The following is a 55,748-nucleotide window of genomic DNA, read 5'->3' as shown; positions in this document are numbered from 1 at the left end:
TCCGGCCTCCGTCAGCTGGTCCAGAAGTCCCACCAGCGGGTGAGGATCAGCATGCCGATGATCCCGATGTGCAGGACCGGGAGGATCCAGGTGAACTCGTCGAAGAAGGTCTTCAGCCCGCCGGGGGCCGGGATGACGCCGAGGCGCACGTTGTGCGAGGTCACGTACCAGAACATGACGATGGTGGCGGCCCAGGCGAGGCAGCACCAGAGGCAGAGCGAGTTGATCTCGTACAGCGACTGGTACATCAGCCAGGTGCAGAAGCCGACGCCGAAGAGGGTGCCGGCGTTGAGGCCGAGCCAGTACCAGCGGCGGTGGCGGGCTCCGGCGAGCAGGCCCACGCCGATCGCGATCACCATGGCGTAGGTGACCAGGCCGAGCATCGGATTCGGGAAGCCGAAGACCGAGGCCTGCTCGCTCTTCATGATGTTGCCGCAGGAGACGATCGGGTTGAGGCTGCACCCGGGGGTGAAGGTGGGGTCCTCCAGGAGCTTGAACTTGTCGATGGTGATGACCCAGGCGGCCAGCAGTCCGGCCGCTCCGGTGATCACGAGGAGCCAGGAGAAGGCCCGGCTCGCCCCGATCGTGCCGCCGCCGTCCCGGCCGGAGCCGGCCTCGTCCACCGCTGCCTTCGCCATGTCACCTTTTCCCTCGCTCGACCCGCCTTGTGGGCAGGGTCATTCTGCAACACGGACCTGTCGTCCGGCCGTTCGCGGGAGATAAGGAAGGGCCCGGACCGGGGTGCGGTCCGGGCCCCTCCCCACAGCCGGTCAGGCCAGCTTGGCGCGCACGGCGTCCACCAGGGCGTCCAGGGTGACGGCCTGCTGCTCGCCGGACTCCATGTCCTTGAGCTGGACGACGCCCTCGGCGAGGTCGCGCTCACCGGCGACGACGGCGAGGCGGGCGCCCGAGCGGTTGGCGTCCTTCATGGCGCCCTTGAGGCCCTTGCCGCCGAAGGAGAAGTCGGCGGCGATCCCGGCCCGGCGCAGCTCGGTGACCTTGCCGAAGAGGAGGCGGCGGGCCTCCTCGCCGATGGCGACGGCGAAGACACTGGTGGCGGCGGGGATGTCGAGCTCGACGCCCTCCGCCTCCAGGGCGAGGACCGTGCGGTCCACGCCGAGCGCCCAGCCCACCGACGGCAGCGCGGGGCCGCCGATCATCTCGGAGAGGCCGTCGTAGCGGCCGCCGCCGCCGACCGCCGACTGCGAGCCGAGGCCGCCGTGGACGAACTCGAAGGTGGTGCGGGTGTAGTAGTCGAGGCCGCGGACCAGCTTGGGGTCGTCCTCGAAGACGACGCCCGCCGCGGTGATCAGGGCGCGCACCTCCTCGTGGTACGCCTTGCACGCGTCGCACAGGTAGTCGCGCAGGAGCGGCGCGTCGGTCAGCTGCTTCTGCACGGCCTCGCGCTTGTCGTCGAGGACGCGCAGCGGGTTGATCTCGGCGCGGCGCAGGGTGTCCTCGTCGAGGTCGAGGCCCCGCAGGAAGGTCTGGAGGGCCTCCCGGTAGACGGGGCGGCACTCCTGGTCGCCGAGCGAGTTCAGCAGGATCCGGAAGTTCCGCAGGCCGAGCGAGCGGTAGGCCTCGTCGGCCAGGATGATCAGCTCGGCGTCGAGGGCCGGGTCCTCGGCGCCGATGGCCTCGGCGCCGACCTGGGAGAAGTGCCTGTACCGGCCCTTCTGCGGGCGCTCGTAGCGGTAGTAGGAGCCGGAGTACCAGAGCTTGACCGGCAGGTTGCCCTGCTTGTGGAGGTTGGCCTCCAGGGCGGCGCGCAGCACGGAGGCGGTGCCCTCGGGACGCAGGGCGAGCTTGTCGCCGCCCTTGGTCTCGAAGGCGTACATCTCCTTGCTGACGATGTCGGTGGACTCGCCGACGCCGCGGGCGAAGAGGTTCACGTCCTCGAAGCCGGGCGTCTCGACGTAGCCGTAGCCGGACTTCCGCAGGGGGCCGGAGATCGCGTCCCGGACCGCGAGGTACTTGGCGGAGTAGGGCGGGATCAGGTCGTAGGTGCCCTTGGGGGCCTTGAAGGTGCTCACGTGAGTCGTCACATTCCTCGTCGGGGAGCGTCCGTGCTCCCGAGGCCGGCCGCCACGTCCCGCAGATAGGGGTTCGTGGCGCGCTCCTGGCCGATGGTCGTCTGGGGACCGTGCCCCGACAGCACCACGGTCGAGTTGTCCAGCGGCAGGCACACGCGGGCCAGCGACGCGAGCATCTCGTCCATGTCACCACCGGGAAGGTCGGTGCGTCCGATGGAGCCGGCGAACAACAGGTCCCCCGAGAAGAACACGGAGGGGATCTCCGTGGTCTCGGGCATCCGGAAGGTCACCGACCCCTTGGTATGACCGGGCGCGTGGGCGACAGAGAAGTCGAGACCGGCGAGCTTCAGCTCGGCGCCGTCGGCGAGCTCGCGCACGTCGTCGGGCTCTCCCACGGTCAGCTCGCCCATGAGGGGCATCCCGATGGAGCGGCCGAGGGCCTTCTCCGGGTCGCTCATCATGAAGCGGTCGGACGGGTGGATCCACGCGGGGACGTCATGGGCGCCGCACACCGGAACGACGGAGGCGACGTGGTCGATGTGTCCATGGGTGAGGACGACGGCGACGGGCTTGAGCCGATGCTTCTTCAGCGTCTCCTCGACACCCTGGGCGGCCTGGTGGCCCGGGTCGATGATCACGCACTCCTCGCCTGCGGCGGGGGCGACCAGATAGCAGTTGGTCCCCCAGGCCCCGGCGGGGAACCCGGCAATCAGCACGTTCGTCCTTAGATGTCGTCCGGCCCTCTGGCGCGGAACTCGCGGAAAACACGGAATGCGGCAGATCAGAGCCTACCGGCGGTGCCGGTTCCACAGCCAACCCGTATACGGTACGGGCACACCCGGCCAGGACAGGAACAGACGAGCGACAAGGAGCGGACCCGGTGGTCACCAGCGATCAGCGGCGGCGGCAGCTTGCCAGGGAGAAGTACGTGCGGCAGCAGCAGCGTCGGGAGGAATCCCGGCGCAAGGCGAAGCGCCGCAACACCGTCATCGCCTCCGCGCTCGCCGTGGTGCTGGCGGCCGGCGCCGCCGTGTACGGCTCCGTGGCGCTGACGGACAGCTCCTCGAAGGGGTCGTCGTCCGACGCGGCGGGCGACCCGACGGGCACGCCGACCACTCCGGCGCCCACGCAGAGCGAGTCCAAGGGCCCCGAGCCGAAGCTGACCGTGGACCAGAAGGCCACGTACGCGATGGCGCTCACCACGAACGAGGGCGAGATCACGATCACCATGGACGCGGCGAAGACGCCGCACACGGTGAACTCCTTCAAGCACCTCGCCGACAAGAAGTACTTCGACGGGACCAAGTGCCACCGCCTCACGACCCAGGGCATCTTCGTGCTCCAGTGCGGCGACCCCAAGGGCGACGGCACCGGCGGCCCCGGCTACACGATCCCCGACGAGAACCTGACCGCCCTCGGCAAGGCGGGCGCGGAGGGCACGGTGACCTTCCCGGCCGGCACCGTCGCCATGGCCAACACGGGACAGCCCGGCACGGGCGGCTCGCAGTTCTTCCTCGTCTACAAGGACACCAAGCTGCCGCCGACCTACACCCCCTTCGGGAAGATCGACGCGGCCGGCCTCAAGGCGGTCCAGGAGGTGGCGAAGGCGGGCGTCGAGGGCGGCGCCGCGGACGGTGCCCCGAAGAAGGCCGTCACCGTCGAGAAGGCGACCGTCGCGAAGAAGTGAGCCCGCGCGTCCGCACGCACGCGTGACCGCCGAATCTCGGTCGCGCTGAGTGCGGACAGCCGGGCCGCGGTTCGCCTAGATTGGCGTTGTGCAGCGTGGGCCGTCGGCCGCGCTGCGGATGGCGGGCGAGGCCCGCCGGGAAACTGTGGACGATGCCCGGGGGGTACCACCCCGCGACGGCATCATGGTGAGGAGGCGCTGTGAGCAGCGACCCGTGGGGCCGCGTCGACGAGACGGGCACCGTGTACGTGCGGACGGCCGAGGGCGAGAAGGTCGTCGGATCGTGGCAGGCCGGCACCCCCGAGGAGGCCCTGGCCTACTTCGAGCGCAAGTACGAGGGCTTGGTGGTCGAGATCGGCCTCCTCGAGAAGCGGGTGAGGACCACCGACCTCTCGGCGAAGGACGCCACCGCGGCGATCGAGCACATCCGGCAGCAGATCGACGAGCACCACGCCGTCGGTGACCTCGCCGCGCTCGGGACCCGGCTGGACAAGCTCGTCGAGTCGGTCGACTCGCGTCGCGAGGAGCGCAAGGCCCAGAAGGCCAAGCAGACCGACGAGGCGCGCGCCGCCAAGGAGAAGCTCGTCACCGAGGCCGAGGAGCTGGCCCAGAGCGAGCAGTGGCGCTCCGCGGGCGAGCGGCTGCGGGCGCTCGTGGACACCTGGAAGGGCCTCCCCCGGCTCGACCGTAAGTCCGACGACGAGCTGTGGCACCGCTTCTCGCACGCCCGCTCCGCGTTCTCGAAGCGCCGCAAGGCGCACTTCGCGTCCCTGGACGCCCAGCGCGAGGACGCCCGCAAGGCGAAGGAGCGTCTGGTCACCGAGGCGGAGTCGCTGTCGAACTCCACCGACTGGGGCAACACCGCGGCCCGCTACCGCGAGCTGATGGCGGACTGGAAGGCGGCCGGCCGCGCCCAGCGCGAGCACGAGGACGACCTGTGGAACCGCTTCCGCGGCGCGCAGGACGTCTTCTTCGCGGCGCGCGGCGAGGTCTTCGCCGAGCGGGACGCGGAGCAGACCGAGAACCTCAAGCTGAAGGAGGAGCTCGCGACCGAGGCCGAGAAGCTGGTGCCGGTGACGGACCTGAAGGCGGCGCGCGCGGCCTTCCGCTCCCTCAACGAGCGCTGGGAGGCCATCGGCCACGTCCCGCGTGACGCCCGTCCCAAGGTCGAGGGCCGGATGCACGCGGTGGAGCGGGCGATCCAGGAGGCCGAGGAGGCCGAGTGGCGCCGGACGAACCCGGAGGCGCGTGCGCGTGCCGCGGGTCTGACCGGTCAGCTCCAGGACGCCGTCGAGAAGCTGCGCAAGCAGATCGACGCGGCCCGCGCCGCCGGCAACGACGCCAAGGCCGACAAGCTCGCCCGCGAGCTGGAGGGCCGCCAGGCCCTGCTCGACCAGGCCATGAAGGGCCTGGAGGAGTTCGGCGGCTGAGACCCGTTCCCGCGTACGAGGAAGGCCCCCGGCATCGCGCCGGGGGCCTTCCTCGTACGTGCCGCCACGGCTTGCGGGCCGAGGTGACGCTGCCGCTACGGCCTGCGGGCGGAGGTCACGCGGTGCCGCTACGGCCTGCGGGCCGACGTCACGCGGTAGACGTCGTACACGCCCTCCACGCCCCGCACGGCCTTCAGGACGTGCCCCAGGTGCTTCGGGTCGCCCATCTCGAAGGTGAACCGCGAGGTCGCCACCCGGTCGCGGGAGGTCTGGACGGCCGCCGACAGGATGTTGACGTGCTGGTCCGAGAGGACCCGGGTGACGTCCGAGAGGAGCCGCGAGCGGTCCAGCGCCTCGACCTGGATGGCGACCAGGAAGACCGAGGACTGGGTCGGGGCCCACTCGACCTCCAGAATCCGCTCCGGCTCCCGGGACAGCGAGTCCACGTTGACGCAGTCGCTGCGGTGGACCGACACGCCGCTGCCGCGCGTGACGAACCCGATGATCGGGTCGCCGGGCACGGGCGTGCAGCAGCGCGCCAGCTTCACCCAGACGTCGTCGACGCCCTTGACGACGACACCCGGGTCGGCGCTGGAGCGCCGCTTGGAGCGGCCGCGGGTCGGCGGGGCCGTCTCGTCGATGTCGTCGGTGGCGGCCTCCTCGCCGCCGAGCGCCTGGACCAGCTTCTGCACGATGGACTGGGCGGTGACGTGGCCCTCGCCGATCGCCGCGTACAGCGAGGAGATGTCGCTGTAGCGCATCTCGTGGGCGAGGGTGACGAGGGAGTCGCCGGTGAGGATCCGCTGGATCGGCAGGTTCTGCTTGCGCATGGCCCGCGCGATGGCGTCCTTGCCCTGCTCGATGGCCTCGTCGCGGCGCTCCTTGGAGAACCAGGCACGGATCTTGTTCCGGGCGCGCGGGGACTTGACGAAGCCCAGCCAGTCGCGGGAGGGCCCGGCGCCGGCGGCCTTGGAGGTGAAGACCTCGACCAGGTCGCCGTTGTCGAGGGTCGATTCGAGCGGCACGAGCCGCCCGTTGACCCGTGCTCCTATCGTGCGGTGGCCGACCTCGGTGTGGACGGCGTACGAGAAGTCGACGGGGGTGGCGCCGGCGGGCAGCGCGATGACGTCGCCCTTCGGGGTGAAGACGAAGACCTCGTTGCGGGAGAGGTCGAAGCGCAGGGACTCCAGGAACTCGCTGGGGTCCTCGGTCTCCTTCTGCCAGTCCAGGAGCTGGCGCAGCCACGCCATGTCGTTGAGGTGGTCGTCCTTGCCGGTCTTCTTCGGCACGTCGGCGCGGACCTTGGAGGCGCCGGCGACGGCCTCCTGCTTGTACTTCCAGTGCGCGGCGATGCCGTACTCGGCGCGCCGGTGCATGTCGAAGGTCCGGATCTGGAGCTCGACGGGCTTGCCGTTGGGTCCGATGACCGTCGTGTGCAGCGACTGGTACATGTTGAACTTCGGCATCGCGATGTAGTCCTTGAACCGGCCGGGGACCGGGTTCCATCGCGCGTGGACGGTGCCGAGGGCCGCGTAGCAGTCGCGGACGGTGTCCACGAGGACGCGGATGCCGACCAGGTCGTAGATCTCCGCGAAGTCACGGCCGCGGACGATCATCTTCTGGTAGACGCTGTAGTAGTGCTTGGGGCGGCCGGTGACGGTCGCCTTGATGCGTGCGGCGCGCAGGTCGGTCTGGACCTCGTCGGTCACTATGGCGAGGTACTCGTCCCGCTTGGGGGCGCGCTCGGCGACGAGCCGGACGATCTCGTCGTACATCTTGGGGTAGAGGATCGCGAAGGCGAGGTCCTCCAGCTCCCACTTGATGGTGTTCATGCCCAGGCGGTGGGCCAGGGGCGCGTAGATCTCGAGGGTCTCGCGGGCCTTCTTCTCCTGCTTCTCCCGCTTGAGGTAGCGCATGGTGCGCATGTTGTGCAGGCGGTCGGCGAGCTTGATGACCAGGACGCGCGGGTCCTTGGCCATGGCGACGACCATCTTGCGGACGGTCTCGGCCTGGGCGGCCTCGCCGAACCTGACCTTGTCGAGCTTGGTGACGCCGTCGACGAGCAGGGTGACCTGGTCGCCGAAGTCACGGCGCAGGTCCTCCAGGCCGTACTCGGTGTCCTCGACGGTGTCGTGGAGCAGCCCGGCCATCAGGGTCGCCGGGTCCATGCCGAGCTCGGCGAGGATGGTCGTCACGGCGAGCGGGTGCGTGATGTACGGGTCGCCGCTCTTGCGCTTCTGGCCGCGGTGCCAGCGCTCGGCTACCTGGTAGGCCCGCTCGACCTGGCGCAGCGTCGCCGTCTCGATCTTGGGGTCGTTGGAGCGGACGATCCGCAGCAGCGGTTCGAGGACCGGGTTGTACGGGGAGGAGCGCTGGACGCCGAGCCGGGCGAGGCGGGCGCGGACGCGGTTCGACGAACCGCCGGAGCGCGCGGGCGCGGGCCGCTCGGGGGCGGCGGGCGCGGGGGCGGGCGCAGCGGGCTCGGGCCTGGTCTCCGCTGCCTTGTTCTGGGGCGTGCCGGTACCCGGCGCGGCCTTCTCGGCCTTCGGGTCAGGCTGCGCGGCGGAGAGTGGCTGGGCCTCGTCTGGCAAGAAGCGCTCCTCTGCGGGTCCCCCCGGACGGAGTCTGGGGGAGGTTCCGGGTCCCCCGGTCAGGCCCGGAAAGCCCATCGTATCGAGCCAACTGTGCCCGCGCCCACGCGCCCGTGTTTCGGACGCGCACCGGACGGGCATCGGGGGGCGGCCGGGGTGCTCTCCCTGAGAACGCGAAGGGGCGCCCCGGGGATTCCCCGGGGCGCCCCTTCTGGGGTGAAAACCCTCGTCACGGGCCTAACGGCGACACCTCACCGGTCACGGTGGATCCCCCCGTCCCGGCCGGAGACCGCGCCGCCACGGTCACCGCCACTTGACGAGCGAGGCACCCTTGATCTTGATCGTCTTGTTGGCCGCGACATTCCCCCAGGGCACGTTCCGGATCACACCGGATCGGCCGCACCCCGCGTTGACCCACTTGTCCCGGCCGTTCACGAAGCCGAGCACCTGGACACAGGGCCTGCCCCGCTCCGCCCTCCACTCGTACACGGCCTTGTACGCCGGATATCCGAAGACCGAGCAGGTGTTGTCCCTGATCGTCGTCCACCGTGTGGGGAGGCCGACAGCGGACTTCCACGAGGCCGAGCAGCCGGCCCGGGCAGTGGCGGGAGCGGCACTCACCTCAGTCGCCGGTGCGGCCTGGGCCGGTCCGGCCAACGAGGACATGCCCACGACGGAGACGAGCGCGGTGACGCCGGTCGCTAAGTTGCGCAAGACGGACATAGAGATCCTCCGATGTTCCCCACGTTTTGCCCCTCCCAGAGGGGCGGTCCCGCTCATGACAGCAAGTAACTACCCTGGTACTCAAGTGATTTGAGGGTCTCCTGAGCAATGCGGGGCACATTCAGACAGCCCTTCCGTGTGCGAGCCTCGGCGGAGGCAGACACGCAGAAGGGGCGCCCCGGGGATTCCCCGGGGCGCCCCTTCTCTGGCGACGCGTGAGGTCAGACCGTGATCAGCGCCGTGAGCGGAGCGCCGGACAGGGCCGGTTCCAGGCGGGCGCGGCCCGGGAGGAAGCCGAGCTCCATGAGGACGGCGACGCCCGCGACCTCGGCTCCCGCGCGGCGGATGAGCTCGATCGAGGCCTCGGCCGTGCCGCCGGTGGCGAGGACGTCGTCGATGACCATGACGCGGTCGCCCGCGGCCAGGTCCTCGGCATGCACCTCGATCTCGGCGGTGCCGTACTCCAGCTCGTACGCCTGGCGGAGCGTGGCCCCGGGGAGCTTGCCGGCCTTGCGGACCGGGATGAAGCCCAGGCCCGCGCGGACGGCCACCGGGGCGGCCAGGATGAAGCCGCGCGCCTCCAGGCCGACGACCTTCGTCGCGCCGTGCGCGGAGCACAGCCCGGCGAGGACGTCGGTCAGCGCCGTGAACGCCTCCGGGTCCGCGAGCAGCGGCGTGATGTCCTTGAACAGCACGCCCGGCTTCGGATAGTCGGGTACGTCACGGATGCGGCTGAGCAGGAGCTCGGTGACGTCCTGGGCCTCGGCGGTCATCCTCGGCGCTCCTGGGCGCCGCGACGGCTCGCCCGGGGACCGACGACGGCGGCCTCGGCGAGGTCGTCCACGTCGTCCGGCGACTCGCCCTTGGCCGCGGCGCTCGCGCGCTTGGCCAGGATGCGCTTCTTGAGCGCCTTGATCGACGGCTCGCGCTCCTTGAGATCGGCCACCAGCGGGGTGGCGATGAAGATCGAGGAGTACGCGCCGGCGGCGAGACCGACGAACAGCGACAGCGAGATGTCGTTGAGCATGCCGGCGCCGAGGACGCCGCCACCGATGAAGAGCAGGCCGGCGACCGGCAGCAGCGCGACCACGGTGGTGTTGATCGAACGGACCAGGGTGCCGTTGATCGAGCGGTTGGCCAGCTCGCTGTAGGTGAAGCGGGTCTGCTTCGTGATGTCCTTCGTCTGCTCCTTGAGCGAGTCGAAGACGACGACGGTGTCGTACAGCGAGTAACCGAGGATCGTCAGCAGACCGATCACCGTACCCACGGTGACCTCGAAGCCGACCAGCGAGTAGATGCCCACCGTGATCGTGAGGTCGTGGATCAGGGCGACGAGTGCCGCGACCGCCATTCTCCACTCGAAGGCGATGGCCAGGTAGATCACCACGAGGATCATGAAGACCCCCAGGCCGGTCCAGGCCTTGGTGGCGATCTGCTCACCCCAGCTGGGGCCGACGAGCTCGGCCGCGATCTTGTCCTCGGGGACGCTCAGGTCCTTGGCCAGCTCCGCGCGGACCTGGTCGGACTTGGCGGTGTCGAGGCCGCCGACCTGGATGCGCAGGGAGCCGTTGCCCAGCTGCTGGACGATCGCGTCGTGGCCGGAGGCCTCTTCCGCGTACTCCTGCGCCTGGCTGACGGACACGTCCGACTTCGGGGTGGTGAAGACGGCGCCGCCCTGGAACTCGATGCCCATGTTGAGGCCGCGGACGGCCAGGGCGACGATGGCGGTGATGGTGATCAGGATGGACAGGCCATACCAGATCTTGCGGTTGCCGATGAAGTCGTAACCGACCTCACCGCGGTGGAGCCGGGCGCCGAGATCGCCGAGCTTCGACATCTCACGCCTCCTTCGGGTCGACAGGGCCAGCGGCAGAGGCATTGGCACGGCGGGTGCGGCGCAGCGGCGGCTTGGCGCCGAGCCGCTTCGGGTCCAGACCGGACCAGGCGTGGCCGTTGCCGAAGAACTTGGTGCGGGCGAGCAGCGTCATGACCGGCTTGGTGAAGAGGAACACCACGACGATGTCGAGCAGGGTGGTCAGGCCGAGCGTGAACGCGAAGCCCTGGACCTTGCCGACGGTGACGATGAAGAGCACGGCCGCGGCCAGGAACGACACGAAGTCGGAGACCATGATCGTGCGGCGGGCGCGCGGCCAGGCGCGCTCGACGGCCGGGCGGAGCGTGCGGCCCTCGCGGAGCTCGTCGCGGATGCGTTCGAAGTACACGATGAACGAGTCCGCGGTGATGCCGATGGCGACGATGGCGCCGCAGACGGCCGGCAGGTTCAGCGCGAAGCCGATGGCCGGGCCGAGCAGGGCCATGAGCACGTAGGTCAGCAGCGCGGAGACGCCGAGGCTGAGGATCGCGATCAGCGACAGGCCCCGGTAGTACAGGACCAGGTAGATGATGACGAGACCGAGGCCGATGGCACCGGCGATGATGCCGGCCTCCAGCTGGTCACCACCGAGCGCGGCGGTGACGGTGTCGACGCTCTGGGTCTGGAAGGACAGCGGCAGGGCGCCGTAGGACAGGATGTTCCCAAGGTCCTGGGCGGACTGCTGGTTGAAGCTGCCGGAGATCTGGGCGTTGGCGCTCAGCGTGGTCTGCACGCGGGGCGCGGAGACGACCTCGCCGTCCAGCACGATCGCGAACTGGTTCTGCGGCTCGGTCTGCTGCGACAGCTTGCTGGTGATCGCCTGGAACTTCTTCGAGCCGCCGTCCGTGAACTCCATGTCCACGATCCACTGGCCGGTCCGCTGGTCCAGGCCGGCCTTGGCGTTGTCGACGTCCTTGCCCTCGACCTCGGCCGGACCCAGGAGGTACTTCTCCCACTGGCCGGCCGCGTTCTTGCCACAGGCCACGGTGGGCTCGCTGGCCTTGACGCCCTGGCCGGCGGCGGTGCGCTGCTTCGGGTCGAGGCAGTTCAGCGTGGTGAACTTCTTCTCCAGCGCCGCCGTGGCGGCGTCGGGCGTCTGGGGCGCCGGAGGGGTCCCGGTGGCCTTCGGCTTCGCGGAGGAGGAGGCGGTGGGGGTGGGGCTCGGGGCCTTGAGGGCCTCGGTGAGCGCACGGCCCTGCGGGGAGCCGGTGGCCGTCGGCGTGGCCGACTTCTCACCCGCCGTCGTGCCGGAGGAGGCCGAGGCGGACGGCTTCGGCGAGCCCGTGGAGCCGGCGCTCGGCGTCGGCTGGGGCGCGGCGGCCGCGACGGTGAGCACGGGCCGGAAGTACAGCTGGGCGGTGGTGCCGACCTGCTCGCGGGCCTGCTTCTCGTTCGTCCCGCGAGGGATGTTGACGATGATGTTCTCGGCGCCCTGCGTCTGAACCTCGGCCTCGGAGACACCCAGACCGTTGACACGGCGCTCGATGATGCCGACCGCCGTGTTCATGTTGGTCTCGTTGACCGCCGACTCCTGGCCGGGCTCGGCCTTCGCCTTGAGCGTGATCGACGTACCGCCGGCGAGGTCGATGCCGAGGCGCGGGGTGGTGTGCCCCGACCAGAACATCCCGCCGGTGAGTGCGACCATGGCGATCAGGATGATTGCCAGGGCGCGGCCCGGACGGCTCTGTCCCCCCGCCGCCCCTCGGCCCTTCTTCGGTGCTGCCACCTGTCGTATCTCCCTGTCCAACCGTCCCGCGCCGGGTATGCGCGGGACGGCCACGAAGTGTGTGTGGGGACCTGCCCCCGCAGACGTGGAACCGTTCCGGGGACCGCGCACGCCTGTGGGCGTGCGCGGGGCACCCGGCCGCGACTACTTCGCGTCGGTCTCGCCGTCGGTCTTGCCGTCCTTCTGACCCTCGGCGGCGGCCTCGGACGCGTCGGACTTCTTCGTGAGGTCGGCCTTCGGCGCGTCCTCGACGGTCTCGACGTGCTTGTCCGTGGCGTCGGCGGTCTCGGTCAGCGAGGAGGCGTCGTCCGGGACGACGGTCTCGGAGTCCGACTCCTCGTCGCCGTGGACGATCCGGTTGTACTCGGAGTCCTCGAGGACCGCGCCGATCGCGTTCTTGGCGTAGACCGCGTGCACGCCGGGCGCGACCTCGAGGAGAACGGTCTCGTCGCCGATCTCCTTGACGGTGGCGTACATCCCCCCGATCGTCCGTACGCCGGTGCCGGGCTGCATCTCGTTGCGCATCTGCGCCGCCGCCTGCTGCTTCTTCTTGGCAGAGCGGGTCATCAGGAACATGGCCCCGATGAGGACGATGAAGGGGAGGAGGGTCACGATGCTCACGGGACGGGTTTCCTTCGCACGGTCGCGGAGAACCCGCGGCCTGATCTTCGGGGGTGGGCGCGCCGACCAGAAAGGGCGGCAACGGCGGAGTCTAGGCGAGTCCGCATCGATGGAACAACGTCCAGCATCGCACCCTGGTTCCGGTACGGGCGAGTGTCCGCACCGTCACGCCCCGAAGAGCCCCTGTTGTCCGCTTCCTGGCCCGGCCGGGCCCACGGCCTGCGGTGGAACGAGTCCCAGGTGGGTCCATGCCGCAGGAGTGGCGACCCGGCCACGGGGCGTGCGGGCCAGCAGGCCTTCGCGTACGAGGAAGGGTTCGGCGACCTCCTCGACGGTCTCGCGCTCCTCCCCCACGGCGACGGCGAGGGTGGACAGGCCGACCGGTCCGCCCCCGAAGAGCTTCAGCAGGGCCTCCAGGACGGCCCGGTCGAGGCGGTCGAGGCCGCGGCTGTCCACCTCGTACACGCGGAGGGCCGCCTCGGAGATCTCCCGGGTGATCACTCCGTCGGCCCTGACCTGGGCGTAGTCGCGGACGCGGCGGAGCAGGCGGTTGGCGATGCGGGGCGTGCCGCGGGAGCGGCCGGCGATCTCGGCGGCGCCCGCCGGGTCGATCTCGACGTCGAGGAGTCCGGCGGAGCGGTGGATCACGCGCTGGAGTTCGGAGGGGTCGTAGAACTCCATGTGGGCGGTGAAGCCGAAGCGGTCGCGCAGCGGGGGCGGCAGGAGTCCGGCCCGGGTGGTGGCGCCGACCAGGGTGAAGGGCGGGAGTTCGAGCGGGATGGCGGTGGCGCCGGGGCCCTTGCCGACGATGACGTCGACGCGGAAGTCCTCCATCGCCATGTAGAGCATCTCCTCGGCGGGCCGGGACATGCGGTGGATCTCGTCGAGGAAGAGGATCTCGCCCTCCTGGAGGGAGGAGAGGATCGCGGCGAGGTCGCCGGCGTGCTGGATGGCGGGGCCGGAGGTGATGCGGATCGGCGCGTTCATCTCGGCGGCGATGATCATCGAGAGGGTCGTCTTGCCGAGGCCCGGGGCGCCGGAGAGCAGCACGTGGTCGGCGGTGGCACCGCGCTGGCGGGCCGCCTTGAGGACGAGGTCGAGCTGCTGGCGGACCTTCTCCTGGCCGACGAACTCGCTGAGGTCCTTGGGGCGCAGCGCCGCCTCGACGGCCTGGTCGTCGCCCTCGGCGGAGGCGCCCACGAGGCGCGCGTCCGTCTCGGCGGTGCTGTCGTCGTCCCAGTTCACGGTGATGGTCTTCCTCTTCGTACGGGAGGTCAGCGGGCCCGGTTGAGGGTCTGCAGGGCGGCGCGGAGCAGCTGCGGCACGGGCGCGCTGCCGGTCTCGGCGATCGCGGCCTCGGCCTGCGGGGTGACGGCGCCGACGGCCTCCTCGGCCTCGCGGCTCGCGTAGCCGAGGCCGATGAGGGCGGCGGACAGCTGCTCGGTCCACGGCGCGGGGCCGGAGGCCGCGGCGCGCTGGGCGCCGACCAGGCCGCTGCTGCCCAGCGGGGAGCCGAGCTTGTCCTTCAGTTCGAGGAGGAGCTTCTGCGCGCCCTTCTTGCCGATGCCGGGAACGCCGGTGAGGGCCTTCTCGTCGCCGGTGGAGACGGCGAGGCGCAGCGCGTCGGGGCTGTGCACCCCGAGCATGGCCTGGGCGAGGCGCGGACCGACGCCGCTGGCGGTCTGGAGGAGCTCGAAGACCTGCCGCTCGTCGTCGTCGGCGAAGCCGTACAGGGTCAGGGAGTCCTCGCGGACGACGAGGGAGGTGGCGAGCCGGGCGTGCTCGCCGAGGCGCAGGCCGGCGAGGGTGCCGGGGGTGCACTGGACGGCCATGCCGACTCCCCCGACCTCGACGACGGCGGTCGTGGGGGCGAGGGCGGCGACCGGGCCGCTCACGAAGGCGATCATCGGGTACGGCCTTTCAGCGCGGTGACGGGCCGGGCAGCGGCGTGCTGGGCGACGGCCTGTTGCAGACGGTTCTGGGCGGGGGCCCGCCAGATGTGGCAGATGGCGAGGGCGAGGGCGTCGGCGGCGTCGGCCGGCTTCGGCGGGGCGGAGAGCCGCAGGAGCCGGGTCACCATGGCGCCGACCTGGGCCTTGTCGGCGCGGCCGCTGCCGGTGACGGCGGCCTTGACCTCGCTGGGGGTGTGCAGGGCGACGGGGATGCCGCGCCGGGAGGCGCAGAGCATGGCGACCGCGCTGGCCTGGGCGGTGCCCATCACCGTACGGACGTTGTGCTGGCTGAACACCCGCTCGACGGCGACGAGTTCGGGTGAGAAGCGGTCGAGCCACTCCTCGATGCCGCGCTCGATGCCGACGAGGCGCACCCCTATGTCGGCGTCCGCGGCGGTGCGCACGACGCCGACGCCGAGCATGGTCAGGGGCCGGCCGGCGACGCCCTCGACGACACCGACGCCGCACCGGGTCAGTCCGGGGTCCACCCCGAGTACGCGCACGCCGCCCCCTCCCTGATCGCCAGCCGATCGCAAGTCTGTTTGTGCAGGCTATCCGCTGCCACTGACAACGCAGCGGGCCGACGGGGTGTGTCCCGTCGGCCCGCTGCTCGGAAGGTACGCGATCAGGCGTCGACCTTCTCCATGACCTCGTCGCTGACGTCGAAGTTGGCGAAGACGTTCTGCACGTCGTCGCTGTCCTCCAGGGCGTCGATCAGCTTGAACATCTTGCGCGCGCCCTCCTCGTCCAGCTCGACCTGCATGGTCGGGACGAAGCTGGACTCGGCCGAGTCGTAGTCGATGCCGGCCTCCTGGAGCGCGGAACGGACCGCGACCAGGTCGGTGGCCTCGCTGATGATCTCGAAGGACTCGCCGAGGTCGTTGACCTCCTCGGCACCGGCCTCGAGCACCGTCTCCAGGACGTCGTCCTCGGACAGCTCGCCCTTGGGGAGCACGACGACGCCCTTGCGGTTGAACAGGTACGAGACCGAGCCCGGGTCGGCCATGGAGCCGCCGTTGCGGGTCATGGCGACGCGGACGTCGGAGGCGGCGCGGTTGCGGTTGTCGGTGAGGCACTCGATGAGCACCGCGACACCGTTCGGACCGTAGCCCTCGTACATGATCGTGGCGTAGTCGACGCCGCCGGCCTCGAGGCCGCCGCCGCGCTTGACCGCGGAGTCGATGTTCTTGTTCGGGACCGAGCTCTTCTTGGCCTTCTGGATGGCGTCGAAGAGGGTCGGGTTGCCGTCCGGGTCGGCGCCGCCGGTCCGGGCCGCGACCTCGATGTTCTTGATCAGCTTCGCGAAGAGCTTGCCGCGCTTGGCGTCGATCACGGCCTTCTTGTGCTTCGTCGTAGCCCATTTAGAGTGGCCGGACATCTGCCTGTCTCCTTCGCGTAACCAACTTCTTGAACGAACCCCAGAGATCCTACCGGGATCGGGTCACCGTTCCGCGCGCACCATGTCCACGAACAGCGCGTGGATGCGGTGGTCGCCGGTGAGCTCGGGGTGGAAGGAGGTGGCGAGGGCACGGCCCTGGCGCACGGCGACGATGTGGCCCCCGTGCTCCGCGAGGACCTCGACCTCGGCGCCGATGGACTCCACCCACGGGGCGCGGATGAAGACGCCCTCGACGGGAGTGTCGATGCCCGCGACGGTGACGGAAGCCTCGAAGGACTCGTTCTGGCGGCCGAAGGCGTTGCGGCGGACGATCATGTCGATGCCGCCGAAGGTCTCCTGGCCCGAGCGTGGGTCGAGGATCTTCTCGGCGAGCATGATCAGGCCGGCGCAGGTGCCGTACACGGGCATGCCGCCCGCGATCCGCTCGCGCAGGGGCTCCATCAGGCCGAAGAGGTCGGCCAGCTTGGAGATGGTGGTGGACTCACCACCGGGGATGACCAGACCGTCGACCTCGGCGAGCTCTTCGGGGCGCCGGACCGGCCTGGCCACGGCGTCCGCCGCGGCCAGGGCGATCAGGTGCTCCCGTACGTCGCCCTGGAGGGCCAGGACACCGATGACGGGCGTGCTCATGGGTGCTTACCAGCCCCGGTTCGCGTAGCGCTCGGACTCGGGGAGGGTGTCGCAGTTGATGCCGACCATGGCCTCGCCCAGGTTGCGGGAGGCGTCCGCGATGACCTTCGGGTCGTCGTAGAAGGTGGTGGCCTTCACGATGGCGGCGGCGCGCTTGGCCGGGTCGCCCGACTTGAAGATGCCGGAGCCGACGAAGACGCCCTCGGCGCCGAGCTGGCGCATCAGCGCGGCGTCGGCGGGGGTGGCGACACCACCGGCGGAGAACAGCACGACCGGCAGCTTGCCGAGCTCGGAGACCTCCTTGACGAGCTCGTACGGGGCGCGGAGCTCCTTGGCGGCGGCGAACAGCTCGTTGTTGTCGAAGCCGCGCAGCTTGGCGATCTCGTTCTTGATCTGGCGCAGGTGGCGGACGGCCTCGACGACGTTGCCGGTGCCGGCCTCGCCCTTGGAGCGGATCATGGCCGCGCCCTCGGCGATGCGGCGCAGGGCCTCGCCCAGGTTGGTGGCGCCACAGACGAAGGGGGTCGTGAAGGCCCACTTGTCGGAGTGGTTGACCTCGTCGGCCGGGGTCAGGACCTCGGACTCGTCGATGTAGTCGACACCGAGGGACTGGAGGACCTGGGCCTCGACGAAGTGGCCGATGCGGGACTTGGCCATCACCGGGATGGAGACCGCGCCGATGATCTCCTCGATCATGTTCGGGTCGGACATGCGGGCGACGCCGCCGTCCTTGCGGATGTCCGCGGGGACCCGCTCCAGGGCCATGACGGCCACGGCGCCGGCGTCCTCGGCGATCTTCGCCTGCTCGGCGTTGACCACGTCCATGATCACGCCGCCCTTGAGCTGCTCGGCCATGCCGCGCTTGACGCGCGCGGTGCCGGTCTCGGGGGACTGGAAGGTGGTGGAAGGCGTGGTGGACACGGATACCTCACTCGTGACAACAGGGGTTGACGACAAGAAGAGGAAACAGTCCACCTGGGGTCCACATCAAGGGCCAATGTGGACCCGGTGGATCGTTTTCGCAGGTTGAGAGGGTCAGGCCGGACGATCAGCAAGGGCCACCGGCGGCTCGTCGTCCATTTCGAAGGCCAGCGGGAAGGGCGCGTGGCCCGCGAGCCGGAACCAGCGGACCTTGCGGTGACGGCGCAGGGCACGGGCCGCCCGGACCGCGTCGTTGTGGAAGCGGCGGGCCATCGGGACGCGGCGGACGGCCTGCGCGAGCTCCCCGGCGGCCTCCTCGCCGCCGGGTGCCTCCCGTACGAGTTCCACCTGCTCGGACTCGCCGAAGACGGCCCGCAGCGCCTGGCTCAGCTCGCTCTCGGCGACCTCCCGCTGCTCCTCCTCGGCCTGCCGGGCGGCGTGCGCGGCCTCGTACAGCACGATGGAGGCGGCCGGGTCGAGGACGCCGGAGGTGGCGAGCTCCTGGGTGACCGAGGCCCGGCGCAGCAGCTGCGCGTCCAGGGCGGCGCGGGCGGCGTCGATGCGCGCGTGCAGGCGGTCGAGCCGCCCGGCGGTCCAGCTCAGATAGACGCCGATGAGGATCAGCGCGACGACGGTCCAGATCACGGTTTCGGTCACGGGCGCACAGGCTACCGGGGCGGCGGCAGCACACCTTCCCAAAGGTCGCGGTCATGGGCGAAGAGGACACGCGCGGGGCGGCCGGCGGCGAGCTCGCCGAGCCGGTCGAGCCAGGGGAGGTACGGGCGTCCGAACTCGTGCGCGAAGTCGTACGCCTGTCCGGCGAGGACCGTGACCCGGTCGCCGTGGTCGAGGACGAGCGACTGGTGGCCCTCGGTGTGGCCGGGGGTGGGCACGATCCGCACGCCCGGTGCGATCTCGTGCTCGCCGTCGATCTCCTCGTACCGGACTCCGGGCAGGAGGGAGTCGATGGTGTGCCCGCCGGCGCGGGCGAGGGCGAGCTCCTTGCGCTGGACGAGGACGGGGGTGGCGGGGAAGAGCTGGTTGCCGCCGATGTGGTCGAAGTGCAGGTGGCAGTTGACGACGAGGTCGACGTCGTCAGGTCCCACGGACAGCGGGTGGCGGACGGGCCGGTAGTGGGCGTCCGTCTCCGGGGACCCGGTCCCCATCCCGGTGTCGAAGAGCAGCCGCACGCCCGCGTGGCGCACGAGATACCCGAGAACGGGCTCCACGCGCGCGTGGGGGCCGCCGCACTCTTCGGCGGGGCGGGTGAAGTGTCCGAGGTCGAGACGGGTGATGGCGTCCATGGGGACCCCGTTCCCCTCCCTGCGGCGGGCATGCGCCCCGCCGGTCCGTTGTGGGCCAGCGCCCCGCCCCGCTGTGGGCCAGCGCCCCGCCCCGCTGTGGGCCCGCGCCCCGCCCCGCTGTGGGCCCGCGCCCCGCCGTTGTGGGCAGGCGTTCCGCAAGGGGCGGAACGGGTGGGCACAACGGACCAGCGCCCTACCGGCGCCAGAGGCTCCCGCACCCCGACCCGCACCACCGGTGACGGCACCTTGTGGAGCGGGTCCAGGCCCAGAACGCGGAGGCGCCGCTCAGCGCGCCGTCCCGTGTGCCCACCCGTCCCGCCCCAGCGGGACGATTGCCCACACGGGCGGGGCGACGGGCCCATAAGGGCGTGGCGACGGGCGTGGCGACGGACCCACACGGGCGTGGGCGACGGGCACACACGGGCACAGGCGCACACGGGGGGGGTAGGCCACACGCACAGCGGACGCGCGGGCGGCGAAGGCCCAAGCCGACCGGGGGCGCGGCTCCGCGGGGCGTGGCGCCCGGGCGGGCGACGCGCCGAGCGCCCGAGAGCGGCAGCCCCCGCGCCGCGCTACAGCCCCAGCCGCGCCCGCAGCCCGCCCGTTCGTTCGTCGGTGTCCACCGCCGCCGCCCCGTCCGTCACCGTCTCGTACACGGCCAGGATGTCCGCCCCCACCGTCCCCCAGTCGAAGCGCCGCACATGGGCCGAGCCGCGGGCGCTCAGCTCCGCGCGCCGCGTCTCGTCGCCGAGGAGCGCGATCGCCGCGTCGGCGAGCGCGTCGGCGTCCTCGTTGGCGAAGAGCTCTCCGGCCGCCCCCTGGTCGAGGACCTGGGCGAAGGCGTCGAGGTCGGAGGCGAGGACCGGCGCGCCGGCCGACAGCGCCTCGACGAGGATGATGCCGAAGCTCTCCCCGCCCGTGTTGGGCGCCACGTACACGTCGACGCTGCGCAGCAGCCGCGCCTTGTCCTCGTCGCTGACCATGCCGAGGAACTCCACCCGGGAGCGCATCCCGGCCGGCAGGGAGGCGACCGCCTCCTCCTCGTCGCCGCGTCCGGCGACGAGGAGCCGGGCTCCGGGCCGCTCGGTGAGGATCCGGGGAAGGGCCCGCATGAGGACCGGCAGGCCCTTGCGGGGCTCGTCGATCCGGCCGATGAAGCCGAGGGTCTCGCCCTGCCACTCCTTCTTCGGCTCGGCGCGGGCGAAGAAGTCCACGTCGACGCCGTTCGGGATGACGACCGCGTCGCCGCCGAGGTGCTCGACGAGCGTCCGCCGCGCGTACTCGCTGACCGCGATGCGGGCGCTGATCTTCTCCAGGGCGGGCTGGAGGATCGGGTACGCGGCGATCATGGCCCGGGAGCGCGGGTTCGAGGTGTGGAAGGTGGCCACGATCGGCCCCTGCGCCGCCCAGCAGGTGAGCAGCCCCAGGGAGGGCGAGGTCGGCTCGTGGATGTGGACGACGTCGAAGGTGCCGTCGTGCAGCCAGCGGCGGACCCGCGCGGCGGAGAGGAAGCCGAAGCTGAGCCGGGCCACGGAGCCGTTGTAGGACACGGGCACCGCGCGGCCCGCCGAGACCACGTACGGCGGCAGCGGGGTGTCGTCGTCGGCGGGGGCGAGGACGGAGACCTCGTGGCCGAGCCGGATCAGGTGCTCGGCGAGGTCGCGGATGTGGAACTGGACGCCGCCCGGCACGTCCCAGGAGTACGGGCAGACGATCCCGATCTTCACGCGGCCGGTCCCTCCCGCTCGTCCAGGTCCGCGAGCCACAGTCGTTGCAGCATGTGCCAGTCCTCCGGGTGGTCCGCGATGCCGCCGGCGAAGACGTCGGCGAGCTCCTGTGTCATCACGGACGTCTTCTCGGCGCGCGTGCCTGACTCGGGTACGTCGATCGGCGCGTGGATGCGGCCCTTCATGACCGCCGTGTCGTCGTACCAGAGGGTCACCGGGAGCAGCAGCGCGCCGGTCTGCTGGGCGAGTATCGCCGGTCCCGCGGGCATCCGCGCGGTGTCCCCGAAGAACGTGACCTCGGTGCCGGACGCCGACAGGTCGCGGTCGGCGACCAGGCAGATCAGGCCTCCGGCCCGCAGTCGCCGCGCGAGCGTGCCGAAGGCGGAGCCGCCGGTGTGCGGCAGGACCTCCATGCCGAGGGACTCGCGGTAGGCGACGAACCGGTCGTAGAGCGACTCCGGCTTCAGCCGCTCCGCGACGGTCGTGAAGGGCAGGCCGAGCGAGCGGGTCACCCACACGCCCGCGAGGTCCCAGTTGGCCAGGTGCGGCAGGGCGAGGACGACGCCGCGCCCGGCGGCGAGGCCTTCCTCGAGGTAGTGGCGGCCCTTGATGTCGATGGACCGCTCGACCCGCTCCTTGCTCCAGGTCGGCAGCCGGAAGGACTCCATCCAGTACCGCATGTACGAGCGCATGCCGGCCCGCGAAAGCTCGGCGAGGCGCTCGGGCGTGGCGTCCGGCACCACGCGCGCGAGGTTGGACTCCAGGCGCAGGACGCTCTTGCCGCGCCGCTTCCAGGCGAAGTCGGCGATCCGGCGGCCGAGCCCGGTCGCCACCGGCTCGGGCAGCTTCTTGACGGTCGCCCAGCCGGCGCCGTACAGCCCGTCGCTCAGGCGCTCCTTGAGGGTGCTCACGAGGCCGCCCCGCCTCCTCCGGACGCCGCCGCGGCGGCGTCCGCCTCGGCCGACTCGCGGCGCACGGTCACGACCCGCTGGCCCAGGGTCACGGCGCTGCCCACGGCCACGATCCACAGGGCGATCGGGAGCAGGATCTGGATGCCGGGGACGCCGAAGGCGTGGAGTCCGGCGAGGCCGGCGGCGACCAGCGAGATCACCAGGCGCTCGGCGCGCTCGACCAGGCCGTTCACCGCGACGGGCAGGCCGATCGACTCGCCCCGGGCCTTGGTGTACGAGACGACCTGGCCGCTCGCGAGGCAGAAGATCGCCACGGCGCACATGACGTTGTCGTCGCCCTTGCCGGCGTACCAGAGCGCGAAGCCGCCGAAGATCGCGCCGTCGGCGACCCGGTCGAGCGTCGAGTCCAGGAAGGCTCCCCATCGGCTGGAGATCCCCGCCTGCCGGGCCATGTTGCCGTCGACGAGGTCGGAGAAGACGAAGAGGGTGATGATGATCGTGCCCCAGAAGAACTCCCCGCGGGGGAAGAAGACCAGGGCACCGGCCATCACCCCCGCGGTGCCGATGAGCGTGACCGCGTCGGGGCTGACGCCCCGGCGGAGCAGAAACGCGGCGAACGGTGTGAGGACACGCGTGAAAAAGGCACGCGCGTACTTGTTCAGCATGGCCTTCCCGAGGTTCGGTGGGCCGCGCGGCCCCTACGACCACCGGCTCACCCATCGTAGCCACGAGCGTCCCGGGCTACCGGCGGGTACCCGCCCCGCCGCGTCGCCGTCCCGCCGAGGGCCACCCGGGGGGCTCCCCCGCGTACGACGTATGGACGCGTCCTGGCGTCGGTGCAAAGCTCGAAGGACCACCGCGGGCACCGCCGGAGCCGTACCGCGACACGCCACTCCCCCGCGCCCGCGTCCCGCCGCATCGTGCGAGCAGTCGGGAGGACATCATCATGGGTGACAAGGCGAAGACGCCCGCCGGGGCCGCCGGCAGGGCTCCGACGGCCGACCGGCCCTCGGCCGTGCGGAACGTGGTGCTGGTCGGCCACAGCGGATCGGGCAAGACGACGCTCGTCGAGGCGCTGGCGCAGACCGCCGGAGCGCTCAACCGGGCCGGGCGGGTCGAGGACGGCGGCACCGTCTCCGACTACGACGAGATCGAGCACCGCCAGCAGCGGTCCGTGCAGCTCTCCCTCGTCCCGGTCGGCTGGGGCGGATACAAGATCAACCTCCTCGACACCCCCGGGTACGCCGACTTCGTCGGGGAGCTGAGGGCCGGTCTGCGCGCGGCGGACGCGGCCCTCTTCGTCGTCTCGGCCGCGCAGGAGGCGGACGCCGTCGCCGCCTCCACGCGCGCGATCTGGGAGGAGTGCGCCGCCGTCGGCATGCCCCGCGCCATCGTCGTCACCCATCTGGACACCGCCCGCACCGACTTCACCGAGCTCACGGCCGTCTGCGCCGGGCTCTTCGGCAGGGACGACCCCGACGCGGTCCTGCCCCTCTACCTTCCGGTGCGCGGCGCCGAGGGCTCCGACGGGCACGCCCCCGCGACCGGCCTGGTCGGCCTGCTCTCGGAGCGGATCTACGACTACTCCTCGGGGACGCGCCGGGAGGAGGCGCCCGACGAGGCGCAGCGGGAGCTCATCGCCCGTGCACGGGCCCGGCTGATCGAGGGGATCATCGCCGAGAGCGAGGACGAGACCCTCATGGACCGCTACCTCGGCGGCGAGGAGATCGACCTGAAGACCCTCGTCGACGACCTGGAGAAGGCCGTCGCGCGGGGTGTCTTCCATCCGGTGCTGGCGGCCGCCCCGGCCGCCGACGGCGGGACGCAGGGCCTCGGCACCCTGGAGCTCCTGGAGCTGATCACCGGCGGTTTCCCCTCCCCGCTGGAGCACGAGGCTCCCTCGGTCACCACGCCCGACGGCCGCTCGCGGCCCGCGATCGGCTGCGACCCCGACGGGCCGCTGGTCGCCGAGGTGGTCAAGACGGCCGCCGACCCGTACGTGGGGCGGATCTCCCTGGTCCGGGTCTTCTCCGGCACCCTGCGCCCGGACGAGACGGTGCACATCTCGGGTCACGGCCTGGCGGACCGGTCGCACGACGGTCCGGGACTCCACGAGGCGGACGAGCGGACCGGCGGGCTCACCTCCCCCTTCGGCCGGCAGCAGCGGCCGCTCGCGGAGTGCGTCGCCGGGGACCTCGCGTGCGTCGCCCGGCTCGGCCACGCGGAGACCGGCGACACCGTCTCCGCCAAGGACGATCCGCTCCTGATGGAGCCGTGGGCGATGCCGGAGCCGCTGCTGCCGCTGGCCGTCCAGGCCCACGGCAAGGCCGACGAGGACCGGCTCTCGCAGGGCCTCTCGCGGCTGGTCGCCGAGGATCCGACGCTGCGGCTCGAACAGAACCAGGACACCCGCCAGGTGGTGCTGTGGTGTCTGGGCGAGGCGCATCAGGAGGTCGCCCTGGAGCGGCTGCGCGGCCGGTACGGGGTGCGGGTGGACGCGGTGCCGTACAAGGTGGCGCTGCGCGAGACCTTCGGCGGCTCCGCCTCGGGCCGGGGGCGGCACGTGAAGCAGTCCGGCGGCCACGGCCAGTACGCGATCTGCGAGATCGACGTGGAGCCGCTGCCGCCGGGCAGCGGCATCGAGTTCGTGGACAAGGTCGTCGGCGGCGCCGTCCCGCGCCAGTTCGTCCCGTCCGTGGAGAAGGGCGTGCGGGCGCAGGCCGCGCGGGGGCTCGCCACCGGGCATCCGCTCGTCGACATCCGGGTCACCCTGCGGGACGGCAAGGCCCACTCGGTGGACTCCTCCGACGCCGCGTTCCAGACGGCCGGGGCGCTGGCGCTGCGCGAGGCCGCGTCCGAGGTGCCGGTCCATCTCCTGGAGCCGGTCGCCCAGGTCGAGGTCCTCGTCCCCGACGAGTACGTCGGCCCGGTCATGAGCGACCTGTCGGGTCGTCGCGGCCGGGTCGTCGGCACCGACCAGGCGGGGCCGGGGAGGACCGTGGTCCGCGCCGAGGTGCCGGAGATCGAGATCGGGCGGTACGCGATCGACCTCCGCTCGATCGCGCACGGCACCGGACGCTTCGACCGCAGCTACGCCCGGCACGAGCCGATGCCCCCTCACCTGGCGGAGAGGATCCGCGAACAGGCGGAGAGGGGGGTCTAATCGGCGGATCGACGGTGGCGCGCGTCCGCCTGGGGCCCGCCGGGCGGACATCATTCGGCCGCGATATCCACAGGCCGTGACGCATCCGGCCGCGCCCGGTTACGCTGTGGTGCCCAGCTCAGAAGGTGTGCGGGGCGCGGCAGTTGGGAACAGCCCGCACAGGTACTCGCGCGCGATGGGGGCGGCAGTGGCGATCGACGGTTTTGGACCCGGGGCTCAGATCCCCCTGCAGGGCACGGGCGGTGGCACGGGCGCGACCAGCGCGCTCGCGTCCGCCGCGTACCGTGACAGTCCCCTGGACACGATCAAGCAGGCGGACAACGACCTCTACAAGACCACGGTCAAGGAGGGGAAGTGGGGGCTGTTCAGCCCCGACCTCGGCGAGGCCTTCTCCCACGCGGTCCAGGTCCGGATGCTGGGCGGCGGCCGCAAGGCGCTGATCCAGTCCTTCGGCGCCGAACCGCAGCCGGTCGTGGAGCACTGCCTGGCCGCGACGCACCTGCGCAGGCAGCGGGACGTCAAGCTGACCCTGATCACGATCTTCTGCGGCGTGCTGTTCCTGCCCGGGATGCTGCTGTGGCTCGGTGTCATCCAGCTCCGCCGGTTCGTCGCCGGCTCGGAGAACAAGCGCAACAGCGCCCTGGGGACCGTCCTGCTCTGGGGCGCCGGGATCTTCGCCGCGCTGGTCCTGGTCAAGCTGCCCCTCGGCGGGATCCTGCCGAACTACCTGCGCGCGATGATGGTGGCCCCGGTCATCGGCTGGTTCCTGGCGAGCCGGATCTGCCAGCGGACCGCGGTCGACCTGCGGGCGCGCTGGAGCGGGCTGCTCGGCGGCGGCGGGGTCGGCCCGCACGTCCCCAAGTCGGCGCCCCGGGACCCGGGCGAGAAGGCCGCCGAGGAGCTCCGGGTCAACCTGGAGAAGCTCTCCGCGGAGCAGCAGTCCAACATCGTCTTCTACGCAGGACCGAAGGGGATCCTCGGTCTTGGCACCCGCTGGGGCAGCTGGACGCTCGCCGAGGAGCTGGTGCCGCAGGCGGGCAAGGAGCTCCACGCCTTCCGCTCGTGGGACGTCGTCCGCAGGATCCACGACGAGCTGACGCTCCTGGAGCGCGGTTCCCTGAAGACCGGCTTCCCCAAGCCGACGGTCAAGCACTGGATCGTCTCCCCGGTCGGCGAGGGCGCCGACGAGGTGAGCCGCCCCGAGGGCGACAACATCGTCCACTACCAGGTCAAGCCGCACGAGATACAGCGCATCTGCAACGAGCAGCAGTTCGGCGCGGGCAACCGCCACTACCTCGGTGTGCAGTTCACCCTCTGGGACGGCAATCTCGTCCTCACGATGATGGTCACCGTCACCTCGCTCCACCACACGCTGCGGATCGAGGTCACCGGTCACGCGCTCGGTCCGGTCCACGGCCTCTTCACCACGAAGCCGAAGGGGAAGAGCAGGGAGGTCTCCAAGACCGTCCGCTTCTGGGAGACGAAGGAGATCCAGCAGCCGGTCCTGACGACGAACGACATCGTCCGGCTCGCGGTGCGCGCCCCGCTGACCTGGTACCCGCCGGTCCTGGAGTTCCTCGGCGGCAAGATGAGCCTGCCCGAGCCCTTCGGTCTGCGGCACGTCTGGGCCGGTCCGCTCTGGAAGAACCGCTTCATGGCGGACGACGCGATCCGCATGGCCACGCCCGTGCTCCGCGCCGTGCACGCCGCGACGATCAAGGTCCTCGACGAGCACAACGTGGAGACGGACCGCTTCACCAACCGCTCGCTGATTCTCAGCGGCGGCATCCAGGAGCCGGGCCCGAGGAAGGCCGACGTCTACGACGCCTGACCGGACCGCCGGACCACGGGGCCGCGCGCCCGGTGGTCCGGCGCTCCGGCCCGGGTGGATCTGCGAGAGGCACGGCCCGATGGGCCCCCGCCGCGCGACCCCGGTTCAGTGACTCAGAGGGCGGCGGGCCAGGCGTCGGCCAGCATCTTCCGGGTGTCCGCGAGCAGCTGCGGCAGCACCTTGGTGTGGCCCACGACCGGCATGAAGTTGGTGTCCCCGCCCCAGCGCGGCACCACGTGCTGGTGCAGGTGGGCGGCGATGCCGGCGCCCGCGACGGCGCCCTGGTTCATGCCGATGTTGAAGCCGTGGGCGCCGGAGGCGGCCCGCAGCGCGACCATCGCGCGCTTGGTGAAGCCGCCGAGCTCGGCGGTCTCCGCCTCGTCGAGGTCGGTGTAGTCGGCGACGTGCCGGTACGGGACCACCATCAGGTGACCGCCGTTGTACGGGTAGAGGTTGAGCACCGCGTACACGCTCCGGCCGCGCGCGATCACGAGACCGTCCTCGTCCGACTTCGACGGAATCGAGCAGAACGGACAGCCGTCCTCGGCCCCCGGCCCGGTCGGCTTGTTCTCGCCCTGGATGTACGCCATCCGGTGAGGCGTCCACAGGCGCTGGAACGCGTCCTGCGTCCCCACTCCGATCTGCTGCTCCGGCTCAGTCGTCATGCCGAGCAGCATATTGCGTCGTCCGTTCGGAACGTGTCGCCGGGGCGGAAGATCCATGCAGCGGCCATGCTGATCCGATGGACGCGAGGCAGGAGAAGCAGGAGCGCTGGGACCGTCGCATGGAGAAGCCGCTCATGCTGGCGTCCCTGCTCTTCCTCGCCGGGTACACGGTGCGGGTGCTCGCCCACGGCATGGACCAGGTCTGGCTGGACCTCTGCCTGGCCCTCACGCTCGGGTCCTGGGGCGTCTTCATCGTCGACTACGTGGTGCGGCTGCGGCTCAGCGGTCTCCGTCCGCTGCGCTTCCTCCGCGCGCATCTCCTGGGCACCGTCGTGCTGCTGCTGCCCCTGCTGCGGCCGCTCCAGATGGTGAAGATCTACGAGCAGATCCAGCGCCGCCACGACAAGCCGCGCCTGACCCTCTACGCCCGGGTCATGGCGTACTCCAGCCTCACGGTCGGCCTGCTCGGATTCGCGGGCGCGCTCGCCGTCCTCCAGCACGAGCGCGACGCCCCGGGGGCCACGATCCACACCCTCGGCGACGCCCTCTGGTGGGCGGCCGAGACGCTGACGACGGTGGGGTACGGCGATGTCACCCCGGTGACGCCGACGGGCCGGCTCATCGCGGTGGGCATGATGGCCTGCGGAGTCGCGCTGATCGGCGCGGTCACGGGTTCGTTCTCGTCCTGGCTGATCCAGACGTTCCGGCGGGAGGACGAGAAGAGGCCCCCGGACGATTCCCCGGGGGCCCCCTGAGCCCGTGGCCCCCGGACGATTCCCCCGGGGCCCCCTGAGCCCGTGGCCCCCGGACTATTCCCCGGGGGCCCCTGAGCCCGTGCTGCGGGCGGATCAGACCTGGACGCGGTCCTCGACGACCTTGGCGATCTTGGCGATGGCCTCGTCGACGGGGATGCCGTTCTCCTGCGAGCCGTCGCGGTAGCGGAAGGAGACGGCGCCGGCGGCCATGTCCTCGTCACCCGCGATGATCATGAACGGGACCTTCTGCTTCTGCGCGTTCCGGATCTTCTTCTGCATCCGGTCCGAGGAGGAGTCGACGTCCACCCGCAGGCCCTGCTTCTTGGCCTTGGCGGCGAACTCGTGCAGGTAGTCGACGTGCGCGTCGCCGATCGGGATACCGGTCGCCTGGACCGGCGCCAGCCACGGCGGCATGGCGCCCGCGTAGTGCTCCAGGAGCACGGCGAAGAACCGCTCGATCGAGCCGAACAGCGCGCGGTGGATCATGACCGGGCGCTGCTTGGTCCCGTCCGGGGCGGTGTACTCCAGGTCGAAGCGCTCGGGCAGGTTGAAGTCGAGCTGCACGGTCGACATCTGCCAGGTGCGGCCGATGGCGTCCCGCGCCTGCACCGAGATCTTCGGGCCGTAGAAGGCGGCGCCGCCCGGGTCGGGGGTCAGCGGGAGGCCCTGCTTCTCGGCGACCTGCTGGAGGACCGCGGTGGCCTCCTCCCACACCTCGTCCGAGCCGACGAACTTCTCCGGGTCCTTGGTCGACAGCTCCAGGTAGAAGTCGGTCAGACCGTAGTCGCGGAGCAGGTTGAGGACGAAGGTGAGGGTCTTGTCGAGCTCCTCCGCCATCTGCTCCTTGGTGCAGTAGATGTGCGCGTCGTCCTGGGTGAAGCCGCGGGCCCGGGTCAGGCCGTGCACGACGCCCGACTTCTCGTACCGGTACACGGTGCCGAACTCGAACAGGCGCAGCGGCAGCTCACGGTAGGAGCGCCCGCGCGCGTCGAAGATCAGGTTGTGCATCGGGCAGTTCATGGGCTTGAGGTAGTAGTCCACGCCCTCGTCGAGCTGCATGGGGGGGTACATGCCCTCGGCGTACCAGTCCAGGTGGCCCGACTTCTCGAACAGCTTGCCCTTGGTGGCGTGCGGCGAGTAGACGAACTCGTAGCCCTCCTCCTCGTGGCGCTTGCGCGAGTAGTCCTCCATGACCCGGCGGATGATGCCGCCCTTGGGGTGGAAGACGGCGAGGCCGGAGCCGATCTCGTCCGGGACGGAGAAGAGGTCGAGCTCGTTGCCCAGCTTGCGGTGGTCGCGCTTCTCGGCCTCGGCCAGGAAGTCGAGGTGGGCCTTCAGCTCGTCCTTCGACGGCCAGGCGGTGCCGTAGATGCGCTGGAGCATCGGGTTCTTCTCGCTGCCGCGCCAGTAGGCGGCGGCGTTGCGCATCAGCTTGAAGGCCGGGATGTTCCGGGTGGTCGGCAGGTGCGGACCGCGGCAGAGGTCCTTCCAGCACAGGTCGCCGGTCTTGGCGTCGAGGTTGTCGTAGATGGTCAGCTCGCCGCCGCCCACCTCGACGTTCGCGCCGTCGTCGGTCGAGGCGGAGCCCTTGATGCCGATGAGCTCCAGCTTGTACGGCTCGTCCGCCAGCTCCTCGCGGGCGGCCTCGTCGGTCACCACGCGGCGGGCGAAGCGCTGGCCGCGCTTCTGGATCTCCTGCATCTTCTTCTCGATGACCTTGAGGTCCTCGGGGGTGAAGGGCTTCTCGACGTCGAAGTCGTAGTAGAAGCCGTCCCGGACCGGCGGGCCGATGCCCAGCTTGGCCTCGGGGAAGAGCTCCTGCACGGCCTGGGCCATGACGTGCGCGGTCGAGTGGCGCAGGATGTCGAGACCGTCCGGGGAGGAGATCTCGACGCCCTCGACGACATCGCCGTCGGCGAGCTCGTACGACAGGTCCTTCAGCTCGCCGCCCACGCGGGCGGCGATGACGGTGCGGTCGTCGGCGAACAGGGCGCCGGCGGTGGTGCCCGCGCTCACCGCCCTCTCCTCTGCCTCCGAGGCGGACTGGACGGTCACACGGACATCAGACACGGGTGCTCCATACATAGGGGCGCTGGCAGACACGAGGTGCCGGCGCCGGCGACGCGCGGCAGAGACGAGGTGCCGCGTCGTCACCGATCCTACCGACCGGTTCGCACCGCCCGCGAAAGGGTTTCCCCGGGTCACCGCTCCCCCGGGTCACCGCTCCCCCGCCGTGCTCCCCTCCGGCCGTTCCTCCTCCGCCCCCGCCCGTCCCCCGCCCTTCTTCCCCTCCTGCTACTCCTCCTCCGGGCCGCACGCCTCCTCGAAGAAGTCGAGGTTCTCGTGCAGCGCCTTGAGCAGCCGGTCCCGTTCCGTCTCGTCGACCTGGACGGGGACGACCCCGGAGGCCTCGGTGAGGCGGCGGAACCCGCCACGGCTCTCCAGGCGCCCCACGACCCGGATCGGGAGGCCGACGAGATGGGCGTGGCCCGCCGTGCGGTACGCCTCCTCGTCGAGGGCCACCCGGACGTGCGGGACGTCCGCCCCGGCGAGCACCCGGAGCCGTACGATCCCCTCGCCGCGCGGTCCGGACCGGCGCATGCGGACGACGGCGCCGGTGAGCCGGACGGGCACCGAGGGCTCGTCGGTGAGGTAGCGGGCGCTCGCCTCCCGCAGCGCGGGCAGGTCCCCGGGCGAGAACTCGACCGGCTCGGGCCGGGCCGCGCACCCCTCGGGCGCCCCGGCGGCGGGCGCCCACTCCAGGGCGATGCGGGCTCCCTCGGTGCCCCGGACGAGGGCGACGAGCGCCTCGGTGAGCTCCCGGCTGACCCCGGCCTCGACGGCGGTGTCGAAGGCCTCCATGCCGCCGGTGGCCCGCTGGTAGTCGGTGGCCTCGCGGGCCGCGTACAGCGCGTGGTAGAGCCGGACGGCGATCGGGCGCCCCGGTTCGACCGGCAGGAAGGCGGTCAGCCCGCGCCCTCCGGGCGGCGCGCCGACGACCACGGTCTCCAGGGAGGTCTGGGCGGCGCGCCGGTGACGGGCGCCGTAGTAGCCGGCCCGGCCGCGCACGGCGAGGGCACCGGCGAGCAGGAGCTGGCGGGCGGCGGACCTGAGCTGCTCCTGCACCGTCCAGGGGACGGCGCCGGCCGGGCCCGGGGGCACGTCGCGCCACCAGCGGATCTCGTCGCTGGGCACGGAGAGCCCGGTGAGGACCTCGCGGGCGGAGGGCGTGGCGCTGCGGGCGAGGGCGGTGAGCGCCTCGCCGAGCAGGTCCTCGCAGTCCGGGAAGGCGCGGCTCTCCGGGACGAGGAGGCTCGTGCCGGTGCCGCTGCCGGGCGGCGTCCAGCGGCTGTAGCGGCCGACGGCGCCCCCTCGGCGGCGCCAGCCGTGGCGGGCCAGGAGGGCGCCGAGGACGCGGGGGTCGACCCTGCCCGGATCGGGGGTGCCCTGGGCGTCGGCCCAGGGTCCGAGGGGCGGGGCGGGGATGCCGGTCCAGGGCCCGGGCGTCTCGCCGGGCGCCGGGTGGGGCCGGTAGGGCGGGGGGACGGGGCCGTGCCCGGCCCCGTCCCCCTCGTGCCCGAATCCCGGCTCGTCGATCGGTCGGTGCATCAAGGTCTCCCTCCCACGCCGACCCGGGTCATGATCTCGCAGAGCGCCCGGTCGTCGAAGATCCGTGTCGTCGGGATGCGCACGGTGGTCCGGCGGCGTCCCGTGACCGGGTGTCCGGCCAGGTTGATCCAGTAGCAGCAGTGCCGCAGGTCGAGCCGGTCGTGGCCCGCCCGCAGCCAGTCCTCCTGCGCCCTCGGGACGAGCATCACCACCAGGATCTTGTGCACGGACACCGGTGTCCGGGCCAGTTTCGCCAGGTGGTCGTTGTCGAGGGTGAAGGAGAACGCCGTGGACGCGCTCCCCGGCGCGCGCGGCGGGATCTGGTAGGTGCACTTGAGCTGCACCTTGATGGTCACTTCGTCGTCGACGGTGTGCCCGGGAGCGCCGTGGCTCACGTGCCAGTCGATGCCGTTGTCCGGAAAGGGCTGGGACAGCGAGCAGCCGGCCGCGGCGGCGACGGCGTGCAGGTATCCCACCTGAAGGGTCTCCATGCAGGCGGTGGTGGCGAGTGAGCCGCGCGTCGGCGCCGCCCGCTGGGGCGGCAGCCCTCCCGACTCGGGCTGGGCGAGCGCCATGTCTTCTTCCTTCCCCGTCCCTTCTGTTGTGACCGGTCCGCGTACGACGCAAACAGTCCGGGTATCACCGTTTCGGGGCAGGGGGTTGGCCATCTGCCGCACGTGTGCAGGGAGTTCGGGGATGTCGATGCACTGGTACGAAGGGCCCCTGGCCGCTTTCGACACGGAGACCACGGGAGTTGACGTCGAGGAGGACCGGATCGTCTCGGCCGCCCTCGTCGTCCAGGACACGCAGGGGGCGCGGCCGCGGGTGACGCGCTGGCTGGTCAACCCCGGCATACCGGTGCCGGAGGGGGCCACGGCGGTCCACGGCCTGACGGACGATCACCTCCAGCGGAACGGCCGGTGGCCGGCCCCCGTGATGGAGGAGCTGGCGCGCGCGCTGGCCGAGCAGTCGGCGGCGGGGCGGCCGCTGGTGGTGATGAACGCCCCGTTCGACCTGACGATCCTGGACCGGGAGCTGCGCCGGCACCGGGCCTCGTCGCTGGGCGACTACACGGCGGGCAGCCCGCTGACGGTGCTGGACCCCCGGGTCCTGGACAAGCACCTGGACCGCTACCGGAAGGGCCGCAGGACGCTGACGGACCTGTGCGCGCACTACGAGGTGGAGCTGTCCGGGGCGCACGACGCGGCGGCGGACGCGACGGCCGCGCTGGACGTCGTACGCGCGGTGGCGCGGCGCTTCTCGTCCCGCCTGGAGCGGCTGACGCCCGCCGAGCTCCACACGCTCCAGGCGGTGTGGCACGCGGCGCAGGCGCGGGGGCTCCAGGCCTGGTTCACCCGGCAGGGGACGCCGGAGACGGTGGACCCGGCGTGGCCGCTGCGACCGGAACTGCGCACGGCGGCGTGACCGGACGACAGAGGCCGGTCCGTCTTTCGACGGACCGGCCTCTACCCGGTGGGCGATACTGGGATCGAACCAGTGACCCCTTCGGTGTGAACGAAGTGCTCTCCCGCTGAGCTAATCGCCCGGGAACGGGTTGAACCATACAGGCCTTCGCGGCTCCGGTTCAAACCGCGCGCAGGCGGGCCGCGAGCCCCCGCCGGCCGCCGCGCATCATCAGGGCGTGGTTGGCGCGGAAGAGGGGCCGCCCGGGGACGGCGAGGGCGCGCAGCAGCCGGGCCCGGACCTCGACCTCCTGCTCGTACAGGGCGTGGGTGCCGGTCCCTTCCGGAGTGAGGGTCCAGCGGGCCCAGCCCTCCAGGTCGCCGCCGAGGCCGACCTCCAGGACGCGGGCCGCCGGGTCGCGGAGCCGGGCGTGGACGGTGACGACGAGGTCGTACGGCAGGAGGGAACGGAAGCGGGCGGTGCCGGTGGTGTCGTCGAGGGGGACGACCTCGCGGACCTGGGGCCACCAGCGGGGGTAGTCCTCGGCCCGTTCGAGGACGGCGTAGACGGCGTCGGGCGGCGCGGCGAGCCGCCAGACGCAGCGGAAGCGGTACCGGTTGCGGTCCATGCCCCCAGTGTGGGCGTACTCAGCCGGGAATCTGAGTACCGGGACGCATTCCCGCCGGTCGCGGCCGGAGCCACACTCCGGGTATGGACAACTCCCTGCCGCCCGCCGACGAGCTGGTGCTCGTCGACCGCGAGCTGGCTCAACTCGACGTGCGCCGGTCCCAGTTGCTGGCCCGCCGTGCCTGGCTGGTCCAGGTGCTGCGCCCGCCGCTCGCGGCGCCGGCGCCGTTCGGGCGTCCGGTGCCGTGGGCCGGGCCGGTCGCGGACTCGACGCCGCGCAGCGCGCAGAACGTGCTGCTGACGCTGGGCGGCACGCTGCTGACGATCGCCGCGGTCGCCTTCACCCTGGTGAGCTGGGGCTCGATGGGCATCGGCGCCCGCGCGTCGGTACTGGCGGTGGTGACGGGCGCGGCGCTCGCGGCTCCGGTGGCGTTGCTGCGCCGGGGGCTGGGGTCGACGGCCGAGGCGGTGGCGGCGCTGGGTCTGGTCCTGACGGTGCTGGACGCGTACGCGCTGCACCGGGTGGCGTTCCCGGAGACCGGGGGCCGTGCGTTCGCGGCGGTGGCGTCGGCGGTTCTCGCGGGCGCGTGGACGGCGTACGGCTCGGCCCTGTCCCGGCTGCGCCTGCCGCTGCCGGCCGCCGTGGTCGCGGCGCAGCTGCCGCTGCCGCTGGGGGTCCTGGCGGCCGGCGGCGGCCCGACGGCCTTCGCCTGGGCGGCGCTGGTCACGGCGGCGGCGGACACGGCGGTCGTGCTGTGGGCGCGTCCCCCGGCGGTCCGGATCACGGCGGGCACCGGCGCGGCCGCGCTGGGCGGCTGGGCCCTGCTGACGGGCGGCTGGCTGTCCCTGACCGCTCCGTGGAGCGGCGCTCCGCTCCTGCTCACGGCCGCCGCGGTGGCCCTCTTCGCGGCCTGGCGCGCGCCCGCGTCCGCGGTGGCGGCCTCGGCGCTCGCGGGCCTGGCGGTCCTGACGGCGGCCGGGGGCCTGCTGCGCGCGGCGCTCCCGGCGGACTGGGCGGTGCCGGGCTACGTCCTCTGCGCGCTGGCCCTCGCCGCGCCGGTCCTCGCGCGGACCGGGGCGGGCGCGAAGGCCGCCGGAAGCGGTACGGAGCGGGGCGCGGAGGCCTCCGGCGGACGGGACTCCGCACCGGCCGGAGGCGCACCCGGGACCTCGGAGGGGACGGCCGACGCGCCGGCGACCCCGGCCACGGGCCCGCGGGCCGGACGCTCCTCCGGCGCACCGGCCGGCTCCGTCGCCCGGGTGCCGCGCGGCATCGGGCTCGGCCTCGCCGGCGCGGGCGCGGGGGTCGCGGCGCTCGGGGTCGTGTGGGCGCTACCGCCGGTGGTGGCGGGGCTCCTGGGGCCGATGGCGCGGACCACGGCCGTCTGGTCGGGCGAGCACGCCGCCCGGCCCCTGGCCGTGTACCCGGCGACGGCCCTGCTGGTCCTGGCGGTCGCCGTGGCCGCGCTCGCGGCACTTCCCCGCCTCTGGGCCCGGTGCGGGGCGCTCGCCCTGGCCTGGGCCCTGCTGACGGCCCTGCCGGTGTCGTCCGGCCTCCCGTACACGGGGACGCTCGCCCTCCAGCTGCTCACGACGGCGGCGGCCCTGGGGCTCGCGGTCCGCCCGGGCCCGCTGACACGCGGCCTGCGCGCGGCCTCCCCCGCCGCCCCACCGGTCGCGGACGGCGGGGGCACCGCCGGTCCGGCCGCCGCCGCGCCCTGGGAGCCGCCGCCCCGGTCCACCACGCCTCACACGGCGCCTCCGGCCGCGGGCTCCGGCCCCTGGGGCATCCGGCCCGTGGGCGCGTCGACCGCGCGGCGCGGCGAGGCGCCGACGCCCGGGACCGTCCTCGGGTGGATCGCGTACGCCTGCGGTCTCGCCTCCGCCCTGAGCGCGGTCGGACTCTCCCTGGACGTCCGGGGCGCCACGTTCACCGCCCTCGGTGCGCTGCTCGCCCTCTTCGCGGGCGTCGCGACGGTCGGCCCGGACGCGCGCCGCGTGGTCTCCGCCTGCGCCGCCGTGCTCGCCGCGACGGGTCTCGTGGGCGCGGTGGCGGCCGCGGCCGGGTTCGCCGACCACTGGACGGCGCTGGCGCTGCTGCTCGTCCCGGCGGCGACCGCCGCCGTCGGCTCCAGGGTGCCGGGACGGGTGGCGCTCGCGGTCGAGGTCACGGGCGGGGCCGTCGGGCTGCTCGCCCTCGGGCTCGCCGCGTCCCGGCCCGCGTTCCTGGCGCTCGCGCTGGCCCTGGGCGGGGTGATCGCCGCGGCGACGGCGGTCCGCCCCGAGCGCCGGCGGTTCGCCTCCTGGGCGGCGGCGGCGCTGTTCCTGCCGGCCGCCTGGGTGCGGCTCGCGGTCTGGGACGTGTCGGTCCCGGAGGCGTACACGCTCCCGGTGACGGTGCCCGCGCTGGCCGTCGGCCTGCTGCGGCGGCGCCGGGACCCGGAGGCCTCGTCCTGGACGGCGTACGGCCCCGGTCTCGCGGTGACGCTGCTGCCGAGCCTCTTCGCGGCCTGGACGGACCCGGAGTGGGCGCGTCCGCTGGCCCTGGGGGTCGCGGCGCTCGCGGTGACGCTGCTCGGCGCCCGCTTCCGTCTCCAGGCGCTGCTGGTCCTGGGCGGCACCACGCTGGCCCTGGACGGGCTGCACGAGCTGGCGCCGTACGTGGTGCAGGTGGTGGACGCGCTGCCGCGCTGGCTGCCGCCGGCCCTCGCGGGGCTGCTCCTGCTCGCGGTGGGCGCCACGTACGAGCAGCGGCTGCGGGACGCCCGGCGGCTGCGGGAGCGGCTCGCGCGGATGCGGTGAGACGCCGAAGGCCCGGAGACGTTTCCGTCTCCGGGCCTTCGATCCGGGTGGTGGGCGATACTGGGTTCGAACCAGTGACCCCTTCGGTGTGAACGAAGTGCTCTCCCACTGAGCTAATCGCCCGGGCGCACCGCAAACATTACCCCATGTCAGCGGGGCTCCCGCACCACGCGGCGGTCACTCGTCGATCTTCCACGGCATGACGAAGCCGAACTTCCAGAGGTAGACGCCGAGCAGTGCGGCGACGATCACCAGACCGACCGTGGTGAGGATGATGTTCCGCCGCCGGACCTTGGGGTCGAGGGCGCGCTGGGCGGCCTCCGTGACCTTGCGCTTGGTCCAGCGCAGGACGAGCTGGGCCCAGACGAACTCGGTCGCCCAGATCGCCATGCCTCCGAAGATGACCAGCCAGCCGGGCCCGGGGAGCGGCAGCATGACCACTCCGGCGCCGACCACGGCGAGTCCCACGATGAAGACGCCGACCTGCCAGCTCAGATGCAGGCCTCGGCGGGCCTTGATGAACTCCGGCGCACGGGATCCCAGTTCGGCCTCCTGGCCGTCTGCGGACTCCCCGGTGCGCTCGTCACTCTCCGCATTCATGGTGCCCAACCTACCGGACCGGGAGCCCCCACCGGAACGGCCGTATTACCGCAGGTCACACGCGCCCATACGAGCGACCTGAACGATCACAAAACCGACAGAGGGGTTTACAACGGCACCGTAGGTGGCATGTCGATTTCGCCGACGTGCGAATCCCCGAGCGCACACTGAGCGAAAGGCCCTGGCGCTTATGAACACCACGGTCAGCTGCGAGCTGCACCTGCGCCTCGTTGTGTCGAGCGAGTCCTCACTGCCTGTACCCGCGGGCCTGCGGTATGACACGGCCGATCCGTATGCCGTGCACGCCACCTTCCACACCGGAGCCGAAGAGACGGTCGAATGGGTCTTCGCCCGCGACCTTCTCGCCGAGGGGCTGCACCGGCCCACCGGCACGGGCGACGTCCGCGTCTGGCCATCCCGTAGTCACGGCCAGGGAGTCGTCTGCATCGCGTTGAGTTCTCCCGAGGGAGAAGCCCTGCTCGAGGCCCCGGCGAGGGCCCTGGAGTCGTTCCTGAAGAGGACCGACGCCGCGGTGCCGCCGGGTACCGAGCATCGGCACTTCGATCTCGACACGGAGCTCTCCCACATCCTGGCCGAAAGCTGAGCCAGGCCGGGAGCCGCACGGCGCCGTCCGACTCGGGGAGACGGCGCCGCGCGGTCAGTCACATAGGCACGAGATCCGGCGCTCCCACCGCGCAGCCGGCGCGGTGGTGGGCGCCGGTGTCGTTTTCCGGGGCGCGCTAAAGTCAGCGCCATTCCGCGGGCACCCGCACGCGGCCGGCCAGGGAGCGAATCGTGCTGATCCCCCACGACACCCGGATCGCCCTCGACACCGTCGTCGATCTGATGAACACCGCGCCCCAGGGCGAGCGCGCCGACGAGCTCTCGGACCTCCACGAGCTCCATGGCTTCCTGGCCGCGCACAAGGTCAGCGGCGTGGGCGAGCTCGGTCCCGCCGACCTGCGCGCCGTGCACGAGGTGCGCGAGAAGTTCGCGGCGGTCTTCTCCGCGCCGGAGTCGCGGATCGCCGCCCCGCTGATCAACCAGCTGGTGGCGGGCGCGGGCACCACGCCCCAGCTCACCGACCACGACGGCTACGACTGGCACGTGCACTACTTCGCGCCGGGCGCCTCGGTGGCGGACCACCTCGCGGCCGACTGCGGCATGGCCCTGGCGTTCATCGTGGTGGCGGGCGAGCAGGAGCGGCTGCGCCGCTGCGAGGCGCCGGACTGCGGCCGGGCCTTCGTCGACCTCTCGCGCAACCGCTCGCGCCGCTACTGCGACAGCCGCACGTGCGGCAACCGTCTGCACGTCGCCGCGTACCGGGCGCGCCGCAAGGAAGCCGCGGGCTGACCGCCCCGCCGGACGGCGGCACGCGGGGCCAGGGGCCAGGGCCCGAGACCCAGGCCCGTGGCCCGGCGGGTCAGAGCACGAAGAGATCGTGCAGCGCGGCCATCATGAGCAGACAGCCGATCACCCCGAGGAAGATCATCAGCGGCGGCTGGGAGAGCGCGAACAGGCAGCCGCGCGGCTCGTCGGCGGGGGCGTCGGTGGCGGCGGGCACGGGCTCCCGCGAGGTATCCAGCATCTCGGGGGGATGATGACGCACCGGGGGCCCGAGAAATCCCCAAAACCGCTCCGCGCGGGGGCCGTTCACCCCTTCCCGTGGATCACGGAACAGGGACGGACACCGGAAGCGCCAGAAGTGATCAGATTCCGTGCTTCTTCAGAATCGCCTCGATGTCGCTGAAGTCCTCTCCGGCGGGCTGGCCGGCCGACGGCTTCGCCCGCACGGCACGCGAGGGCGCCGACGCGGCCGGGGCCACGGCTCTGGGGTCGGCTCCCCCGGTGGTCACCGCGCGGCCGACCCTGCGCCGCTCCACCGCGCGGGTGGACAGGAAGAGTAGACAGGCGAGGCCGAGCACGCCGAAGCCCGCCCAGGCCACCGGGCTGAAGGCCGTGTCGACGAGCCACTGGACCGCGCCCGTCATCACCAGGCCGAGCGGCACCAGCGCGTAGGCCGCGGTCCGGGCGGCCGACAGGAACTTCTTCCGGTACGCCGAAATCGCGGCGATACCCAGGCCCGCCGCGGACACCGCGGAACAGATGGTCTCGGCGAGCATGCGATCCTCCAGGTGCCGGGCGATACGTCCCTTCCATCCTGCACCGCCGGACCCGTCCCCGGCCATGCTCCCGGCCCGGTCTCAGGGAGATCTCCGGGTCGACCCGGCCGGGATCTCCTCCCCCGGGGCGCACCTCCGCCGGGATCTCCTCCCCCGGGGGCGCACCGTCGGCCGGGATCTCCTCCCGAGAAGGCTCCCTCCGGTCCGCCCGGAAGACCCCCCGCCGGTCCGCCCGGGAGCGGCCCCGGCGGCTCGCACCCGCTGGGCGCCCCGACCGGCGGGGCGCCCCCGGGCCCCGGTGAGGGAGACTGCTGCCATGAACGACTCCACCACCGCACCCGCCTCCCCCGTCGTCCTGGAGGCATGGTTCGACCTCCAGTGCCCGGACTGCTTCCAGGCCCTCGACGACGTCCGCGCGCTCCGCGAGAAGTACGGCGACCGGCTCGACGTACAGCTGCGCCACTTCCCGCTGGCCAAGCACAAGCACGCGTACGCCGCCGCGCAGGCCGCCGAGGAGGCAGTCGAGCAGGGCAAGGGCTGGGCGTACGCGGAGGCGCTCCTCGCCAGGACCGCCGAGCTCGGCGAGCGGGGCGAGTCGGTCCTGCTGGAGGTGGCGAAGGAACTGGGCCTGGACGCCGAGGAGTTCGACACCGCGCTGATCGACGGCCGGCACCTGCTGACCGTCGACGCCGACGAGGCCGAGGGCAAGGCGATCAAGGTCACCGGCACCCCGACCTACGTCGTCGGGGGCGAGCGCCTGGACGGCGGCCAGAGCCAGGCAGGGCTGCGGGAGCGGATCGAGGAGATCACCGACCGGCTCCTGGCGGACCGCTAGCCAGGAGTGTCGGCCGGTCCCCGCGAACGGCTCGGTCGCGACGACGGCCCCCGGCCGTCAGAGCAGGGGCTTCGCGCTGTTGAGGAGCGTCGTGCGGTAGCCGAGCGACTCGTAGAGGCGGATCGCCGGGGTGTTGCCCGCGAACACGTGGAGTTCGATCAGGCGCTCCCCGGCCTCCAGGGCGATGTGCTCGGCCAGCAGCATGAGACCCCGGCCGTACCCCTTCCCGCGCTGCTCCTCGACGACCTCGATCTCGAAGACGAAACCGGTGCCCTTCCCGGGCTCGCGCTCCAGCCGGCCGACCCAGAGGAAGCCGACGACCTGGTCGTCGCGCACCGCGACGGAGACGGTGGCGCCCGGGGTCGCGAGGCCCTGCGGGAGGAACCGGCGGCCGCTGTCCTCGGCCTTGGCGAGCGCCTGCTCCTCCGGGACGCCCCGGTCGATCCAGCTCTGCGCGAAGGCGGCCCGGGACTTCGCGGACCAGTCGTCGAACTCCGCTTCGGTCACCGGGCGGTGCCCGAAGCCCTCGGGCAGCCTCGGCGGCTCGGCCGGCAGCTCCTTGACCATGTTGCGGCTGCGCTCGGTGTACCCGAGCGCGCGGGCCATCCGCACCGCGGCCTCGGCCTCCGCGGGCACGGAGATCTGCACCTCGCCGCAGCCCCAGCCGCGCAGCACCTCCTCCGCGGCGAGCGCCGCCACGGTGCCCCGGCCCCTGCCCCGGTCGGGCTCGTCGACCCGGAGCCGGTCGATCAGGCCGGAGGCCGTGCCGAAGGTCTGATCGGTGGCGAGGTGCACGGAGCCGACCCGGCGGCTGTTCACACAGATGTCGAAGGTCCGGGAACGGCCGCCGTCGGCGGACTGCTGGAGCGGCTCGGACGGCCGCAGGGTGGTGGTCATCAGGGGTGTTCTACCCACCCTGCCGCCGCCCGTCATCCCGATTTACGCGAGCGCGGGGTCCCGGTCCGCCGCCGCGTGCTCGTCGAAGATCCGCATCGCCTTGGCGGTGACGGGGCCGGGCGCGCCCGCGAGCTCACGGTCGTCGACCCGGTGCACGGCCTGGACGTCGCGCAGGGTCGAGGTCAGGAAGATCTCGTCGGCGCGGTCCAGCACGTCCCACGGGAGATCGGCCTCCTCGGCGCCGGTCCACCGGACGGCGAGCGCACGCGTGATGCCCGCGAGGCAGCCGGAGGAGACGGGCGGGGTGAGGATCGCGCCGTCGACCACGACGAAGACGTTGGAGCCGGTGCCCTCGCAGAGCTGCCCCACGGTGTTGGCGAAGAGCGCCTCGGAGGCGCCCCGCTCGCGCGCCCGGGCGAGGGCGACGACGTTCTCGGCGTACGAGGTGGTCTTGAGGCCCGTGAGCGCGCCGCGCTCGTTGCGCGTCCAGGGGACGGTGATCACGGCGGTGGAGTCGGCGCGGCGCCCGGTCTCGCCGAGGGCGACGATCAGGCTGGCCCCCGCGTCGCCGCGCTCCGAGCCGAGCGGGGAGAGTCCGCCGGTGTACGTGATGCGGAGCCGGCCGAGCTCCATCGGGTTCGCCTCCAGGACGGCGGCGCAGGCGCGGCGGACCTCGTCGAGGTCCGGGTCGGGCAGGCCGAGGCCACGCGCGGAGCGGGTGAGACGCTCCAGGTGCAGGGTGAGAGCAAACGTTTCTCCACGCTCCGCCTTGACCGTCTCGAAGATGCCGTCGCCGACGGTCAGTCCGTGGTCCAGTACGGAGACCCGGGCGGTCTCCGCGTCGTGCAGCCCGCCGTTGACCCAGAGTTTCATCGAGATGTGGCCTTTCCGCTCGTCTCACGGGCGCCCTGCCGGTGGGCACCCGATGACCCGTAGGCGCCCGACGCTATCGCGACGAGCCGGTCCGCCTTCAGCTCGGTCTCCTCCCACTCGCGCTCCGGGTCGGAGCCCCAGGTGATCCCGGCGCCGGTGCCGAAGCGGAGCACGCCCTCGGGGCGGTCGATCCAGAAGGTGCGTATGCCGACGGCCAGCTCACCGGTGCCCGCGTCCGCGTCGACCCAGCCGATCCCGCCGCAGTACGGACCCCTGGGCACGGTCTCCAGGGCCTCGATGATCCGCAGCGCGCTGGACTTGGGCGCCCCGGTCACGGAGCCGGGCGGGAATGTGGCGGCGAGCAGTTCCGGCCAGCCGGCGTCCTCGCGCAGCCTCCCGGTCACCGTGGAGACGAGGTGGACCAGGCCGGGGTGCTCCTCGACGGCGCACAGCTCGGGGACGGCGACGGTGCCGGTCTCGCTGACCCGGCCCAGGTCGTTGCGGACCAGGTCGACGATCATCACGTTCTCCGCGTGGTCCTTCGGGAGGAGGTCGGCCGCGGTGCGGCCGGTGCCCTTGATCGGGCCGGAGGAGACGAGGGCCCCTGCCCTGCGGAGGTAGAGCTCGGGGGACGCGGTGGCGATCTCCACGCCGTGGGCGGGGAGGCGGATCGTTCCGGCGTAGGGGGCCGGGTTGCCCCGGGCCAGGAGCGCGGTGAGGGCGTCGACGTCGGCTGCGGCCGGGTCCGGCAGCGGCGCGGTCAGCACCCGGCAGAGGTTCGCCTGGTAGACCTCCCCGCACGCGATGTGCTCGCGCACGCGCCGCACGCCCTCGGTGTACGCGGCGCGGTCGAGCGAGGACGTCCAGTCACCGGCGGCGGGGCCGCGCCAGGCGCCGGGGACCGGCGCGGGGACCGGGTCGGGCCGGACGTCCCCGAAGCGCGCGCAGGTGAGGCGCCCTTCGAAGTCCGCGCAGACGGCCCAGAAGCCGGCGGAGTCCAGTGCCTCGGGGTCGTGGGTGACGTCCCGGAGATCGGTCGCGACGAGGCCGCCGAAGCGGGCCAGGGGGGCAAGGTCGTGCACGCATCGAGTCTAGGTCGGGCGAGGGGGAGCACGGGGTCGTGCGGGGAGGGGCGCGAGAGGCGCGTGGGACGGAGGCTCCCCGCCACCCCGGGAACACGGCGAGTGAACGCCGCGCGAACCCTCCGGGAGCCCCGGCCGGGCACCGGGAAGGGCGTGCAGGTCAGCACGCTGCGGAAACGCGTTTTTGTACTGGCCCGGGAATCCGCTAGAGTTCAACACGTCGCCGGGACGCGCAAGCGGAACGGAAACGACAAGCGGACGTGGCTCAGTTGGTAGAGCATCACCTTGCCAAGGTGAGGGTCGCGAGTTCGAATCTCGTCGTCCGCTCGATGTGGGGGATCTTCCCGAACCCCCGTATTCACTCCTGGTGGAGTGGCCGAGAGGCGAGGCAACGGCCTGCAAAGCCGTCTACACGGGTTCAAATCCCGTCTCCACCTCCAAGGACGATTAGCTCAGCGGGAGAGCGCTTCCCTGACACGGAAGAGGTCACTGGTTCAATCCCAGTATCGTCCACTGGATCTTCGGATCCCGGATCCATGGATCCCCCGCGCGATTAGCTCAGCGGGAGAGCGCTTCCCTGACACGGAAGAGGTCACTGGTTCAATCCCAGTATCGCGCACCACACTTCACGCACCCACGGGTGCGCCCGCGCGATTAGCTCAGCGGGAGAGCGCTTCCCTGACACGGAAGAGGTCACTGGTTCAATCCCAGTATCGCGCACACAGTACGAGCACCCCTCGGGTGTACCCGCGCGATTAGCTCAGCGGGAGAGCGCTTCCCTGACACGGAAGAGGTCACTGGTTCAATCCCAGTATCGCGCACCACCAGGAAGCCCCCGGTCGCCTCTCGCGACCGGGGGCTTTCGCGTACCCCGGCTCGTGCCCCGGCCTGGACCGGGGCACGGGAGGTCAGGAGGAGAAGAGCATCCGCCCGAAGCCGCCCTTGCGGTAGTGGCCGCCGTGGTGCCCCCCGTGGTGGCCGCCGTGCTGCGGGGCGCCCCACGCGGGAGCGGCGGGGGCCGCCTGCGCCGGGTAGGCCGGCGGGGCGGGCGGGGCCTGCTGGACCCACTGGGACTCCAGGCGGGTCAGGGCCTCCAGCTCGCCGTAGTCCAGGAATATGCCCCGGCAACCGCTGCACTGCTCGATCTGGACGCCGTTGCGGTTGTACGTGTGCATGGCCGCATGGCACTTGGGACACTGCATGCTCGGCTCAACTCCCTGACATTGCCGTTCGAATGGTGGCTTCACCCTACGTGGACGCTCGAAGGGCCTACCCGGTTCGTCGTCCGGCGATGCGGGCGCAGGTGTCGATCATCACCTCCTCGACCTCGTCGAGCGGGCGGGCCTCCGCCGCGGACTTGGCGAGGGCCAGAGCGGCGGTCTGGACCGTCAGGGCCCGTGCGGGCACGTCGAGCCGGTCCCAGGGGTCGGCGTCCACGGCGGGGCCGCCCGCCGCCTGGTAGGCGCCGAGGAACCGCGACCAGACCTCCGGCGGCAGGATCCCCGCGGCGAACCAGGCGGCGGGACGGGCCAGGTCCCAGGCGGGGTCGCCCAGGCCCAGGTCGTCGACGTCGATGAGCCGCCAGGCCGCGCGACCCCCCGCACGGGGGTCACGGACCAGCTGGCCGAGGTGGAAGTCTCCGTGGCAGAGGAGCCGGTGGTCCCCCGGGCGGTGCTCCGGAAGCGTCCGCCAGGCGCCCAGGACCGTGGCCGTCGCCGGGTGGTCCGGAGCCGTGCGCCGCATCCGGTCCACGGCGAGCGCCGCCTTCAGCGGGGCCCGCATGTCCGGCAGGTCCCGGTGCCCGGGCGGGGGCGGGGTGCCGTGCAGCACCGCGAGGAGCCGCGCCGCCTCCTCCCACGGTGCGGCGTCCGGGTCGACCGGGTCCACGGGCGGGCCGTACGGCCACACCGTGACCGGGCGGCCGTCGAGCGCGGCGGGGCCGGACCGGGGCGGCGGGAGGGGCGGCAGGAGGACTCCGGCGACGTCCCGGTGCGCGGCGAGCGCGACCCGCGCGCGGTGGTTCCCCGGGTGCGTGCCGGGCGCGTGCGCCTTCACGACCAGTTCCCCGTGGCGTACGACGGTCCCGTCGTCCCGGTCCGCCAGCACGCCGACGAGCTCGCCCGCGCAGCGGCAGGGCTCCTCGGCGGGGTGCGCCGCCGCGCGGGCCAGGGCCGCCAGGCCGAGGTGCGCGGGGAGCGGGGCGGAGGGTGCCGGGGGTGCTGAGTCCACCACCGGAGCGTACGGGGTGTCAGGGCCGGGAGGATCCGGCCGGGGAGGTACGAGACGAGGCCCGCCCGGCGGGCCCCACCTCCGGACGGCGCGAGGGCCGCCTCAGGGACGGCAGGCCCGCCCCGGGAAAGCGCGAGGGCCACCGCTTCGGAGGCGGCAGGCCAGTCCCGGAAAAGCGCGGGGGCCGCCGCTTAGGGGGCGGCCGATCCGCCCCGGGAAAGCGCGAGGGCCGGTCAGCTCCCCAGCTGACCGGCCCCACGCTGCCGTCCGCCGCACCCCCGTCCCCACGGGGTTGATGGCCGGATGTCCCGACCCGGGCCGCTCTCCCGGGTCCGGGGCGCCGCTCAGCGCCCCAGCATCACGCCCACGGACGACGCCTGTGTGACCACCGCTTCCCAGCCGCCGAAGACGACCACGAGCAGGGCCGCGAGAGGGAGGACCATGGCGGTGGCCACCAGGGGGTGACGGCGGCCCGAGGGCCGGGGGGTCGTCCGGTGTGCCGTGTAGGCCATGGATCCTCTCCTGTCGTGTTCTGGCGCGGCGGGTGACTGACCTCGGGGGACGAGTGCTGCACCCGCCGCTTGACCTCAACACTAGGGAGCCGGGAGCCCCGGGACGTCATGCCCGCGTACCGACTTCCGGGCCTCCCGGAGGATGACGCCCGCCCGTGCGACGTACTCCCCTGGGTGGAGACGGGCGCCCGGAAGCCGGGGTCTTCCCGGAGGGGGCGCGCGGCGAGGTGCCGGGGCGTGACTTCTCTCACGTCCTCCGGACCCCGTCACGCGGGTGGTGGCGCGGCCCCCGCGCCCCGCCCTCCGGGCCGCCCGGACGGATGTCGTCGCTCCCCCAAATGGGCTCGTGCGAAGGGAGGTTGGGAGCGGGCCCCGGTCCCTCCCGCCCCCGCCCTCCCCCGTCGTGCCGACAATCGGTCCCGGTGCGAGGGCGCGGCCTATGAGCGCGTACGGGCGGCACTACGTAAGCTGTGCCACGTCGAACGGACGAGGGGACGGACATGGCGATGATGCGGCTCCGGCGCGAGGATCCGCGGATCGTCGGGTCGTTCCGGCTCCACCGCAGGCTCGGGGCCGGCGGAATGGGCGTCGTGTACCTGGGGTCCGACCGGCGCGGTCAGCGGGTCGCGCTCAAGGTGATCCGGCCCGATCTGGCCGAGGACCAGGAGTTCCGGTCCCGGTTCGCCCGCGAGGTGTCCGCCGCCCGGCGCATCCGGGGCGGCTGCACGGCCCGGCTCGTGGCCGCCGATCTGGAGGCCGAGCGGCCCTGGTTCGCCACCCAGTACGTCCCCGGGCCCTCGCTGCACGACCGGGTCGCCGAGGAGGGCGCGCTGCGCGCCGCCGACGTCGCCTCCATCGGGGCGGCGCTCTCGGAGGGGCTCGTCGCCGTCCACGAGGCAGGGGTCGTGCACCGGGACCTCAAGCCCTCGAACATCCTGCTCTCCCCCAAGGGCCCCCGCATCATCGACTTCGGCATCGCCTGGGCCACCGGGGCCAGCACCCTGACCCATGTGGGCACCGCCGTCGGTTCGCCCGGCTTCCTCGCCCCCGAGCAGGTGCGAGGCGCGGCCGTCACGCCCGCCACCGACGTGTTCTCGCTGGGCGCCACCCTGGCGTACGCGGCGATGGCCGACTCCCCCTTCGGGCACGGCAGTTCCGAGGTCATGCTCTACCGCGTGGTGCACGAGGAGCCCCAGCTCCAGGGGGTGCCGGACGCGCTCGCGCCGCTCATCAGGGCCTGCCTCGCGAAGGACCCCGAGGACCGTCCGAGCACCCTCCAGCTGTCGATGCGGCTCAAGGAGATCGCCGCCCGCGAGGCCCAGGGGCTGCCGGCCTCGCGGCCGCCGGTGCAGCGGGAGCGCGCCGAGGAGCGGAACGCCGTCCGGCCCACCGAGCGGTACACCGACCGGGACGTCCCCGGCCGTGGGCCCGAGCGGCCCGGGCGGGGACCCGGGCCCGCGTCCCGGCCGTCGGCGGGTCCCCGGACCGGCGGCTCGCGGCCCTCGCAGTCCCGGGCCGGGACCCGGCCCGGTGCCCGGTCCACCTCCACCGGCCGCCGTCCCGCCAACCCCCGGCTGCTGCGGCAGCGGCTCTTCGTCTTCGTGGTGGTGACCCTGATCGTGGCGCTGGGCATCGCCGCCGCCCAGGCCCTCCAGAGCTAGGGCATGTCGCCGGAATTCCGTCCCGCCTCCCGGCCGGGACGGGATTCCGGAGAGGGTCAGGACTCCGGTCGGCCCGTCGCCACCGCGTAGAAGGCGACGGCCGCCGCCGCGCCCACGTTGAGCGAGTCGACCCCGTGGGCCATCGGGATGCGGACCCACTCGTCCGCGGCGCGCAGCGCCTGCGTGGACAGGCCGTCGCCCTCCGCGCCCAGCATCAGCGCCACCCGGTCCAGACGGTGCGGGGCGGCCTCGTCGATGGACGTGGCCTTCTCCGCCGGGGTGAGGGCGAGCAGCTTGAAGCCGGCCTCCCGCACGGTCTCCAGGCCCCGGGGCCAGGTGTCGAGCCGGGCGTACGGCACCGAGAACACCGCGCCCATCGAGACCTTCACGGAGCGCCGGTACAGCGGGTCCGCGCAGTCCGGGGAGAGCAGGACCGCGTCCATGCCGAGGGCCGCGGCGCTGCGGAAGATCGCGCCGATGTTGGTGTGGTCGTTCACCGACTCCATGACGACCACGCGCCGGGCGCCGGCCAGCAGCTCCCCCGCCTCGGGCAGCGGCTTGCGCTGCATCGAGGCCAGCGCGCCGCGGTGCACGTGGTAGCCGGTGACGCGTTCCGCGAGGTCCGGCTGGATCGCGTACACGGGCGCGGGCACCTCGTCGATGACGTCCCGCATGACGTCGACCCACTTGGCGGAGAGCAGCATCGAGCGCATCTCGTACCCGGCCTGCCGGGCCCGGCGGATGACCTTCTCGCCCTCCGCGATGAACAGGCCCTCGGCCGGCTCGCGCCTGCGGCGGAGCTCGACGTCGGTCAGGCCGGTGTAGTCGCGCAGGCGCGGGTCGTCGGGGTCGTCGATCGTGATGAGTTCGGCCACGTGGTGATACTGCCTTGTCCGGGGAGTGGTGCCAATGTGTGCGAGGGGTTCTGCTACCCGCGGCGGGGCGGGGTGCCGTCTCCGTCCCGGTCGACCGGCCGGTCCGGGCCCTCGGTCACCACGTCGCCGATGACGATGACGGCCGGCGGGCGGACCTCCTGCGCCCTGACGGTCTCCGCGACCGTCGCCAGGGTGGCGTCGACCCGGCGCTGGGCTGCCGTGGTGCCCTCCTGGACCAGGGCCAGGGGGGTGTCGGGATTCTTGCCGTGCGCGATCAGCGCGTCGGCGATCTTCCCGATCTTGTCGACGCCCATCAGGATCACCAGCGTGCCGGTGAGCTTCGCGAGCGACGCCCAGTCGACGAGCGAGCGCGGGTCGTCGGGGGCCACATGGCCGCTGACCACGGTGAACTCGTGCGCCACCCCGCGGTGCGTCACCGGGATGCCGGCCGCGCCCGGGACCGAGATCGAGCTGGAGATGCCCGGGACCACCGTGCAGGCGATGCCCTCGGCCGCGAGGGCCTGGGCCTCCTCCATGCCCCGGCCGAAGACGAAGGGGTCGCCGCCCTTGAGGCGGACGACCGACCTGCCCCGCTTGGCGTGCTCGATCAGAGCGTTGTTGATGGCCTCCTGGGCCATGAAGCGGCCGTACGGGATCTTCGCCGCGTCGATCACCTCGACGTGCGGCGGCAGCTCGTCCAGGAGGTCGCGGGGGCCGAGCCGGTCCGCGATGACGACGTCCGCCTCGGCGAGCAGCCGGCGGCCCCGGACCGTGATGAGGTCGGGGTCGCCCGGGCCGCCGCCCACCAGGGCGACGAACGGGGTGCGGGCGCGGTGCGCGGGAGCGGCGATCGAACCGTCGCGGAGCCCCTCGACGATCGCGTCCCGGACGGCGGCCGAGCGGCGGGGGTCGTGGCCCGTGAGCACGGCGACCGTCACACCGGCGTCGCGGCCCGTGGCCGGGGTCCAGGCGGTCGCCGCCTCGGCGTCGTCCGCCCGTACGCACCAGACCCTGGTGCGCTCGGCCTCGGCCGAGGCCGCGGCGTTCGCCGCCGGGTCCGTGGTCGCCACCAGCACGTACCAGGCGTCCGCGAGGTCGCCCTCCTCGTACCGGCGCCTGATCCAGGTGATCTCGCCCGTCTCCGCCATCACGTCCACGGAGGGGGTCGCGGACGGGGAGATCAGAGTGATCTCGGCGCCCGCGGCGATCAGGGCCGGGAGCCGGCGCTGGGCCACCTGGCCGCCGCCGAGGACGACGACACGGCGGCCGGCGAGGCGGAGGCCGACGGGGTAGGCGGGGTGCTCGGCGTTCTCTGCCATGGGTGAGCGGCTCCTCGGGGCGTGGCATGTGCGGGGCCGCTGCGGCGGTGAAGCGGCTGGTGGGGCGGGGGATCGCGCCCGTACCCACGATATCGGTGACAAGGCCCTGTCACGCTGTGACAGATCTCCCCCGCCCACGGTGGTCGTGGACGGGGGAGGCGTCGGTGGTGCTACTTCTCGGTGACACCCGCCGAGTCGAACGTGGCCACCTCGTGCATCGCGCGGGCCGCGCTCTGCACGAGCGGGAGGGCCAGGAGCGCGCCCGTGCCCTCGCCCAGGCGGAGGTCGAGGTCCACCAGCGGGCGCAGGCCCAGCTTGTTCAGGGCCGCCACGTGGCCCGGTTCGGCGCTGCGGTGACCCGCGATGCAGGCCGCGAGGGACTCCGGGGCGATCGCGCGGGCGACGAGGGCCGCCGCGCCCGTGGAGACGCCGTCCAGGATCACCGGGGTGCGGAGCGAGGCCGCGCCCAGGATCAGGCCCACCAGGGCCGCGTGCTCCAGACCGCCGACCGCCGAGAGGACGCCGACGGGGTCGGCCGGGTCCGGCTTGTGCAGGTCCAGCGCCCGGCGGACCACGTCCACCTTGCGGGCGTGCGTCTCGTCGTTGATGCCGGTGCCACGGCCCGTGACCTCGGCGGCGTCGACCCCGGTGTAGACCGAGATCAGCGCGGCGGACGCGGTGGTGTTCGCGATGCCCATCTCGCCCGTGAGCAGCGCCTTGTTGCCCGCGGCGACCAGGTCGCGGGCCGTCTCGATGCCCACCTCGATCGCGGCGAGCACCTCCTCGCGGGTCATCGCGGGACCCGTGGTGAAGTCGCCCGTCCCCGGGCGGACCTTGCGCGGCAGGAGGCCGGGCGTGGCCGGGAGTTCGGAGGCCACGCCGACGTCGATGACGCAGACCTCGGCGCCGACCTGGTTCGCGAAGGCGTTGCAGACCGCTCCCCCGCCGAGGAAGTTGGCCACCATCTGGCCGGTGACCTCCTGCGGCCACGGGGTCACGCCCTGGGCGTGCACACCGTGGTCGCCCGCGAAGATCGCCACGGCCGCCGGCTCCGGGATCGGGGGCGGGCACATCCGGGAGAGACCCGAGAGCTGCGCGGAGATGATCTCCAGCATGCCGAGGGCCCCGGCGGGCTTGGTCATGCGCTTCTGTCGCTCCCAGGCCTCGCCGAGCGCCTTGGCGTCCAGCGGGCGGATGTTCGCGACGGTCTCCTGGAGGAGGTCGTGCGGCTCCTCGCCGGGCAGGGCCCGGCGGCCGTACGTCTCCTCGTGGACGACCCACGCCAGCGGGCGGCGCTTGGACCAGCCCGCCTGCATCAGCTCGGGCTCGTCCGGGAACTCGTCGACGTAGCCCACGCAGAGGTACGCGACGACTTCGAGGTGCTCGGGGAGGCCGAGGGTGCGGACCATCTCGCGCTCGTCGAAGAAGCTGACCCAGCCGACGCCCAGGCCCTCGGCGCGGGCCGCGAGCCAGAGGTTCTCGACGGCGAGGGCCGAGGAGTACGGGGCCATCTGCGGCTGCGTGTAGCGGCCCAGGGTGTGGCGGCCGCCGCGCGTCGGGTCGGCGGTGACGACGATGTTCACCGGGGTGTCGAGGATGGCCTCGATCTTCAGTTCCTTGAACTGCTTCGCCCGGGCCTTCGGCAGCGACTTGGCGTAGGCCTCGCGCTGCCGCTGGGCCAGCTCGTGCATCGTCTGCCGGGTCTCCGCCGAGCGGATGACCACGAAGTCCCAGGGCTGGGAGTGGCCGACGCTGGGCGCGGTGTGCGCGGCTTCGAGGACGCGCAGGAGCACCTCGTGCGGGATCGGGTCGCCGCGGAAGCCGTTGCGGATGTCGCGGCGCTCCCGCATCACCCGCAGGACCGCCTCGCGCTCCGCGTCGTCGTAGCCGGGGGCCGGCGCCGAGTCCACGGCCACAGCCTGGGCCGGGGCGGCGACGGCGGCCGGGGCGGCGTCCTCGGCGGGGTCGTCGATCTCGGCCTGGTCGGCGTCCGGCGTCGCTTCGGCCGTCGGGTCGACGACGTCCGCCTCGGGGGCCGGGGCCTCGGTGACGTCCGCGTCGGGGGCCGGAGCCTCCGTGACGGCGGCGTCGGGGGCCGGGAGCTCGGTGATCGCGGCGTCGGGGGCCGGAGCCTCGGGGGTCGTCTCGGCGACGGGGGCCTGCTCGGCGACGGGGGCCGTCTCGGCGACCACGGGGGTCTCGGCCTCGGGCGCCTCCGTGTCGGCCGCCGGGAGGTCGGCCACCTCGCTGTGGGGGGCCTGGACCTCGGGAGCCTGGACCTCGGGGATCTGGACCTCGTGGATCTGGACCTCGTGGGTCTGGACCTCGGGGATCGGGACTCCGGCGGCCTGGGCGTCGAGCGTCTGGGTCTCCGGGTGGGCGGCGGCCGGTGCCTCGGGGGCGGGCTGCGCCTCGGGGGCCGGCTCGGGAAGTGCCTCCGGAAGAGCCTCGGGAAGCGCTTCGACCGGTGCTTCCTCGACCGCGACCGCGACCGGGATCTCCTCGGCGACGGCCTCGACCGGCTCCTCGGCCTGCTGCGCCGGGATCTCGACCTGCTGCTGCGCCGGGACCTCGACGGGAAGCTGCGCCGGGGCCTCCGCCGAGGCGGGCTCCGTGAGCTCCTCCGCGACGGCGTCCACCGGCTCCGGGGCCGTCTCCTCGGCGGCCTGCGCCTCGGGCTGCGGGACGGGCACCGGCTCCTGCGCGGGCTCGACCGGCGGCGCGGGCTCGACCGGGAGCTCCGCCGCGGGTTCGGCTGCCTGCGGCTCGGTCTCCTGGACCGGTGCGGCCGGCTCGGCCTCGCGCGGGGCGGGGACGGTGGCCTGGACCTCGGGGGCCACGGCCTGCTCCGGGATCTCCGGAGCCGTCTCCACGGGGACCGAGGGCTCCTCGGTCGGCTGCGGCACCGGGGCCAGGTGCGGGGTCGTCGGGACGGCGCCGTCGACCTGGACGAACTGGGCCGCCGGGACGACCGTTTCTGCGGGTGCCTGCGGTGCGGCCGGCTCCTGCGGCTGCGCGACCCACGGCTCGGCGCCCTGCGGCGCCAGCTGCTGGTCCTGCGCGATCTCGAAGTACTCGGGTCCCGTGGTCGGCGGGCCGGGGTTGCGCACCGGCACCGGGGCGGGCGTCGTGGCCACGACCGGCGCGGGCTGCGGGGCCGGGGCGGGCGCCGCGGCCGGGCCACGGTCGGCCAGCGAGAGCACCACGCCGCCCGTGGCCTCGGGGACGGGCGGGCCCAGGTGCAGGGGGCGCCGGGACGGCGGCGGGGTCGGGGCCGTGGCGGGCGGGGGCATGCGGACGCCGCCGAGGTCGACGGAGCCGGTGTCGCGGCCGGCCGCCTCGTGGGCGCCGGTGTCGAGGATGCCCGGCTCGTAGCCGTGCTCGGTGGGGACCGGCTCCTGCGGGGGCACCGGGACGCCGTGCGCGGGCGTGCCGAGCTGTGCGCCCTGCGGGGCCGTCAGCACGTCGGCGAGCGCCACCCCGTCGGGGAGCGGGCCGGTGAGGGGGTCCGGCAGCGGATCGGTGAGGGGGTCGCCCATCGGGGCCGGAGCCTCGGCGGCGGCGTGCGGGACTCCCTGGCCGGGGACGACGTGCGGTGCCGGTACGGCGACCGGCGGGGCGGGCACGACGCCCGGCGGGTGCTCGCTCCAGGCGCCCTGGGCGCCCGGCATCAGCAGGATGTCGTCGTCTTCGGCGGCGTGCTCGGAGGGGTCCAGGAAGGTGTACGCGCCCGGTGCGGGGATGCCCGGCTGCTCGACCATGCCTGCGTTCTCCGGCAGCCCCTCGCCCGGGACCTGGCCGGTGTCCGTCATGCGTACCCCTCGCCCATCGCTTGTGCTCCTTCAGACCTGCGCCCGTCGACAAGAACGAGCGCGCGCGCCGCGCGGCACGAAGCACACGCGAACACCCACACATTGTCGCGGCCCTCGGCCATCGTGGCAGGGAGATTCGCCACGGTGCGCTGTGGACTGCGCCACGTCGCGCGGTCCCCCCTTGTCACGTACCACATCGGTGGCGGAAAGCGGCCACCCATTCGGGACATTGACGAACAGAGCGCCGAACGTCCCGGTGCGGTACAACAATCGGCCAGCCTACCCTGCCCCCGCGGGGCGGCCGGGTCACGGGGCTCGGTCGATCCTGCGTCCGGTCAGCAGGAACACGACCGAACGCTCGCGTTCCGACCAGTCGTCCGGGTCGAGTCCGACGGTCTGGAGGAGGAGGCTCTCGACGGCGTAGCCGCCGTCGCCGAGGGCGGCGCCGATGGCCTCGGCCTCGTCGCGGGTGGAGGCGTGGGCGACGATGCGCTCCGGGCGCCGGTCGGTGCAGGCGGTGACGACGGGGACGCCGCCCGCGGCGATCCGTACGACATCGGGCTCGGGCAGGCTCTCCAGGACGTGCGGGGCGCGTCCCTGGACGGTCTGGAGGGGCACTCCGTGGCGGCGGGCGGCGCGTTCGGTGCGGGCGCAGGCGGACGGGTCGGCGTCGACGGCGATGACGGCGGCGCCGAAGCGGGCGGCCTCCACGGAGAACGCGCCGCCGGAGCAGCCGATGTCCCAGACGAGGTCGCCGGTACGGGGGCCGAGCCGGGCGAGCTGGGCGGCGCGCAGGGCGGGGTCGGTGCCGGCGCCGGGGCGGGTCAGCGCGGCTCCGGGGCCCTCGTCCTCGGAGTCGTACTCCTCGGTGGGGAGGCCCCAGCCGCGGACCGTGCGCGCGGCCGGGTCCTGGCCCATCAGCCAGGGGGCGGTGGGGGGTCCGCCGGCCGGGCCTCCGATGACGAGCACGACGTTCGGGTCGCGCCAGGTGTGGTCGGCGGCCTTGTCCGAGGTGAGGACGGAGACCTGTTCACGGTCGGTGCCGAGTTCCTCGCAGACGACGAAGGTGCGGTGGACGCCGTCGAGGAGGAGGGCGAGTTCGACGGGTCCGGCGCCCGGCGAGGTGAGGACGGCGACCTTGGGGTGGGCGCGGCAGACGTTGACGGCGCGGCGCAGGGTCCGCTGGTGGGCGACGACGATGCGGGCGTCCTCCCAGGGCATGCCGGCCCGCGCGAAGGCGGCGGCGACGGAGGAGACGGCGGGGACGACCTCGACCTCCAGGCCGTGCTCGGGGGCGCGCAGGGTGCGGACGACGCCGAAGAAGCCGGGGTCGCCGTCGGCGAGGACGACGGCGGTGCCCCGGTGGGTGGCGACGCGGCGGGCCGCGAGGTCGACGCTGCCGAGGCGGATGCGTTCGGCGCCCGGGGGCACTTCGGGCAGCGCCAGGTGGTGTGCGGCGCCGGCCACGAGGGTGGCGGCGGAGAGCGCGGACCGGGCCGCCTCGGTGAGGGGTGAGCCGTCCCAACCGATCACCGTGACGCGGTCGGCCATCGTCGTCTGTCTCCCTGGGTGTCGTCGCAGGTCGGGGGCGTGCCGAGCGTACCCCGGGATCGTCGCGGGGGGAGGCTCAGCTCCAGTCGGTGTACGAGGAGTATCCGGCCTCGGCCAGCTGGTCGGCGACGCCGTCGAGGTCCTCGGGGAGGAGGCCCCAGACGATGAAGTCCGTCCGCAGTTCGGCCCAGGTGCCGTCCTCGGTGCGGGTGCGGGCTATGCAGGCGTTGCGCAGGACGCCCTCGCTGATGCAGCCGATCTTCTGGGCGACCTGCTGGGAGGCGGTGTTGTCGGCGGCGGTGCGCAGTTCCAGGCGTTCGAACTTCTGGTCGCCGAAGAGCCACTGGGCGGTGGCGAGGGCGGCTTCGGAGGCGTAGCCCTCGCCGCGGGCCCAGGGCGCCACGATGTACGACATCTCGGTGGAGCGGACCCGCCAGTTCGTGTGGCTCAGCTGGACGATGCCCACGAGGCGCTGGGTGAGGAACTCGGTGACGGCGAGGTCGAGTCCGCGGCCCGCGGTGCGTTCGGCGGGGGCGTACTCGGTGATCCAGCGCTGTGCGGCGTCCTCGGTGTACGGCTGGGGGACGGCGGTCCAGGCGGCGACCATCTCGTCGTTCATCATCTCGGCGAGGGCGGGGGCGTCCGCCTCCTCGAGCGCGCGCAGCACCAACCGGTCCGTGTTGATGGAGATATCCGGAAAGGTGGTAGTCATGCTCAGCTCCATGCCGTGGACCGTCCGAATCGACCGTGAACGCACAGCATGCAGCATGCGACCGCCGGTGCGCATGGCCGGGTCGGGTGTGGCGGGGGTACGGGACGCGGGCACGGCGAAGGCCCCGCGCACCGGACGGGATGCGGGGGCCTTCTGATCAAGGACGGTACGGGGGAGCCGGTCTGACGGTCCCTCGGGCGTCGTGCCTTACTTGGCGGCGCCGAAGGCCGGGATGACCGAGCCCTTGTAGGTGTCCTCGATGTACTTCTTCACCTCGGGCGAG

The 55,748-nt window shown here is 72.9% G+C and carries 51 protein-coding genes and 8 tRNA genes (1 of these 59 cut by a window edge); 17 read left to right on the top strand and 42 right to left on the bottom strand.

Annotated features, from left to right (window positions below; all coding sequences use genetic code 11):
- Positions 1-11: 11 nt before the first annotated feature.
- The 3 genes from ACFYXU_RS33230 to ACFYXU_RS33220 form a co-directional block, all read right to left on the bottom strand.
- Positions 12-638 carry a vitamin K epoxide reductase family protein gene (locus tag ACFYXU_RS33230; RefSeq protein ID WP_376516082.1) on the bottom strand — a complete coding sequence of 209 codons (627 nt, stop codon included), beginning with the start codon at positions 636-638 and terminating at the stop codon, positions 12-14.
- A 132-nt stretch (positions 639-770) separates the two neighbouring features.
- On the bottom strand, positions 771-2,033 hold the full coding sequence (hisS, locus tag ACFYXU_RS33225) for a histidine--tRNA ligase (RefSeq protein WP_389461339.1): 1,263 nt from the start codon (positions 2,031-2,033) through the stop codon (positions 771-773).
- Between the two features lie 8 nt (positions 2,034-2,041).
- Complete coding sequence (locus ACFYXU_RS33220; protein ID WP_329850786.1) at positions 2,042-2,749, bottom strand: MBL fold metallo-hydrolase; 708 nt, start codon at positions 2,747-2,749, stop codon at positions 2,042-2,044.
- A 164-nt stretch (positions 2,750-2,913) separates the two neighbouring features.
- On the opposite strand from ACFYXU_RS33220, the gene ACFYXU_RS33215 reads away from it, so the two are divergent.
- Positions 2,914-3,720: a peptidylprolyl isomerase gene (locus ACFYXU_RS33215; protein WP_389408703.1), complete on the top strand. Its 807-nt coding sequence runs from the start codon at positions 2,914-2,916 to the stop codon at positions 3,718-3,720.
- Positions 3,721-3,920: 200 nt separating this feature from the next.
- Positions 3,921-5,150, top strand: coding sequence for a DUF349 domain-containing protein (locus ACFYXU_RS33210; protein WP_376516091.1), 1,230 nt, complete (start codon positions 3,921-3,923; stop codon positions 5,148-5,150).
- 128 nt (positions 5,151-5,278) lie between these two features.
- Here the strand turns inward: ACFYXU_RS33210 and ACFYXU_RS33205 are convergent, their stop codons facing one another.
- From ACFYXU_RS33205 to pgsA, 17 genes are all read right to left on the bottom strand, one after another.
- Positions 5,279-7,741: a RelA/SpoT family protein gene (locus ACFYXU_RS33205; RefSeq protein ID WP_389461336.1), complete on the bottom strand. Its 2,463-nt coding sequence runs from the start codon at positions 7,739-7,741 to the stop codon at positions 5,279-5,281.
- A gap of 303 nt (positions 7,742-8,044) precedes the next feature.
- On the bottom strand, positions 8,045-8,464 hold the full coding sequence (locus ACFYXU_RS33200) for a hypothetical protein (protein WP_389461334.1): 420 nt from the start codon (positions 8,462-8,464) through the stop codon (positions 8,045-8,047).
- Between the two features lie 221 nt (positions 8,465-8,685).
- Positions 8,686-9,237 (bottom strand): adenine phosphoribosyltransferase, encoded by a 552-nt coding sequence (locus ACFYXU_RS33195; protein WP_376512035.1) that lies wholly within the window; start codon positions 9,235-9,237, stop codon positions 8,686-8,688.
- A complete protein-coding gene (gene secF / locus ACFYXU_RS33190) occupies positions 9,234-10,301 on the bottom strand; it encodes a protein translocase subunit SecF (protein WP_361393797.1) in 1,068 nt (355 codons plus the stop codon). Before secF ends, ACFYXU_RS33195 begins: the two co-directional genes overlap by 4 nt.
- Before the next feature lies 1 nt (position 10,302).
- A complete protein-coding gene (gene secD, locus ACFYXU_RS33185) occupies positions 10,303-12,063 on the bottom strand; it encodes a protein translocase subunit SecD (RefSeq protein WP_376512033.1) in 1,761 nt (586 codons plus the stop codon).
- Between the two features lie 144 nt (positions 12,064-12,207).
- Complete coding sequence (gene yajC / locus ACFYXU_RS33180; protein ID WP_389461332.1) at positions 12,208-12,684, bottom strand: preprotein translocase subunit YajC; 477 nt, start codon at positions 12,682-12,684, stop codon at positions 12,208-12,210.
- A gap of 165 nt (positions 12,685-12,849) precedes the next feature.
- Entirely contained in the window at positions 12,850-13,929 is a 1,080-nt protein-coding gene (gene ruvB / locus ACFYXU_RS33175) for a Holliday junction branch migration DNA helicase RuvB (RefSeq protein WP_361393794.1), read from the bottom strand.
- Between the two features lie 29 nt (positions 13,930-13,958).
- The gene (ruvA, locus tag ACFYXU_RS33170; protein ID WP_389461329.1) at positions 13,959-14,591 is read right to left on the bottom strand and encodes a Holliday junction branch migration protein RuvA; all 633 of its coding nucleotides are present in this window, start codon (positions 14,589-14,591) and stop codon (positions 13,959-13,961) included.
- Positions 14,588-15,139 carry a crossover junction endodeoxyribonuclease RuvC gene (ruvC, locus tag ACFYXU_RS33165; protein ID WP_189804416.1) on the bottom strand — a complete coding sequence of 184 codons (552 nt, stop codon included), beginning with the start codon at positions 15,137-15,139 and terminating at the stop codon, positions 14,588-14,590. Before ruvC ends, ruvA begins: the two co-directional genes overlap by 4 nt.
- Before the next feature lie 122 nt (positions 15,140-15,261).
- A complete protein-coding gene (locus tag ACFYXU_RS33160) occupies positions 15,262-16,014 on the bottom strand; it encodes a YebC/PmpR family DNA-binding transcriptional regulator (protein WP_361393792.1) in 753 nt (250 codons plus the stop codon).
- Between the two features lie 63 nt (positions 16,015-16,077).
- Positions 16,078-16,665 carry a pyridoxal 5'-phosphate synthase glutaminase subunit PdxT gene (pdxT, locus tag ACFYXU_RS33155; protein WP_376512028.1) on the bottom strand — a complete coding sequence of 196 codons (588 nt, stop codon included), beginning with the start codon at positions 16,663-16,665 and terminating at the stop codon, positions 16,078-16,080.
- Positions 16,666-16,671: 6 nt separating this feature from the next.
- Entirely contained in the window at positions 16,672-17,586 is a 915-nt protein-coding gene (pdxS, locus tag ACFYXU_RS33150; RefSeq protein WP_329850805.1) for a pyridoxal 5'-phosphate synthase lyase subunit PdxS, read from the bottom strand.
- Between the two features lie 114 nt (positions 17,587-17,700).
- The gene (locus ACFYXU_RS33145) at positions 17,701-18,243 is read right to left on the bottom strand and encodes a hypothetical protein (RefSeq protein WP_329850807.1); all 543 of its coding nucleotides are present in this window, start codon (positions 18,241-18,243) and stop codon (positions 17,701-17,703) included.
- A gap of 11 nt (positions 18,244-18,254) precedes the next feature.
- On the bottom strand, positions 18,255-18,890 hold the full coding sequence (locus tag ACFYXU_RS33140; RefSeq protein WP_389408700.1) for an N-acyl homoserine lactonase family protein: 636 nt from the start codon (positions 18,888-18,890) through the stop codon (positions 18,255-18,257).
- A gap of 572 nt (positions 18,891-19,462) precedes the next feature.
- Positions 19,463-20,617 (bottom strand): glycosyltransferase family 4 protein, encoded by a 1,155-nt coding sequence (locus ACFYXU_RS33135; protein ID WP_376512024.1) that lies wholly within the window; start codon positions 20,615-20,617, stop codon positions 19,463-19,465.
- Entirely contained in the window at positions 20,614-21,528 is a 915-nt protein-coding gene (locus ACFYXU_RS33130) for a phosphatidylinositol mannoside acyltransferase (protein ID WP_376512022.1), read from the bottom strand. Before ACFYXU_RS33130 ends, ACFYXU_RS33135 begins: the two co-directional genes overlap by 4 nt.
- On the bottom strand, positions 21,525-22,193 hold the full coding sequence (gene pgsA, locus ACFYXU_RS33125) for a phosphatidylinositol phosphate synthase (RefSeq protein ID WP_361393787.1): 669 nt from the start codon (positions 22,191-22,193) through the stop codon (positions 21,525-21,527). Before pgsA ends, ACFYXU_RS33130 begins: the two co-directional genes overlap by 4 nt.
- Before the next feature lie 281 nt (positions 22,194-22,474).
- Between pgsA and ACFYXU_RS33120 the strand changes: the two genes are divergently transcribed.
- Both ACFYXU_RS33120 and ACFYXU_RS33115 read left to right on the top strand, forming a co-directional pair.
- Positions 22,475-24,691 carry an elongation factor G-like protein EF-G2 gene (locus tag ACFYXU_RS33120; protein WP_389461326.1) on the top strand — a complete coding sequence of 739 codons (2,217 nt, stop codon included), beginning with the start codon at positions 22,475-22,477 and terminating at the stop codon, positions 24,689-24,691.
- 175 nt (positions 24,692-24,866) lie between these two features.
- Positions 24,867-26,522: a hypothetical protein gene (locus ACFYXU_RS33115; protein ID WP_389461324.1), complete on the top strand. Its 1,656-nt coding sequence runs from the start codon at positions 24,867-24,869 to the stop codon at positions 26,520-26,522.
- 113 nt (positions 26,523-26,635) lie between these two features.
- Here ACFYXU_RS33115 and ACFYXU_RS33110 read toward each other — a convergent pair whose 3' ends face one another.
- Positions 26,636-27,199, bottom strand: a complete 564-nt coding sequence (locus ACFYXU_RS33110) for an HIT family protein (RefSeq protein WP_389461322.1) — start codon at positions 27,197-27,199, stop codon at positions 26,636-26,638.
- Between the two features lie 65 nt (positions 27,200-27,264).
- On the opposite strand from ACFYXU_RS33110, the gene ACFYXU_RS33105 reads away from it, so the two are divergent.
- The gene (locus ACFYXU_RS33105; RefSeq protein WP_376512016.1) at positions 27,265-27,942 is read left to right on the top strand and encodes a potassium channel family protein; all 678 of its coding nucleotides are present in this window, start codon (positions 27,265-27,267) and stop codon (positions 27,940-27,942) included.
- 93 nt (positions 27,943-28,035) lie between these two features.
- Here ACFYXU_RS33105 and thrS read toward each other — a convergent pair whose 3' ends face one another.
- From thrS to ACFYXU_RS33090, 3 genes are all read right to left on the bottom strand, one after another.
- The gene (gene thrS, locus ACFYXU_RS33100) at positions 28,036-30,012 is read right to left on the bottom strand and encodes a threonine--tRNA ligase (protein WP_329850818.1); all 1,977 of its coding nucleotides are present in this window, start codon (positions 30,010-30,012) and stop codon (positions 28,036-28,038) included.
- A gap of 225 nt (positions 30,013-30,237) precedes the next feature.
- On the bottom strand, positions 30,238-31,551 hold the full coding sequence (locus ACFYXU_RS33095) for a hypothetical protein (protein ID WP_361393784.1): 1,314 nt from the start codon (positions 31,549-31,551) through the stop codon (positions 30,238-30,240).
- Entirely contained in the window at positions 31,551-32,126 is a 576-nt protein-coding gene (locus tag ACFYXU_RS33090; RefSeq protein WP_361393783.1) for a DUF4365 domain-containing protein, read from the bottom strand. The genes ACFYXU_RS33095 and ACFYXU_RS33090 overlap by 1 nt, the downstream gene beginning before the upstream one ends.
- A 121-nt stretch (positions 32,127-32,247) precedes the next feature.
- Here ACFYXU_RS33090 and ACFYXU_RS33085 point away from each other — a divergent pair, with 121 nt between their 5' ends.
- Complete coding sequence (locus ACFYXU_RS33085; protein ID WP_329850823.1) at positions 32,248-32,976, top strand: 3'-5' exonuclease; 729 nt, start codon at positions 32,248-32,250, stop codon at positions 32,974-32,976.
- 49 nt (positions 32,977-33,025) lie between these two features.
- On the opposite strand, the gene ACFYXU_RS33080 is transcribed toward ACFYXU_RS33085, so the two are convergent.
- Together ACFYXU_RS33080 and ACFYXU_RS33075 are read right to left on the bottom strand one after the other, a co-directional pair.
- A tRNA-Val gene (locus tag ACFYXU_RS33080) sits at positions 33,026-33,097 on the bottom strand.
- Between the two features lie 39 nt (positions 33,098-33,136).
- On the bottom strand, positions 33,137-33,583 hold the full coding sequence (locus ACFYXU_RS33075) for an SRPBCC family protein (protein WP_376512014.1): 447 nt from the start codon (positions 33,581-33,583) through the stop codon (positions 33,137-33,139).
- Between the two features lie 83 nt (positions 33,584-33,666).
- On the opposite strand from ACFYXU_RS33075, the gene ACFYXU_RS33070 reads away from it, so the two are divergent.
- On the top strand, positions 33,667-36,384 hold the full coding sequence (locus ACFYXU_RS33070) for an SCO7613 C-terminal domain-containing membrane protein (protein WP_389461320.1): 2,718 nt from the start codon (positions 33,667-33,669) through the stop codon (positions 36,382-36,384).
- Positions 36,385-36,432: 48 nt separating this feature from the next.
- Here the strand turns inward: ACFYXU_RS33070 and ACFYXU_RS33065 are convergent.
- Positions 36,433-36,507: transfer RNA gene (locus tag ACFYXU_RS33065), tRNA-Val, on the bottom strand.
- A 54-nt stretch (positions 36,508-36,561) separates the two neighbouring features.
- Positions 36,562-36,984: a TIGR02611 family protein gene (locus tag ACFYXU_RS33060; RefSeq protein WP_329850828.1), complete on the bottom strand. Its 423-nt coding sequence runs from the start codon at positions 36,982-36,984 to the stop codon at positions 36,562-36,564.
- Positions 36,985-37,174: 190 nt separating this feature from the next.
- Between ACFYXU_RS33060 and ACFYXU_RS33055 the strand changes: the two genes are divergently transcribed.
- Both ACFYXU_RS33055 and ACFYXU_RS33050 read left to right on the top strand, forming a co-directional pair.
- On the top strand, positions 37,175-37,588 hold the full coding sequence (locus ACFYXU_RS33055; RefSeq protein ID WP_003959770.1) for an SsgA family sporulation/cell division regulator: 414 nt from the start codon (positions 37,175-37,177) through the stop codon (positions 37,586-37,588).
- Between the two features lie 191 nt (positions 37,589-37,779).
- Complete coding sequence (locus tag ACFYXU_RS33050) at positions 37,780-38,337, top strand: CGNR zinc finger domain-containing protein (RefSeq protein ID WP_329850830.1); 558 nt, start codon at positions 37,780-37,782, stop codon at positions 38,335-38,337.
- Positions 38,338-38,407: 70 nt separating this feature from the next.
- On the opposite strand, the gene ACFYXU_RS33045 is transcribed toward ACFYXU_RS33050, so the two are convergent.
- Positions 38,408-38,572, bottom strand: coding sequence for a hypothetical protein (locus ACFYXU_RS33045; RefSeq protein ID WP_329850832.1), 165 nt, complete (start codon positions 38,570-38,572; stop codon positions 38,408-38,410).
- Between the two features lie 121 nt (positions 38,573-38,693).
- Entirely contained in the window at positions 38,694-39,107 is a 414-nt protein-coding gene (locus ACFYXU_RS33040) for a hypothetical protein (RefSeq protein WP_389461318.1), read from the bottom strand.
- Positions 39,108-39,423: 316 nt separating this feature from the next.
- On the opposite strand from ACFYXU_RS33040, the gene ACFYXU_RS33035 reads away from it, so the two are divergent.
- Positions 39,424-39,942 carry a DsbA family protein gene (locus tag ACFYXU_RS33035; protein WP_389461316.1) on the top strand — a complete coding sequence of 173 codons (519 nt, stop codon included), beginning with the start codon at positions 39,424-39,426 and terminating at the stop codon, positions 39,940-39,942.
- Positions 39,943-39,999: 57 nt separating this feature from the next.
- On the opposite strand, the gene ACFYXU_RS33030 is transcribed toward ACFYXU_RS33035, so the two are convergent.
- Genes ACFYXU_RS33030 through ACFYXU_RS33020 form a run of 3 tightly spaced genes read right to left on the bottom strand, consistent with a single transcriptional unit; the run spans position 40,000 to position 42,794 of the window.
- Positions 40,000-40,839 carry a GNAT family N-acetyltransferase gene (locus ACFYXU_RS33030; protein WP_389461314.1) on the bottom strand — a complete coding sequence of 280 codons (840 nt, stop codon included), beginning with the start codon at positions 40,837-40,839 and terminating at the stop codon, positions 40,000-40,002.
- A gap of 42 nt (positions 40,840-40,881) precedes the next feature.
- Positions 40,882-41,712 carry an aminotransferase class IV gene (locus ACFYXU_RS33025; RefSeq protein WP_376512006.1) on the bottom strand — a complete coding sequence of 277 codons (831 nt, stop codon included), beginning with the start codon at positions 41,710-41,712 and terminating at the stop codon, positions 40,882-40,884.
- Complete coding sequence (locus tag ACFYXU_RS33020) at positions 41,709-42,794, bottom strand: chorismate-binding protein (protein WP_389461312.1); 1,086 nt, start codon at positions 42,792-42,794, stop codon at positions 41,709-41,711. Before ACFYXU_RS33020 ends, ACFYXU_RS33025 begins: the two co-directional genes overlap by 4 nt.
- Before the next feature lie 254 nt (positions 42,795-43,048).
- On the opposite strand from ACFYXU_RS33020, the gene ACFYXU_RS33015 reads away from it, so the two are divergent.
- The 6 genes from ACFYXU_RS33015 to ACFYXU_RS32990 all read left to right on the top strand — a co-directional run bounded on the left by ACFYXU_RS33015 (position 43,049) and on the right by ACFYXU_RS32990 (position 43,618).
- A tRNA-Gly gene (locus ACFYXU_RS33015) sits at positions 43,049-43,121 on the top strand.
- Between the two features lie 39 nt (positions 43,122-43,160).
- A tRNA-Cys gene (locus tag ACFYXU_RS33010) sits at positions 43,161-43,234 on the top strand.
- Position 43,235: 1 nt separating this feature from the next.
- A tRNA-Val gene (locus ACFYXU_RS33005) sits at positions 43,236-43,307 on the top strand.
- Between the two features lie 34 nt (positions 43,308-43,341).
- Positions 43,342-43,416 (top strand) — tRNA-Val (locus ACFYXU_RS33000).
- Between the two features lie 26 nt (positions 43,417-43,442).
- Positions 43,443-43,514 (top strand) — tRNA-Val (locus ACFYXU_RS32995).
- A 29-nt stretch (positions 43,515-43,543) separates the two neighbouring features.
- Positions 43,544-43,618 (top strand) — tRNA-Val (locus tag ACFYXU_RS32990).
- 84 nt (positions 43,619-43,702) lie between these two features.
- On the opposite strand, the gene ACFYXU_RS32985 is transcribed toward ACFYXU_RS32990, so the two are convergent.
- The 3 genes from ACFYXU_RS32985 to ACFYXU_RS32975 form a co-directional block, all read right to left on the bottom strand.
- On the bottom strand, positions 43,703-43,996 hold the full coding sequence (locus tag ACFYXU_RS32985; protein WP_329850844.1) for a zf-TFIIB domain-containing protein: 294 nt from the start codon (positions 43,994-43,996) through the stop codon (positions 43,703-43,705).
- 67 nt (positions 43,997-44,063) lie between these two features.
- Positions 44,064-45,023 (bottom strand): phosphotransferase family protein, encoded by a 960-nt coding sequence (locus ACFYXU_RS32980; protein WP_389461310.1) that lies wholly within the window; start codon positions 45,021-45,023, stop codon positions 44,064-44,066.
- A gap of 344 nt (positions 45,024-45,367) precedes the next feature.
- Positions 45,368-45,535, bottom strand: a complete 168-nt coding sequence (locus ACFYXU_RS32975; protein ID WP_041128293.1) for a hypothetical protein — start codon at positions 45,533-45,535, stop codon at positions 45,368-45,370.
- 500 nt (positions 45,536-46,035) lie between these two features.
- Between ACFYXU_RS32975 and ACFYXU_RS32970 the strand changes: the two genes are divergently transcribed.
- Positions 46,036-47,196: a serine/threonine-protein kinase gene (locus ACFYXU_RS32970; RefSeq protein WP_376511999.1), complete on the top strand. Its 1,161-nt coding sequence runs from the start codon at positions 46,036-46,038 to the stop codon at positions 47,194-47,196.
- A gap of 56 nt (positions 47,197-47,252) precedes the next feature.
- Here the strand turns inward: ACFYXU_RS32970 and ACFYXU_RS32965 are convergent, their stop codons facing one another.
- The 6 genes from ACFYXU_RS32965 to ACFYXU_RS32940 form a co-directional block, all read right to left on the bottom strand.
- Positions 47,253-48,071 carry an RNA methyltransferase gene (locus tag ACFYXU_RS32965; RefSeq protein ID WP_329850850.1) on the bottom strand — a complete coding sequence of 273 codons (819 nt, stop codon included), beginning with the start codon at positions 48,069-48,071 and terminating at the stop codon, positions 47,253-47,255.
- A gap of 53 nt (positions 48,072-48,124) precedes the next feature.
- Complete coding sequence (gene cobA, locus ACFYXU_RS32960) at positions 48,125-49,390, bottom strand: uroporphyrinogen-III C-methyltransferase (protein WP_389408691.1); 1,266 nt, start codon at positions 49,388-49,390, stop codon at positions 48,125-48,127.
- 170 nt (positions 49,391-49,560) lie between these two features.
- Positions 49,561-53,202, bottom strand: a complete 3,642-nt coding sequence (gene cobT / locus ACFYXU_RS32955; protein WP_389461307.1) for a nicotinate-nucleotide--dimethylbenzimidazole phosphoribosyltransferase — start codon at positions 53,200-53,202, stop codon at positions 49,561-49,563.
- Positions 53,203-53,508: 306 nt separating this feature from the next.
- Complete coding sequence (gene cbiE, locus ACFYXU_RS32950) at positions 53,509-54,753, bottom strand: precorrin-6y C5,15-methyltransferase (decarboxylating) subunit CbiE (protein ID WP_376511995.1); 1,245 nt, start codon at positions 54,751-54,753, stop codon at positions 53,509-53,511.
- A gap of 76 nt (positions 54,754-54,829) precedes the next feature.
- Positions 54,830-55,465: a GNAT family N-acetyltransferase gene (locus ACFYXU_RS32945; protein WP_376511993.1), complete on the bottom strand. Its 636-nt coding sequence runs from the start codon at positions 55,463-55,465 to the stop codon at positions 54,830-54,832.
- A gap of 207 nt (positions 55,466-55,672) precedes the next feature.
- Positions 55,673-55,748: the final stretch of a MetQ/NlpA family ABC transporter substrate-binding protein gene (locus ACFYXU_RS32940; protein WP_389461304.1), read on the bottom strand. Its footprint extends 779 nt past the window's final position; only the last 76 of its 855 coding nucleotides appear in the window; the start codon falls outside the window, past its right edge — the gene reads right to left on this strand; it ends in the stop codon at positions 55,673-55,675.

This window comes from Streptomyces sp. NPDC002232 (genome assembly GCF_042890295.1).
Lineage (GTDB): Bacteria > Actinomycetota > Actinomycetes > Streptomycetales > Streptomycetaceae > Streptomyces.
Note: the sequence above shows the minus strand (reverse complement) of the source record. Positions and strands in the feature narration are given on the sequence as shown.

Excerpts from the sequence above, each read along its gene's own strand:
- ACFYXU_RS33230 (WP_376516082.1), bottom strand. The coding sequence starts at position 638 with ATGGCGAAGGCAGCGGTGGACGAGGCCGGCTCCGGCCGGGACGGCGGC.
- ACFYXU_RS33200 (WP_389461334.1), bottom strand. The coding sequence starts at position 8,464 with ATGTCCGTCTTGCGCAACTTAGCGACCGGCGTCACCGCGCTCGTCTCC.
- ACFYXU_RS33195 (WP_376512035.1), bottom strand. The coding sequence starts at position 9,237 with ATGACCGCCGAGGCCCAGGACGTCACCGAGCTCCTGCTCAGCCGCATC.
- secF (WP_361393797.1), bottom strand. The coding sequence starts at position 10,301 with ATGTCGAAGCTCGGCGATCTCGGCGCCCGGCTCCACCGCGGTGAGGTC.
- ruvA (WP_389461329.1), bottom strand. The coding sequence starts at position 14,591 with ATGATCGCCTTCGTGAGCGGCCCGGTCGCCGCCCTCGCCCCCACGACC.
- ACFYXU_RS33160 (WP_361393792.1), bottom strand. The coding sequence starts at position 16,014 with ATGTCCGGCCACTCTAAATGGGCTACGACGAAGCACAAGAAGGCCGTG.
- pdxT (WP_376512028.1), bottom strand. The coding sequence starts at position 16,665 with ATGAGCACGCCCGTCATCGGTGTCCTGGCCCTCCAGGGCGACGTACGG.
- ACFYXU_RS33140 (WP_389408700.1), bottom strand. The coding sequence starts at position 18,890 with ATGGACGCCATCACCCGTCTCGACCTCGGACACTTCACCCGCCCCGCC.
- pgsA (WP_361393787.1), bottom strand. The coding sequence starts at position 22,193 with ATGCTGAACAAGTACGCGCGTGCCTTTTTCACGCGTGTCCTCACACCG.
- ACFYXU_RS33120 (WP_389461326.1), top strand. The coding sequence starts at position 22,475 with ATGGGTGACAAGGCGAAGACGCCCGCCGGGGCCGCCGGCAGGGCTCCG.
- ACFYXU_RS33115 (WP_389461324.1), top strand. The coding sequence starts at position 24,867 with ATGGGGGCGGCAGTGGCGATCGACGGTTTTGGACCCGGGGCTCAGATC.
- ACFYXU_RS33110 (WP_389461322.1), bottom strand. The coding sequence starts at position 27,199 with ATGCTGCTCGGCATGACGACTGAGCCGGAGCAGCAGATCGGAGTGGGG.
- ACFYXU_RS33105 (WP_376512016.1), top strand. The coding sequence starts at position 27,265 with ATGGACGCGAGGCAGGAGAAGCAGGAGCGCTGGGACCGTCGCATGGAG.
- ACFYXU_RS33095 (WP_361393784.1), bottom strand. The coding sequence starts at position 31,551 with ATGCACCGACCGATCGACGAGCCGGGATTCGGGCACGAGGGGGACGGG.
- ACFYXU_RS33090 (WP_361393783.1), bottom strand. The coding sequence starts at position 32,126 with ATGGCGCTCGCCCAGCCCGAGTCGGGAGGGCTGCCGCCCCAGCGGGCG.
- ACFYXU_RS33085 (WP_329850823.1), top strand. The coding sequence starts at position 32,248 with ATGTCGATGCACTGGTACGAAGGGCCCCTGGCCGCTTTCGACACGGAG.
- ACFYXU_RS33075 (WP_376512014.1), bottom strand. The coding sequence starts at position 33,583 with ATGGACCGCAACCGGTACCGCTTCCGCTGCGTCTGGCGGCTCGCCGCG.
- ACFYXU_RS33070 (WP_389461320.1), top strand. The coding sequence starts at position 33,667 with ATGGACAACTCCCTGCCGCCCGCCGACGAGCTGGTGCTCGTCGACCGC.
- ACFYXU_RS33060 (WP_329850828.1), bottom strand. The coding sequence starts at position 36,984 with ATGAATGCGGAGAGTGACGAGCGCACCGGGGAGTCCGCAGACGGCCAG.
- ACFYXU_RS33055 (WP_003959770.1), top strand. The coding sequence starts at position 37,175 with ATGAACACCACGGTCAGCTGCGAGCTGCACCTGCGCCTCGTTGTGTCG.
- ACFYXU_RS33045 (WP_329850832.1), bottom strand. The coding sequence starts at position 38,572 with ATGCTGGATACCTCGCGGGAGCCCGTGCCCGCCGCCACCGACGCCCCC.
- ACFYXU_RS33040 (WP_389461318.1), bottom strand. The coding sequence starts at position 39,107 with ATGCTCGCCGAGACCATCTGTTCCGCGGTGTCCGCGGCGGGCCTGGGT.
- ACFYXU_RS33035 (WP_389461316.1), top strand. The coding sequence starts at position 39,424 with ATGAACGACTCCACCACCGCACCCGCCTCCCCCGTCGTCCTGGAGGCA.
- ACFYXU_RS33030 (WP_389461314.1), bottom strand. The coding sequence starts at position 40,839 with ATGACCACCACCCTGCGGCCGTCCGAGCCGCTCCAGCAGTCCGCCGAC.
- ACFYXU_RS33025 (WP_376512006.1), bottom strand. The coding sequence starts at position 41,712 with ATGAAACTCTGGGTCAACGGCGGGCTGCACGACGCGGAGACCGCCCGG.
- ACFYXU_RS32985 (WP_329850844.1), bottom strand. The coding sequence starts at position 43,996 with ATGCAGTGTCCCAAGTGCCATGCGGCCATGCACACGTACAACCGCAAC.
- ACFYXU_RS32975 (WP_041128293.1), bottom strand. The coding sequence starts at position 45,535 with ATGGCCTACACGGCACACCGGACGACCCCCCGGCCCTCGGGCCGCCGT.
- ACFYXU_RS32970 (WP_376511999.1), top strand. The coding sequence starts at position 46,036 with ATGGCGATGATGCGGCTCCGGCGCGAGGATCCGCGGATCGTCGGGTCG.
- cobA (WP_389408691.1), bottom strand. The coding sequence starts at position 49,390 with ATGGCAGAGAACGCCGAGCACCCCGCCTACCCCGTCGGCCTCCGCCTC.
- cobT (WP_389461307.1), bottom strand. The coding sequence starts at position 53,202 with ATGACGGACACCGGCCAGGTCCCGGGCGAGGGGCTGCCGGAGAACGCA.
- cbiE (WP_376511995.1), bottom strand. The coding sequence starts at position 54,753 with ATGGCCGACCGCGTCACGGTGATCGGTTGGGACGGCTCACCCCTCACC.
- ACFYXU_RS32945 (WP_376511993.1), bottom strand. The coding sequence starts at position 55,465 with ATGACTACCACCTTTCCGGATATCTCCATCAACACGGACCGGTTGGTG.